The organism is Plantactinospora sp. BC1 (assembly GCF_003030345.1).
In the GTDB taxonomy this organism is placed as follows: Bacteria; Actinomycetota; Actinomycetes; order Mycobacteriales; family Micromonosporaceae; genus Plantactinospora.
In genome coordinates, this window is record NZ_CP028158.1 from 5284018 (window position 1) to 5341688 (window position 57671).

Consider the following 57671-nt stretch of genomic DNA (forward strand, 5'->3'; position numbering starts at 1 on the left):
GGCCAGCCGCGCGGTCACCTCGTCGACGTCGTTGTCGGCCGCCCCGGCGAGGTCGACGGTGGCGACGCCGTCGGCGACGGTCACCTCCCGCAGGTCGGTCCCGACCGGCCACGGGTTGCGGTAGTCCGGGTCCATCCCGACCGGCCCGTCCAGCAGGTTCCGCAGCGCGGCGGTGGCCCGGTCCCTTGCCGAGCCGTCGTGTAGCCACAGCCGGTGGAACTCCCGGTAGAGCCGGGGTCGGCCCGGGTCGCCGCCGAGGTAGTAGACCGGCAGCCCGGCCGTCGTCGCGGTGGGGCCGGCTGCCGGCGTACCCGGTCCGGTCCCGACCGACGGGGCGGCCGCGCCGTCCGGCGGGGTCGGCCCGGGCCGCACCTCGTCGGGTGTCGCACTCGCCGACCGGTGCGCGCCGACCGCCCCGGGCGGCGGCTCGACCCGGTCGGACGGGGTCGGCACGACCGTGCTGGCCAGCCCGACCACCACCGCCGCCACGCTCAGCGTGGCGACCGTCACGGCACCGGCCGCCAGCGGTGACCAGCCGCCCCAGCGGCCCCCGGCGAACCGGGGCGGTGACCATGCCGGCCGCCGCCACCGGCGCCACGCGCCGCCCCGGTCGCCGGCCGCGGTCCGCCGCTGGATCTCGGGCAACGCGCCCGGTCCCGGCTCGATCCGGTCGGCCTCGTCCGCGAGTACCCGGCGCAGCATCTCCTCGTTCACCGCTCCGCCCCCATCCTCTGCTTCAGCGCGGCCAGCCCCCGGAAGGTGTGGCTCTTCACCGCACCCCGGCTGACCCCCATCAGGTCGGCGGTCTCGGCCTCGGAGAGGTCGAGGTAGTAGCGCAGCACCAGCGCCTCCCGCTGCCGGGTCGGCAGGGTACGCAGCGCCGCCATCACCGCGTCGTGCTGGAGCAGGTCGAGGGCGCCGCTCTCCGCGCTCGGCGCGTCGGCCACCGGCCCGGCTCCGGCCAGGTAGGCGGTCACCACCCGGCGATGCCGCAGCGCCGACCGGCACCGGTTCAGCACGCTGGTCCGCAGGTAGCCGAGGGCGCGGTCGGCGTCGCGCAGCCGGGACCAGTGCCCGTGCAGCGCGACGTAGCCGTCCTGGACGATCTCCTCGGCCGCACCCTGGTCGTGCAGGAGCAGCGTGGCGAGGCGTACCAGCGGACGGTAGTGCGCGGCGAAGAGGCTGCTGATGGCCTCGTCCGCCGACCACTGTGGTGGTCCCGGTCGTGTCATGGTCCTCCCGCCGGGCGGGTCGGAGACCAGTTGGGTCGTCACGGCTGCATGACGCGCGACCCCCCGTTCCGGTTTACCCGTCGCGGTGGTCCGACACCACTCGACAGGCCGGTGACAGGCCGATATACCCACTTGATCGATGAGATTGTCTATGGATCTTCGTCGACGTGTGCCTATGCTGTCGGCCATGGCTCGCCGATCTCTGCCGGTCGCGCTCACGACCGCCACTCTTGTTCTCGCGGCCCTCGTCGGCTGCGCGCCCCAGAACCAACCCGTACCCAATCCGGCGCAGGCCGCCTGCACCAAGGCCGAGCTGAAGACGCGTACCCCGGGCAAGTTGACCGTCGCGACCGACGATCCGGCGTACGAGCCCTGGTTCGCCGACAACCTGCCGGGCAACGGCAAGGGCTTCGAGTCGGCGGTCGCCTACGAGGTCGCGAAGCAGCTCGGCTTCGCCCGGATCGACGTGCAGTGGGTACGGGTCAAGTTCGACACCGCCATCGCGCCGGGGCCGAAGGAGTTCGACTTCGACATCAACCAGTTCTCGATCACCGACGAGCGCAAGCAGGCGGTCGACTTCACCTCGCCGTACTACCTGGTCCGGCAGGCGGTCGTCGCCGGGAAGGGCTCCAGGATCACCGGGAAGACCCGGCTGGCCGACCTCCAGGGGGCCAAGCTCGGCGCGCAGGTGGGCAGCACCAGCTACCAGGCGATCACCGACGTGATCAAGCCGACGGTCAAGCCGCAGGTCTACAACACCAACGACGACGCGAAGAAGGCGCTGCAGAACGGCCAGCTCGACGGCATCGTGGTGGACCTGCCCACCGCCTTCTACATCACCTCGGCCGAGGTCAAGGACGCCACCATCGTCGGGCAGTTGCCGCAGGTCGGGCTCCCGGAGGCCTTCGGCCTGCTGCTCGACAAGGACTCGCCGCTGACCGGCTGCGTGAGCGGCGCGGTCGACGCGCTGCGCGCCAACGGCACGCTCGGCAACCTGGAGCGGACCTGGCTCTCCGAGGTGGCCGGCGTAGCCGACATCACGTGACGCTGACCGACCACCACCCGTCACCGATCGCCCGCCAGCGGACCGCCTACCGGAAACGGCAGACGGTCCGCTCGGTGCTGGTCGCCGCCGCCTCGACCGGAGTACTCGGCACCCTGCTGGTCGTCGCGGTGACCGGGTCGCCGGGTTGGGAGCGGGTACGCGAGTCCTTCCTCGACCAACGCATCGGCCGGGCCGCCCTGCCGGAGATCCTCACCGGACTCTGGCTCAACGTCCGGCTGCTCTTCTTCTGCGCGCTCGGTGCGCTCGCCCTCGGCCTGCTGGTGGCGGTGCTGCGTACCCTGCGCGGGCCGGTCTTCTTCCCGGTCCGGGCGTTGGCCGCCGGCTACACCTACACGTTCCGCGGGCTGCCGCTGATCATCGTGATCTACGTGCTCACCCTCGGCGTCCCCGGGCTGCGCTTGCAGGGGATGCCGCCGGTACTGGTGCTCGGCGGGATCGCCCTGGTGCTGACCTACGGCGGCTACCTGGCCGAGGTGTTCCGGGCCGGCATCGAGTCGATCCATCCGAGCCAACTCGCCGCCGCCCGGTCGCTCGGGCTCACCTACCGGCAGACGATGCGGCACGTGGTGCTGCCGCAGGCGGTCCGCCGGGTCGCCCCGCCGCTGCTCAACGACGTGGTCGCGCTCCAGAAGGACGTCGGGCTGGTCTCGCTGGCCGGCCCGATCGACGCGGTACGCGCGGCGCAGATCGCCACCGCCGAGAGTTTCAACTTCACGCCGTACATTGTCGCGGGGGTGCTCTTCGTGCTGCTCGCCGTACCACTGATCGCGGTCACCGACTGGGTGACCCTGCGCGCCGCCCGCCGGCAGGCCGCCCGATGAGCACACCCGTGTTGAGCTGCCGAGGGCTGCGCAAGGTCTTCGGCGGACACGTCGTACTCGACGGCCTCGACCTGGAGGTGGCCGAGCACGAGGTGGTGGCGTTGATCGGCGCCTCCGGCTCCGGCAAGTCGACGCTGCTGCGCTGCGTGAACCTGCTGGAGGAGATCGAGGACGGCACGATCCACCTGGACGGCGAACACGTCACCGACCCGCGCGTCGACCCCGACCTGGTACGCCGACGGATCGGGATCGTCTTCCAGGCGTACAACCTCTTCCCGCACCTGCGGGTGCTGGACAACATCACGCTGGCGCCGGTCCGGGTGCACCGGCGCAACCGCGCCGAGGCCGAGGCGCAGGCCCGGGAGTTGCTCGCCCGGGTCGGGCTGGCCGGAAAGGCGGCCGACTATCCGGACCGGCTCTCCGGCGGCCAGCAGCAGCGGGTGGCGATCGTCCGGGCGCTGGTCAACTCGCCCCGACTCCTGCTGCTCGACGAGGTGACCTCGGCGCTGGATCCGGAACTCGTCGGCGAGGTGCTGACGATGATCCGGGACCTGAAGGCGGACGGCATGACCATGGTACTGGCCACCCACGAGATGAGCTTTGCCCGCGAGGTCGCCGACCGGGTCTGCTTCCTCGACGGCGGACGGGTGATCGAGGAGGGGCCGCCGGAGCAGGTGCTCGGTGAGCCGACCCAGCCCCGTACCCGGCAGTTCCTCCGCCGGATCATCGAGGCGGGCCGGCTCCAGGTCGGCTGACCACAGACCACAGACCACAGACCACGGTCGACGGCCGACGCCTGAGGTTCTCGGTCCGGGAGCTGTCGAGCTGCCCCACTTGTGCACCCGCCCCCACCACAACCACGGCCGCACCACCCCACCAGCAGACTGTCGAGCTGCCCCGGCTGGGCGCCCACGCGGCAGGCCGCCGCCGCTGGGACAGGCCGCCGCCGGTGGAGCAGGCCGTCGCCGGTGGAGCAGGCCGTCGCCGCCACAAGCCGGAAGCGACCGACGGCGGTGCCCCGTCTGTGCACCCAGCTCGACAGTCTCGCGATCGGGGTACTGTCCCCTGGCTTGCACGCCGCCGTCCGACGCGAGCCAGGCCGCGCCGCCGCCCCGGCCAGCGGGCGGGCGGGCGCTGGGCTACGGGCGGGCGCGTTGGGCTACGGGCGGGCGGCGATCTCCCGGATCGCCACGGCAGCCTCCAGGGCCGCCGTGGTGGCCGCCCAGCCCTTGTCCTCGGCCGAGCCGGGCAGCCCGGCCCGGTCCCGGGCCTGCTCCAGGTCGTTCACCGTCAGCACACCGTGCGCCACCGGCTTGCCGCTGTCCAGCGCGACCCGGGTCAGCCCCTCGGTCACCGACTGGCAGACGTAGTCGAAGTGCGCGGTGGCGCCCCGGATCACCACGCCGAGCGCGACCACGGCGTCGCAGCGCCGGGCCAGCGCCTGGGCCACCACCGGCAGCTCGACCGAACCGGCCACCCGGACCACGACCACGTCGTCCACCCCGCAGGCCTTCGCCGCGGTCACCGCCCGGTCGACCATGTGGTCGGTGAGTTCACCGTGCCAACGCGCGGCCACCACTCCCACGGTCAGCCCGGACGCCTCCACCGTCGACAGTCCCGGCTCTCCGAACCCCGCCATCGTCACGCCAACCTTTCCGTCATCTTCGCGAGTTCCGTCAGCTCCCCGGCGTCGGCCGGAGCCTCCAACTCGTCCAGCAGGTGCCCCATCCGGTCCCGCTTGGTACGCAGGTAGCGAACGTTCTCCGGGGTGGCCCGGACCGGCATCGCCTCCCGGCCCACCACGGTCAGCCCGTACCCCTCCAGCCCGGCCCGCTTGGCCGGGTTGTTCGTCAGCAGTCGCATCGAGCGGACCCCGAGGTCGTAGAGGATCTGCGCGCCGGTGCCGTAGTCCCGGGCGTCGGCGGGCAGTCCGAGGTCCAGGTTGGCGTCGACGGTGTCCCGGCCGAGGTCCTGCAACTGGTACGCCTGGAGCTTGTGCAGCAGCCCGATCCCGCGCCCCTCGTGGCCGCGCATGTAGAGCACCACGCCCCGCCCCTCGGCGGCGACCCGGGCCAGTGCGGCGTCGAGCTGTGGGCCGCAGTCGCAGCGCAGCGAGCCGAAGACGTCCCCGGTGAGGCACTCCGAGTGCACCCGTACCAGCACGTCCTGGCCGTCGCCGAGGTCGCCGTAGACCAGTGCGATGTGCTCCGCGCCGTCCTGCCGGGCCCGGTAGCCGACCGCCCGGAACGGCCCGTACGGCAACGGGAGCCGGGTCTCGACCACCTGCTCGACGTCCGTCTCGGTACGCCGCCGGTAGGCGATCAGGTCCGCGATGGTGATCAGCGTGAGGCCGTGCTCGGCGGCGAACTTCTCCAGGTCGGGCAGGCGCATCATGGTGCCGTCGTCGTTGACCAGCTCGCAGAGCACCCCGGCGGGGCGTCCTCCGGCGAGCCGGGCGAGGTCGACGGCCGCCTCGGTGTGCCCGGGGCGGCGCAGTACCCCGCCGGTCTTGGCCCGTAGCGGCACCACGTGCCCCGGCCGGCTCAGGTCGGTGGCGTCGGTGGACGGGTCGGCGAGCAGCCGTATGGTGTGCGCCCGGTCGGCGGCGGAGATGCCGGTGCTGACCCCCTCCCGCGCGTCGACCGTCACCGTGTACGCCGTGCCCCGCTTGTCCTGGTTGGTGTGGTACATCGGCGGCAGTTCGAGGCGGTCGCAGTCCTCCTCGGTCAGCGGCGCGCAGATGTAGCCGGAGGTGTAGCGGACCATGAACGCGACCAGTTCCGGGGTGGCCCGGTCGGCGGCGAAGATCAGATCGCCCTCGTTCTCCCGGTCCTCGTCGTCGACCACGACGACCGGCCGGCCGGCCGCGATCTGGGCCAGCGCCGCCTCGATGGTGCCGAATTCGGTGCTCGTGCCGGCCTCTCCGCTGCGCTCCGGGCCGTCATGGGGCTCATCCGCACTGAACTGGCTGATTCGCTCGCTACGCTCGCTCATGCCACGGCCTCCAGTCCGTCCACCGGCAGTCGCCCGCCGGTCGTCAGCAGTCGTTCGACGTACTTGGCGAGGACGTCAACCTCGAGGTTGACCGGCTCGCCGACACCCTTGCGGCCCAGCGTGGTGGCGGCCAGTGTGGTCGGGATCAGCCCGACCGAGAAGGTCTGCGGGGTCAGCGCGGCGACGGTCAGCGAGACACCGTCGACGGTGATCGAGCCCTTCTCCACCACGTACCGGGCGAGGTCGGCGGGGAGGGCGAAGGTGACCGTCTCCCACTGCTCGGCCGGCTCCCGCCCGACGATCTCGGCGACCCCGTCGACGTGCCCCTGCACCAGGTGGCCGCCGAGCCGGCTGCCGAGGGTGGCGGCCCGCTCCAGGTTGACCGGGTCACCCGGGCGCAGCGCCCCCAGCGCGGTACGCCGGAACGTCTCGCCCATCACGTCGGCGGTGAAGGTGTCGCCGTCGACGGTCACCACGGTCAGACAGACCCCGTTGACGGAGATCGAGTCGCCGTGCCGGGCGTCCGAGGTGACCACCGGGCCGCGGATCGCGACCAGCGCAGAGTCGCCGCCGGTGTCGTCCCGCCGGACCAGTTCGCCCAACTCCTCCACGATGCCGGTGAACATGCTCAGCCCTCCGTCTTCCGGGGAAACGCGGTGACCCGCAGATCGGGGCCGACCGGTGTGACATCGGTGAACTCCAGGTCGATGACCTCGGAGATGGAACGCGCGCCCGCGTCGCCGAGCGCGGCCGGGCCGGCGCCGAGCAGCTTCGGCGCCAGGTAGCCGACCACCTTGTCGACCAGGCCGGCGGCGAGGAACGCGCCGGCCAGGGTCGGGCCGCCCTCCAGCAGCGCCGCCCGGACGCCGCGCCGGTAGAGCTCCGCGAGCAGCCGGGGCAGGTCGACGTGACCGTCCGGCCCGGCGCCGACCTCCTTGGCGGTCGCCACCCAGGTCGGTGCGGCGCCGTCCCGGACCCGGGCGTCCGACGGGGTACGGCCGGCGCTGTCCACCACCACCCGCAGCGGCTGCCGGATCGCCAGGGTGCCGTCGCGCAGGTTCCGGGCGGTCAGTCTCGGGTCGTCGGCGAGCACGGTGCCGACCCCGGCGATCACCGCGTCGACGGTGCCGCGCAGCGCGTGCACGTCGATCCGGGCCGCCTCGGACGTGATCCACATGCTGGTGCCGTCCGCCGCCGCGATCCGGCCGTCCAGGGTCGCCGCGTACTTCCAGATCAGGTACGGCCTCCTCCGGCGTACCGCGGTCAGCCAGGCCAGGTTGCCGGCCTCCGCCTCGGCGGCGCGTACCCCGACCTCGACCTCGACCCCGGCCGCCCGCAGCCGCTCGATCCCGCCCGTGGCGATCGGGTTCGGATCGGGCACCCCGACCACCACCCGGCGGACCCCGGCCGAGATCAGCGCCCCGCTGCACGGCCCGGTACGCCCGGTGTGGTCGCAGGGTTCCAGGGTCACCACGGCGGTACCGCCCCGGGCCCGCTCGCCGGCCTGGGCCAGCGCGACGATCTCGGCGTGCGGACCACCGGCGTACGCGTGGAAGCCCTCGCCGACGATCTCGCCGTTCGGATCGAGCAGCACGCAGCCGACCAGGGGATTGGGACTCGTCGTGCCAAGGCCGCGGGCCGCCAGCGCGATCGCCCGGCGCATCGCCTCGTCGGCGGAGACGCCCCCCATGCCGTTCCCTCTCCCTCGCCCGTCGTCGTAGCGCGCGGGCGGGAGCGGGAGGGGCACCGGCCGGTGGCCGGGCGTGCGGCGGCGGAGCATGGGGGCGACGGCAGGCGCCGACCCCGGCGGACCACGGGTCGGCGCACACGCACCGGCCAGCGGACCCATCCGTCCCGCGCGCTGTCTCCCATCCGGACTGTCTGGGCGCGGAAACTGCCCGCCCCCAACCGTCGGCCCTGGGTTCTCACCAGGTCCACCGGGCGGCCGAGGCCGACCGGGTCGCGGGCTTACCGGGCTTGCGCCCGGATCACCGCCGGTTCGGAATTACACCGAGTCCCGCCAGCGCGTGGTGGGTACGGATCGAGTGTGACACGGAACCGGGGCCGTCGGACCGGTGAGGCGATCCACCTCACAACAACGTGACCGCCGTCACTTCGCCCCGCGGCGCCGCTCCCCCGCGTCGGCGGCCGGTGCCCCCGGGGTACGCCGCCGGTCCATCGCCACGTACGAGCCGGGCTGGCTCTTGGCCACCGTCTTCATCTCGGAGGCGGCGGCGATCACCTCCAGCGGGTCGGTGAACCGGCGCTCCGGCACCGACAGCGACACCCCGATGGAGAGGGTGACCAGGTGGGCCCGCTGGATGTTGCCGCGCCGGTCCTTCAGCTCGACGTAACCGCGCTTGGCGTCCTCCGGGTCGTAGAGCTCGTCGGCGGTCTTCTCGAAGTCGACCACGGCCCGCTCGGTCAGCGGTCGGACCTGCTCGGGGGCGCAGACGATCACGAAGTCGTCGCCGCCGATGTGCCCGAGGAAGGCCGGCGGCAGCCCGACCGAGACCACCGCCCGGTGCAGGCTGCGGGCCAGCGCGCTGATGAACTCGTCGCCGCGGACGAAGCCGTACCGGTCGTTGACGCTCTTGAACCGGTCGATGTCGATGTAGCCGACCGCGTAGTCGACGCCGCTGCGTACCCGGTCGCCGATCTCCCGGCGGACCCGGGTGTTGCCGGGCAGCCCGGTCAGCGGGGAGACCTCGCGGAACTCCTTGTTGCGGCGCAGCGTGGAACTGATCCGGGCGATCAACTCGGCGGTGTCGAAGGGCTTGACCAGGTAGTCGTCGGCACCGGCGGTGAGCCCGTGCACCTTGTCCACGGTCAGGCCCTTGGCGGTGAGCATGATCACCGGCAGCGCCGAGGTCATCGGGTTGGCCCGCAGCCGCCGGGTCAGCTCCAGCCCGTCGATCCGGGGCATCCGCAGGTCGACCACGGCCAGGTCGGGCCGGCGCCGCTCGATCACCTCGAGCGCCTCCTGACCGTCGCCGGCCTGCACCACGTCGAAGCCGTGCAGCTTGAGGTTGAACGAGACGAACCGGACGATGTCCTCGTCGTCGTCGACCACCAGGATCAGGTCGGGCCGCTCCTCGGCGACCCCGTCGACGCTCACGGGGCGGCGACGGCGCGCTCGGCGAGCCGCCGTAGCTGGGTCACCGCCGCGGCCGGGTCGGCCGCGCCGTAGACGGCGGTGCCGGCGACGAAGGCGTCCGCGCCGGCCGCCGCCGCCTGCTCGATGGTGTCGGCCGCGATGCCGCCGTCCACCTCGATCCGCAGTTCGAGGTGGCCCGCGTCGGCGTGCCGGCGGGCGGTCCGGACCTTGTCGAGCAGTTCGGGGATGAACCGCTGCCCCCCGAAACCCGCCTTGATAGTCATGATCAGCAATGTATCGAAGCTGGGCAGCAGGTCAAGGTACGGTTCGATCGGAGTGTCCCGGTCGATCGCCAGCCCGGCCTTCGCCCCCGCCGAGCGGAGGTCCTTGGCCAGCGAGACCGGGTTGTCACAGGCCTCGGCGTGGAACGTCACGTTGTACGCCCCGGCGTCGGCGTAGCTCGGCGCCCAGCGCCGCGGATCGTCGATCATCAGGTGTACGTCGAACGGCAGCGCGGTCGCGGCCAGCAGGCTCTGCACCACCGGCAGCCCGATGGTCAGGTTCGGCACGAAGTGGTTGTCCATCACATCGACGTGCAGCCAGTCCGCCGTGGACTCCACCGCCTGCACCTCGTCGGCGAGCCGGGCGAAGTCTGCGGCGAGGATGCTGGGCGCGACGATCGGCGCTGGTACGGTCACCGCGCCAGTGTACGAATGCCGGGCACACCCCGCGCCCGTCACCCTCGGATCGTGGCGGCACCGGAGAAGAACCGGTCCGGGGTGATCGGCAGGTCGCGTACGCGTACCCCGGTGGCATGGTGCACGGCGTTGGCGATCGCCGCGGCGGTACCGACGATGCCCAGCTCGCCGATGCCCTTCGAGCCCATCGGATTGACGTACGGGTCCTCCTCGACCAGCGTGTGCACCTCCACGCAGCCGACGTCGGCGTTGGTCGCGATGTGGTACTCGGCGAGGTCGTGGTTGACCACGTGACCGAAGCGCGGATCGACCACGCACTGCTCGTGCAGCGCCATCGACAGTCCCATCGTCATCCCGCCGAGCAGTTGGGAACGGCCCGTCTTCGGGTTGATGATCCGGCCGGCGGCGAAGACGCCGAGCATCCGGGGCACGCGTACCTCGCCGGTCGCCTCGTGCACCCGGGCCTCGACGAACTGCGCGCCGAAGGCGTACATCGAGAAGCGTTCCCGGTCCGGGTTCTCCGGCATGTCGGCGCTGGCCTCGATGCCGTGCGGCGGCGGGTCGGCGTGCTCGGCCGCCACCCGGGCCCGGAGCCGGCGTGCGGCCTCGACCACCGTGCTGCCCCACGACGTCATCCCGGACGAGCCACCGGCGGACATCGCCGCCGGCAGGTCCGTGTCACCGATCCGCAGCACGACCCGGTCGACCGGTACGGCCAGCGCGTCGGCCGCGATCTGGGTCAGCGAGGTCCAGGTGCCGGTGCCGAGGTCGGCGGCGCCGATCGAGACGAGGTACCGGCCGTCCGGCTCCATCCGGATCGTCGCCGACGAGCCGGGCAGCTGATAGACCGGGTACATCGAGGAGGCCACCCCGGTGCCGACCAGCCAGCCACCGGCGGCCCGCCGGACCCCGGGAGTCGGGTCCCGGCCGGCCCAGCCGAACCGGCGGGCGCCCTCGCGCAGGCAGGCCACCAGGTTGCGGCTGGAGAACGGCCGGTCCAGCTCGGGATCGCGCGGCGGTTCGTTGGCGATCCGGAACTCGACCGGATCCTGCCCGCAGGCGATCGCCATCTCGTCCATCGCCGACTCCAGCGCGTACATCCCGGGGGTCTTGCCCGGGGCGCGCATGATCGTCGGTACCGGCACGTCGAGCCGGACCATCCGGTGCGTGGTACTGCGGTGCGGCGCCGCGTACATCACCCGGGTCGGCGTGGCGGTCTGCTCGGCGAACTCCTTGTGCCGCGCGGTCTGCTGCACCACCTCGTGGCCGATCGCGACCAGCCGGCCGTCCGGCCCGGCACCGAGCCGGATCCGCTGCACCGACGGGGTCCGGTAGCCGACCTGGGAGAACATCTGCTGCCGGGTGAGTGCGAGCTTCACCGGACGGCCGGGTACGGCGAACGCGGCCAGCACCGCGAGCACCACGTCCGGATGGGTGTGCAGCTTGCCGCCGAACGCGCCGCCGACGTGTGGCGAGATCACCCGGATCCGCTCCAGGTCGAGTCCGAAGAGCGTCGCCAGCGACCTGCGCAGCCCGTGCACCCCCTGGCTGCCGACGTGCAGGGTGAGCCGGTCGTCGACCCACTGGGCGATGGTGGAGTGCGGCTCCAACTGGGCGTGCTGATACCAGGCCGTGGTGTAGGTGGCGTCCAGACGTACCGCCGCCTCGGCCAGCGCCGTCTCCGGGTCGCCGAGCACGCTGTCGGTGGCGAACCCGCCGTTGAGCACCTCCGGGGCGTACCGGTCCGGATGGTCGCCCCGCAGCGCGACGTCGTGCGGGCCGGCCTGGTAGTCCACCCGGACCAGGCCGGCGGCCCGGCGGGCGGCCTCGGAGGTCTCCGCCACCACCCCGGCGACGAACTGCCCCCGGTACGCCACCTCGGGCGTTTGCAGGATCAGCACCTCGGGATCGTCGAACGAGGCGACCCGGGCCGCGTTCTCGTGCGTCAGCACGGCCAGCACGCCCGGCTCGGCCAGCGCCGGCTCGGTCTGCACGGCGGCGACCCGGCCGACCGCCACGGTGGCCTGCACCGGAAACAGATAGGCCGGCCGGTCGACGGGGTGCTCGAAGGCGTACCGGGCGGTCCCGGTGACCTTCGCCGGCCCGTCGAACCTGTCCAGCGGAGTGCCGATGGCCCGGACCGGCAGTGTCTTCCCGTCCACACCTGCAATGTATGTGCGGAAGTGTCCCCACCCACCCGCTTCGGTGGAAGTCGGGCCGGATGCCGACCGGCAGCACCCGCGCCGGTGCCGCTCAGCCCCGGCGCAGCACCGCCAGGAACATCGCGTCGGTGCCGTGCCGGTGCGGCCAGAGCTGCACCGTGGGGCCGTCGCCGAGGCCGGGCATCCCGGCCGGCAGCAGCGGGCGGGCGTCGACGAAGTCGACCGGTACCCCGGAGCGCCGGGCCGCCTCGGTGACCGAGACGTGCGTCTCCACCACGTGCGGCGAGCAGGTCACGTACGCCACCACCCCGCCCGGCCGGACCGCCCGGAGCGCGGCGCCGAGCAGCTCCCGCTGCAACCGGGTCAGCGCCGGCAGGTCGGAGGGCTGACGGCGCCAGCGGGACTCGGGACGCCGCCGCAGCGAGCCGAGACCGGTGCAGGGCGCGTCGACGAGTACCCGGTCGAAGGAGTCCTCCGGCAGGTCCGGGTCCCGCCCGACGGTGCGCCCGTCGACGTTGAGCACGGTCACCGGCAGCCCGCGTACGGCCTGGGAGACCAGCCGGGCCCGGTGCTCGGCCACCTCGACGGCGGTCAGCGAGGCGCCCCGCTGGGCGGCGATGGCGCCGAGCAGGCCGGACTTGCCACCCGGCCCGGCACAGAGGTCGAGCCACCGTTCGTCGGTGCCCTCGACCTCGGCGGCGGTGAGCGCGGCGGCGACCAGTTGGGAGCCCTCGTCCTGGACGTGCGCCCGGCCGTCGGCCAGCACCGCCAGCTCGCCCGGGGCACCCCCGGCCAGATAGACGGCGTACGGCGAGAAGGCGCCCGGCGCGCCGCCCACCTCGTCGGCGACCTCGACCGCGTCTGCCCGGCCCGGACGGGCGCAGAGGTGCACCGGCGGCCGCTGGTTGTCCTCGATCAGCAGCCGGGTGGTCTCCCCCAGGTCTCCGCCGAGCGCCTCGGAGAAGGCCCGCACGATCCACTCGGGATGGCTGTAGGTGAGGGCCAGGTGCCCGATCGGGTCGCTCTCGGCCGACGGGGCGAGCTCGGCCAGCCAGGTGTCGAGGTCCTTGCCGGCGATCTCCCGCAGCACGGCGTTGGCGAACCCGGACGCCCCCGGGGCGACGGAACGGACCAGGTCGACCGTGGAGGAGACGGCGGCGTGCGCCGGGACCCGGGTGTAGAGGATCTGGTAGGCGCCGAGCCGCAGCGCGTCCCGGGGTTGCGGGTCGATCCGCGCGACGTCCCGACCGGCGGCGGCGGTGAGGATCGCGTCCAGGGTGCCCCGGACCCGCAGCGTGCCGTAGGTCAGCTCGGTGGCGAAGGCCGCGTCCCGGCCGTGCAGCCGCCGGTCGCGCAGGATGCCCGGCAGGACGAGGTTCGCGTACGCGTCGTCCCGGTGCACCGCCTCGATCGCCTCGTACGCCGCCTGCCGGGGCAGGTCGACCGCCGGCCGCGCCGCCCGGGGCGGGCGCCCGTCCCGGTCCCGCTGGCCGGCGCCCCGGCCGCCCCGGTCGGCACCACCCTGCCCGGTACGCCCCCGTGGGGCGTCCCGCCGCCGATCGTCACGCCGAGGGTCGTCGCGCCGCTGGTCGTCACGCCGCCGGTCGGTGCCGCCCTGCGCACGGTCGTCGCGGCTCCGGTCGGCTCCGGCCCGTGCGGTGCCGCCGACCTGTCCGGTACCTTCGCTCACCCGAAATGCTCCCCACCGGCGACCCGTACGCCCCGGGCCCAGTCCGGCGCCGGCATGGCGCGCTTGCCCGCCGCGCGTACCTCGCCCAACTCCACCGCAGTGGTGGCGGTACCGGCCAGCACCCGGCCGCGCTCGACCAGCAACTCGCCGGGCTTGAGTTCCGGTGCGTTGCCGACCGGCCGCACCGGGCCGAGCTTGACCCGGTCGCCCCGGAACCGGGTCCAGGCGCCGGGGGCCGGGGTGGCGGCCCGGATCCGCCGGTCCACCGCGAAGGACGGCTCCGACCAGCGCACCTCACCGTCGGCGACGGTCAGCTTCGGCGCCAGCGAGACCCCGTCGGCGGGTTGCGGCACCGCGTGCGCGGTCCCCTGCCCGATCGCGTCCAGCACGGCGACCAGCAGGCCACTGCCGCTGGCGGCGAGGCGTTCCAGCAGGTCACCGGCGGTGTCGGAGGGCCGGATCTCCTCGGTCACGGTGCCGAAGACCGGCCCGGTGTCCAGCCCGGCCTCCAGTTGGAAGACGCTGGCGCCGGTGACCTGGTCGCCGTGCAGCACCGCGTGTTGCACCGGCGCAGCACCGCGCCAGGCGGGCAGCAGCGAGAAGTGCAGGTTGACCCAGCCGTACGCCGGGATCTCCAGCGCCTCCGGTGGCACCAGCGCGCCGTAGGCGACCACCGGTACGCAGTCGGGGGCGAGTTGGCGCAGCCGGTCGAGGAACTCCGGCTCCCGGGGCCTGGCCGGGGTCAGCACCTCGATGCCACGCTCGTCGGCCCAGGCACCCACGGGGGACCGGGCCAGTCCCCTGCCGCGACCGGCCGGGGCGTCCGGCCGGGTCACCACGGCCAGCAGTTCGTGCCCGGAGGCGGCGATGGCGTCCAGGCTGGGCAGGGCGACGGCCGGCGTACCGGCGAAGATCAGGCGCACCGGCCGGGTCACCGACCCAGGCCGAACGGGCTGGCGGGGCGGTCCGAGCCGCCCAGACCCAGCTTGGCGGCCAGGCCCTGGCGCCGGTCGGCCGGCGGGTCGTGCGGGCTGACCTTGATCACCGGCGGGGCGTCCTGGTCGTACCAGTCCGCCTGCCGGATCGCCTTCATCGCCTCCTTGCGCCCCTCGGCGTCGAGGCGGTCGAGGAAGAGCACCCCGTCGAGGTGGTCGGTCTCGTGCTGCACGCAGCGGGCCATCAGGCCGGTGCCGACGATCTGCATCGGGTCGCCGTACTCGTTGAAGCCCTTGGCGATCACGTTGAGCCGGCGCTTGGTGTCGAAGTAGAGCCCGGGGATGGAGAGGCAGCCCTCGGGACCGTCCTGCTCGTCGGAGTCGGGGAACTCAAGTACCGGGTTGACCAGGTGTCCGAGCACGTCGTCGACGTCGAAGGCGAACACCCGCAGGCCCACGCCGAGCTGCGGCGCGGCCAGGCCGGCGCCGTTCTGCTCCCGCATCGTGTCGGTCAGGTCGGCGACCAGTTTGCGCAGCTCGGCGTCGAAGTCGACGACCGGTTCGGCCGGGGTGCGCAGCACCGGGTCCCCGAAGAGACGGATGGGCTGGACGGTCACGCGGGACGGCTCCTTCACGGATGGGATCGGTGGTGCCGTACCCAGTCTACGGGCGGGCGAGGGGGACGACCGGTGCGCCGGGACCGGCGGGTGCGAGGGGCCGGGTACGGTGCGAGCCGGCCGTGACGCCGGTCACGGCGGGAGGGCGGAGCGCGGGGTGGGACGTGGCGGTGCCGAGGGGCGGGCGACGGGTCAGGGTTGGGTGCCCGGCTCGCCGGCCAGTACGGCGTCGGTGCGCTCCAGGATGTGCTCGGGGAGCGGGAGCTGCGTGCCGTGCGCGGCGTCCCAGTCGTAGATCACGCTCAGCCCGACCTCGGCCCGGAAGTACTCGATCGCGCTGAGCCCGCCGACCACCTGCTCGTCGCACTCGGCGACGAGTTCCCCCGGCACCAGCTTGAAGCCGTTGCGCAGCGCCGCGCTGAGCCGGCGGTGCCCGTCGACCACGAAGAACTTCTCGCCGGTGTAGCCGATCCGCAGCGGCTCCAGCGCCTCCTCGCCGGCCTGCCCGACCTGGGCGACGAAGTCCGACTCCCAGAGGCCGCGCAGTCCCTGGACCTCCTGGGTGGGGTAGATCCGGGCCGGGTCGAGCAGCAGCAGCGGCGGGGAGTCCCGAAGGATCTCCTGGCCGAAGGAGCCCTCGTAGGCGGCGATGACGTGCTCGACCACCTCGACCGCCGACGCCTTGGTGGTGTCGCAGATGAGGTCGTAGTTGCGCAGCTTCGCCTTGTCGACGCCGTACCGGACCAGGAAGCGGTTCCGCTCGCTCTCGCTGCGTTCGTGCAGCTTGGCGCGGGCCTCCTCGATCGAGGTGTAGCTCTCCGCCGGCCCGGAGGGCCGGGCGAGCACCCGGCGTGCCGCCTCGGTCGGCTCGGTAATCATATGGATCTTGAGCGCGTTCTTGAAGAAGTGCCAGGCGAGCCGGCTGTCGACGATCAACTGCTCGCCGGAGTCGGCGATGTCCTGCTGGAGCTGGTCGACGTAGCCGTCGACCGCCTGGTCCAGCTCGGCGTGCAGGTTGAGCTGGAGCGCGGTCATCTTGCGCTGCTGGGCCATCTCCCGATAGAGGTCGCCGACGCTGACCCGGCGCAGCCCGAGCCGTTTGGCCAGCTCGATGGAGACGGTGCTCTTACCGCTGCCAAGGTCACCGTTCAGGACGATCGACTGCCGACCGGTCACGACCTACCCACCCCTGATCCCAGGTTGCTCAAGATCAATAGTTTGAACGCCGAACCGGCGCGGTCACTCTCCGTCACGCTTCTCGCGTGGAGCATGAGGGGCGATGGTATCACCCGGATCTCCGATCACAGGTCGGACTCTGAGTGCGTCCGCTCCCGATACCCACTGCGGAGGGTAGTCGAAACAACCCTCCGTGTCGGGTTCTCGGTCAGTACCCGGTCAGATCGGTACCCGTCAGAAGATGTCCTGCGGGTCGACCTGGACCCGGACCGGCTGGCCGGCCTTGCGGGCCGTGCGGAGCGCCGCCGCCTCGTGCAGGGCGGTCGCCAGCGCGGCGGCCTGGGACCGGGGCACCCGGATCAGCATCCGCTCCTGCCCCTCCGGGGCCGGCACCGGGCCGAGCACCTCGGCGGCCGGCGGCAGCCGGGCCTCGTCCAGCAGCTCCGCCACCGCCGTCGCCACCCCGGTCAGGCTGGCCATCCGGGCCGCCGGCGGAAAGCCCAGCTCCCGCCGCTCGGCCAGCTCCCGGCCGGCGAACCAACCGGGATCCCAGCGCAGCAGCGCCTGCACCGGCGCCAGCGACCCGTCCGCGACCACCACCACCCGGCCGCCGGCCGCACCGGGCCGGGCCAGCGCCGCCGCCGCCAGCCAGCGACGCAGCGCCTCCTCCCCGGCCCGCAGGTCCGCCCGGGTCAGCAGCGCCCAGGAGTCCAGCAGCAGCACCGCGCCGTAGCCGCCGTCGGCCACCGGCTCGGCGCCGGGCGTCGCGATCACCAGGCCCGCGTCACCGGGCACCGAACGCAGCACCTCCTCCCGGCCCGAGGTCCGCACCGGCACGCCCGGAAACGCCCGGCCCAGCTCCTCGGCGGTACGCCGGGCACCCACCACCGCCGCCCGGAGCCGGTGCCCGCCGCACTGCGGGCAGGAGTATCCGGCGGTCACCCGGGCGCACCACCGGCAGGCCGGAGTCGCGCTGGCCGAGCGCAGGGCGAGCGGGCCGGAGCAGTGCGGGCACCGGGCCGGCGCCCGGCACTGCGCGCAGGCCACCGCCGGCAGATAGCCGCGCCGGGGCACCTGGACGAGTACCGGCGCGTCGGCCTTCAACGCCGCCCGGGCCGCGTCCCAGGCCAGGCTCGGCAGCCGGGCCGAGGCCGCGGCGGGGTCCCGGGCCAACTGCGGGTCGTCGCCGGTCGGGGTGATCCTCGGGGTACGCGCCCGCAGCGTCGCCCGGTCGGCCACGATCTCCCGTGCCCACCCCGTCTCGACGAGCAGCCGCGACTCGGCGGTGCGGGCGTACCCGCCGACCAGCACCGCGGCGTCACCGAGCCGCGCCCGGGTGAGCAGCACCTCCCGGGCGTGCGGGTACGGCGCCCGGGGCTCGGCGTGCAGGTCGTCGCCGTCGTCCCAGATCGCCACCAGCCCGAGGTCGGCGACCGGGGCGAACATCGCGGCCCGGGTACCGATCACGACCGGTACCCGGCCCCGGCAGGCCGCGAGGAAGGCCCGGTACCGCCGCGCCGGCCCGAGTGCCGCCGAGAGCGCCACGTGCCGCCCGGCGCCGAGCAGCCCGGTCAGCGCGGCGTCGAGTCGTTCGAGGTCCCGGGCGTCGGCCACCACCGCCACCACGCCCCGGCCGCCGCGTACGGTCGCCGCCGCCGCCTCCGCGAACCGGGTCGCCCAGTCCTCGCCGGGCAGCGCCGACCAGACCGCCCGGGGTGCCCGGCCGTCGGCCAGGGCCCGCAGGAACCCGGGTCCGGCCGGATAGCTCCGCCAGCCCGCCTCGACAGGTCCGTCGGCACCGACCAGCCCCTCGGTACCGTTCGTGACCGCTCCGGCCAGCCCTTCGGAGCCCTCGGAAACCGCTCCGGCCGCCCCCTCGCTGACGTCCGGGACCGCTCCGACCGCCCTCTCGGGACCGTCTGCGGCCAGTCCGGCCGGCCCCTCGGGACCCGCCGAAACCGCTCCGGCCAGCGCCTCGGGACCGTCCGGAACGGGTCCGGTCGGTGTCGCCGCGGCCGCTGCGGGTTCCGGTCCGGTCTCGTCCGCCGCCGGTACCGACTCCGTCGCCGGGTGGGTGCCGGTCGGTGGGGGCGGCGCGGTGGGCGGGGCGGCCTCGCGCTCGACCCGGGCGTGCCGGGGCGGGACGGCCAGCCGCAGCACGTCGGCGAGGTTGCCGGCGTACCGGTCGGCGACCGCCCGGGCCAGCCGGGCGATCTCCGGGGTCAGCACCGGCTCGGGCGAGACGACCCGCTCCAGGTAGCTCAGCCGGCCCTCGTGGGCGGAGAGTTCGGCCCGGTCCAGCAACCAGCCGTCGACGAGCTGGCCGGCGAACCGCACCCGCACCCGGGTGCCCGGCCGGGCCTGGTCGGCGAGGTCGGCCGGGACCAGATAGTCGAAGGGCCGGTCCAGGTGCGCCAGCGGCACGTCCACGCAGACGCGAGCGACCGGCAGCCCAGGCGCGGGCTGCCGGTCGCTGCGCTTGCTGGTGGTCAGGCTCCCGCGGCCGACTTGAGGTCGGCGGCGCGGTCCGTGTTCTCCCAGGTCAGGTCGGGCAGCTCACGGCCGAAGTGGCCGTACGCGGCGGTCTGCCGGTAGATCGGGCGGAGCAGGTGCAGGTCCCGGATGATGGCCGCCGGACGGAGGTCGAAGACCTCGCCGACCGCCCGCTCGATCCGGTCCACCGGTACGTTCTCGGTGCCGAAGGTCTCGATGAAGAGGCTCACCGGGTGCGCCTTGCCGATCGCGTACGCGACCTGGACCTCGCAGCGCTCGGCCAGCCCGGCGGCCACCACGTTCTTCGCCACCCAACGGGTCGCGTACGCGGCCGAGCGGTCGACCTTGGACGGGTCCTTGCCGGAGAACGCCCCACCGCCGTGCCGGGCGTACCCGCCGTAGGTGTCGACGATGATCTTGCGTCCGGTCAGTCCGGCGTCGCCCATCGGCCCGCCGATCTCGAACCGGCCGGTCGGGTTGACCAGCAGCCGGTACCCGTCGATGTCGAGGCCCAGTTCCTCCAGCTCCGGCGCGATGACGTGCTCGCGGATGTCCGGGGTGAGCAGCGACTCCAGCGAGATGTCGGCGGCGTGCTGGCTGGAGACGACGACCGTGTCGAGCCGGACCGGGCGCAGCCCGTCGTATTCGATCGTGACCTGGGTCTTGCCGTCCGGCCGTAGGTACGGGATGGTCCCGTCCTTGCGGGTGGCGGAGAGCCGCCGGGCCAGCCGGTGTGCCAGGGCGATCGGCAGCGGCATCAGCTCGGGCGTCTCCGAGCAGGCGAAGCCGAACATCATGCCCTGGTCGCCGGCGCCCTGGGCGTCCAGCGCGCTCTCCGACGAGCCGGAGCGCAGCTCGATGGCGCTGTCCACACCCTGGGCGATGTCCGGCGACTGCGATCCGATCGACACGCTGACGCCGCAGGAGGCGCCGTCGAAGCCCTTCTTCGACGAGTCGTAGCCGATGCCGAGGATCGTCTCGCGGACGATTGCCGGAATGTCGGCGTACGCCTTCGTGGTCACCTCGCCCGCGACGTGCACCTGGCCGGTCGTGATGAGAGTTTCGACCGCGACCCGGCTACGCGGATCCTGGTCCAGCAGCGCGTCGAGGATGCCGTCGCTGATCTGGTCAGCGATCTTGTCGGGGTGGCCTTCCGTGACCGACTCCGAGGTGAACAAGCGACGTACCACGGTGCTCCTAAAGATATCGAATTCAGTTGACGCGGCAGTGTAGTCACGGCCGCCTGGTCCCCTGACCTTGCCCGGTAAGCGTGCTACCCGGTCATGACAGGCCGGTTAAGCGCGTTACTACCAGATCCCAGACGCCGTCGGCGAGATCTTCCTTGGATTGCTCGGGAAACGCTGTCGCCGAACCGTCAGCGCCGAGCACGACGGCGGTGTTGCGGTCGGCACCGAAGACCAAGTCCGGGCCGACCTCGTTCACCACGATCAGGTCGGCGCGCTTGCGGACCAGCTTGGCCCGGGCGTTCGCCTCGGCGTCGCTGGTCTCGGCGGCGAAGGCGACCAGCACCTGCTCCGGCCGGCGGCGCTGGCCCAGCTCGGCGGCGATGTCGGGGTTGGCCACCAGTTCGACGGTGAGGTTGTCGCCCCGGTCCGACTTCTTGATCTTGTTGGGCGCGTACGTCGCCGGCCGGAAGTCCGCCGGTGCCGCCGCCATCACCACGGCGTCGGCCGTCTCGGCCGCCTCCAGGGTGGCCTTGCGCAGCTCCTCGGTGGTGGAGACCCGGACCACGTCCGCGCCGGCCGGGTCCGGCAGCGCCACGTTCGCGGCGACCACCGTCACCTGGGCGCCCCGGGCCACCGCCGTGCGGGCGAAGGCGTAGCCCTGCTTGCCCGACGACCGGTTGCCGAGGAACCGCACCGGGTCCAGCGGCTCGCGGGTGCCACCGGCGGTCACCACCACCCGGCGGCCGGCCAGGTCCCGGGGCTCGGCGACGCCGCGGGCGAGCACCCGGCGGGACACCGCGAAGATCTCGGCCGGGTCGGGCAGCCGGCCCTTGCCGGTGTCGACGCCGGTCAGCCGGCCGCTCGCCGGCTCGATCACCAGGACGCCCCGCTGACGCAGCGTCGCGACGTTCTGCACGGTGGCCGCATGCTCCCACATCTCGGTGTGCATCGCCGGGGCGAGCACCACCGGGCAGCGGGCGGTCAGCAGGGTGTTGGTGAGCAGGTCGTCGGCGAGACCGTGCGCGGCCTTGGCCAGCAGGTCGGCCGTTGCCGGGGCGACGACCACCAGGTCGGCGGCCTGGCCGAGGCGGACGTGCGGCACCTCGTGCACGTCGGCCCAGACGTCGTCGGCGACCGGCTGGCCACTCAGCGCCGCCCAGGTCGGCGCGCCGACGAAGCGCAGCGCGGAGGCGGTCGGCACGACCCGGACCCGGTGCCCCGACTCGGTGAAGAGCCGGAGCAGCTCACAGGCCTTGTAGGCGGCGATGCCACCGCCCACCCCGAGAACGACAGCGGTCATCGCCGACGCCCGGACGACCCTACGGCTGGTCGGTCGGCTCGGCGGTGAGCAGACCGGCGTTGATCTCCCGCATCGCGATCGAGAGCGGCTTCTCCTGCGGAGTGGTCTCCACCAGCGGGCCGACGTACTCCAGCAGGCCCTCGCCGAGCTGGCTGTAGTAGGCGTTCACCTGGCGGGCGCGCTTGGCGGCGAAGATCACCAGAGCGTACTTCGAGGTGGTCTTCTCGAGCAGCTCGTCGATCGGCGGGTTGGTGATGCCTTCGGGACTGGCGATGGATCCCACGGGGATAAACCTCGGTGTCTTCTCGACCGCCGGGCGCGGCGGTCAGGTCGGAGTTGGCTCAGGTCGCTGCCCGCCTCGAATCCGCGTCGACCGCGTCGGCAGCACTCCGGGTTGTTTCCCCCGGGTCGGCGTTGCCTCAGGTCGGCGTCAGAAAGGACGAACCGAGCAAGCTTACCAGTTCGTCCGCAGCACGCCCGAGCACGTCGTTCACGACCGTGGCGTCGAATTCGCGACCGGCGGCGTGCGCGTCCGACCGGGTCGGAGCCAGGTAGACCAGCCGGGCCTGCGGCATCGCCGCCCGTACCTGGTACGCGCCGCGCAGGTCGATCGGGAGCAGCACGGGTTGGCCGGCCGACAGCCGGGTCCGTACCGGCTCGCGGGGCGTGCCGTACCGGTGGACGCCGATCTCCGACCACTCCAGCAACTCTCCGCCGTCGAGCAGCCGGGCGAATTCGGTCCGGTCCAGGAAGCGGTAGTGCACCCCGTCGATCTCGTACCGCCGACGGGGGCGGGTGGTCACCGGGACCGGGAGCCACAACCGGGGCGACCGGGACCGGACAAGTTCCGTCACGCTGTCCTTGCCGGCCCCGGAGGGACCGGCAAGGACCGTGAGACGAGCCGCTGGGCGGACATCGTCATGCGTACCCACTGCTTGTTTCTACACGGCGGGTGGAACTAGTTCGCCGAGAATTCTCCAAGCAGTGCCTTGCGCTGCTGCTCACCGAGGCCACGGAGGCGACGGCTGTCGGCGATCTTGAGCTTCTCCATGATCTGGGTGGCCCGGATCTTGCCGATTCCCGGCATGGCCTGAAGTACGGCCGATACCTTCAGCTTGCCGACGACGTCGTCCGACTCCGCACGGTCGAGGACGGCGGCGAGGTTGGTCTTGCCCTGCTTGAGCTCTTCCTTGAGCTTCGCCCGGGCCTTGCGGATCTCCGCGGCCTTCTCCAGCGCGGCTGCGCGCTGTTCGGGGCTCAGTTGGGGGAGCGGCACCAGTTCTCCTCAGGTCCCTATCGCGACGGGCGGGACGCGCCGTCGCATCTGTGAAACGTGGTGTGCCTGGCAACCAAAGGGGTATGTGGTTCCCAGCGCCGGGAAAACTAGCGGCCAACGGAGGTTTCGGCAACGTGGGCACGCCATGATCATGTCAGCGTAACCGTGAGATCACTGACCGCCGCCGGTCAGCGCGGCCCGGCAATCGGCCAGCGCCCGCTCCGCGGCGGCCCGCAACGCGGCCGGCTCGGGGCCCGCCCCGAGCACCTCCCGGGAGTACGACGGAAGCACCTTCGACAGCTCGCCGCCGAAGACCGTACGCAGGTCGTCGGCGCGTCCGCCCTGCGCGCCGAGGCCCGGGGCGAGCAGCGGTCCGCCCACTCCGGAGAGGTCGTGTCCGGTCTCGCCGATGGTGGCGCCGACGACGAGCCCGAAGCTGCCCAGCGGTTCCGCACCCGCGTTGAGCTGCGAAATCTCTTCAATGATCGTTTGCGCGACGGTTCGTCCGTCCGCGCCGACGGCGCGCTGGACGCTGGCGCCCTCGGGGTTGGAGGTGAGCGCCAGCACGAAGACGCCGCCGCCGTGCTTGCGCGCCGTGTCGAACATCGGGGCGAGCGAGCCGACCCCCAGGAAGGGGCTCGCGGTGATCGCGTCGACATACATCGGGCTGGATGGATCCAGGTACGCGTCGGCGTACGCGGCGACCGTGGAGCCGATGTCGCCGCGCTTGACGTCAAGCAGAACGAGCGCTCCGGCGCCCCGCAACTGTCGGATAATTGACTCAAGTACGCCGACCCCGCGCGACCCGAACCGCTCGAAAAATGCCGACTGCGGCTTGACCACCGCGACCCGGTCGCCGAGCGCCTCGACCACCGTCTCGCCGAACCGGGCCAGCCCGTCGACGTCGTCGCTCAGCCCCCACCGGCTCAGCAGCGCGGGATGGGGATCGATGCCGACGCAGAGCGGCCCGCGCTCCGCCATCGCCCGGTGCAGCCGACTGCCGAAGGTCTCCATTCGCCTCTCCTCTCCGCCGGCGACCTGACCCTCCGTCAGGTCGCCGCGACTAACCGTCATGTCCTCGACCGGCCGCCGCCCCGCCGACGTACCGCGTCGACGGATCCACCGGGGAGCGGCGCGTCCGCCTCAGCCGGCCTGGGCGGCGGCGCCGATCGCCGCGCAGATCAGGGCCAGGTCGTCCTCCCCGGTGACGTACGGCGGCATCGTGTAGATCAGGTCCCGGAACGGGCGCAGCCAGACCCCGTACGTCGCCGCGGCCTCGGTCGCCGCCGACATCTTCACGTCGTGGTCGAGTTGCACCACGCCGATCGCGCCCAGCACCCGCACGTCGGCCACCCCTGCGGCGCCCCGTAACGGCGCCAGGCCGGCCGAGAGCCCCGCGGAGATCCTCGACACGTCCACCGCCCAGTTTCCGGCCTCCAGCAGCCCGATAGAGGCGTTTGCGACCGCACAGGAAAGCGGGTTCCCCATGAAGGTCGGGCCGTGCGCGAGTACCCCGGTCGCGGAGATGCCCTCGGCGACCCCGGGGGTGCAGAGCGTGGCGGCCAGGCTCAGGTAGCCGCCGGTGAGCGCCTTGCCCAGACACATCACGTCCGGGGTCACCCCCGCGTGCTCCGCCGCGAAGAGCGCGCCGGTCCGGCCGAAGCCGGTGGCGATCTCGTCGAAGATCAGCACGATGTCGTGCTCGGTGCAGACCTCGCGGAGCAGCCGCAGGTACTCCGGGTTGTGGAAGCGCATCCCGCCGGCCCCCTGCACCACCGGCTCGACGATCACCGCGGCGAGTTCGCCGGCATGCCGGTGCAGCGCGTCGGCGAGCGCGGTCGCGTACCCGGGGTCGACCGGGGCGGCGAAGCCGGGCGGCGGCTCGGCGGCGAAGACCTGCCGGGGCAGTACGCCGGTCCAGAGCGAGTGCATCCCGCCGACCGGGTCGCAGACGCTCATCGGATGGAAGGTGTCCCCGTGGTAGCCGCCCCGCCAGGTGGCCAGCCGGTGCCGCTGGGGCCGCCCCCGGCCGCGCTGGTACTGCAACGCCATCTTGACCGCCACCTCGACGGAGACCGAGCCGGAGTCGCAGAGGAAGACGTGTTCCAGGCCGGGCGGGGTGATCCCGACCAGGGTGTCGGCCAGCCGGACGGCGGGCTCGTGGGTCAGCCCGCCGAACATCACGTGGCTCATCCGGCCGAGCTGGTCGGTGACGGCGGCGTCCAGCACCGGATGCCGGTACCCGTGGATCGCCGCCCACCACGACGACATGCCGTCGACGAGTTCCCGGCCGTCGGCCAGGCGCAGCCGGACCCCCTCGGCGCTGGAGACCACGAAGGGGTCGGTGCTGGCCGGCATCGGGGCGTACGGGTGCCAGACGTGGGCCCGGTCGGCCGCGACGATCTCCTCCGGGGTCACCGCCGCTCCCCCGGTCCCGCTGTGGCGGCCTCCCCGGGGCTCACCGCCGGCTCGCCCGGGCCACCGCGCGGACCAGTCCCGGCCCGCCGTAGACGAAGCCGGTGTAGAGCTGCACCAGGCTGGCCCCGGCGTCCAGCAGCGCGGTGCCGTCCGCCGGGTCGAGGATGCCGCCCACCCCGACCACCGGCAGCGCCCCGCCGGTCTCGCGGTGCACGAAGGAGACCACCTCGCGGGTACGCGCCGTCAGCGGCCGCCCGGAGAGCCCGCCCGCCTCGCCGGCCCGGTGCGCGTCGGCGGCGGCGATCCCGTCCCGGCCCAGCGTGGTGTTGGTGGCGATCACCCCGGCGGCGCCCCGGTCCAGGCAGACCGCCAGCAGTTCGGCGATGGCCGGCTCGGTCAGGTCCGGGGCGATCTTGACCAGGATCGGCTTCTCCCCGACCAGCGCGGTCAGCAGCGCGTCGAGGTGCGCCCGGTCCTGGAGCGCCCGCAACCCCGGGGTGTTCGGCGAGGAGACGTTGACCGCGAAGTAGTCGCCGTACGGCGCCAGCGCCCGGTACGAGGCGAGGTAGTCGGCGACGGCGTCGTCCAGCGGGGTGACCTTGGACTTGCCCAGCGAGATGCCGAGCGGCACCCCCAGCGGCCGGCGCAGCGCGGCCAGCCGGGCGGCCAGCGCCTCGGCACCGGCGTTGTTGAAGCCCATCCGGTTGATCACGGCCGCGCTCTCCGGCAGCCGGAACAGCCTCGGCCGGGGGTTGCCCGGCTGCGGGTGCGCGGTGACCGTACCCACCTCGACGAAGCCGAAGCCGAGCGCGGGCCAGGCCGGCAGCGCGGCGCCGTCCTTGTCCATCCCGGCGGCCAGCCCGACCGGGTTGGGGAAGCCGATCCCGAAGACGGTGCGCGGGGCGGAGACGGCGTACCGGGCCCGCAGCGCGGCCAGCGCGGCCGGGCTGCGGGAGAGCCCGGCCAGCCGGCGCAGCGTCCACTCGTGCGCGGTCTCGGCGTCGCCGCCGCCGAGCCGGAACAGCGCCGGCCGGACGATCCGGTCGAAGACCGCTCCCCCGCCCGCCGTGCCCCGGCCCGGTTCCGTCGTCGTCGCGCTCACTCGCCGGCCCGCAGCGCCGCGTGCAACTCCTGCAACGGCCGCACCGACATGTCGCCGCGGATCAGCGCCTCGATCCCCATCACCGCCGCCGCCGCGCCGGGCACGGTGGTGATGCACGGGGTGTCGGCGCCGACCGCCGCGCTGCGGATCTCGTACCCGTCGGAGCGCGCGCTCGCCCCGGAACCCTGCGGCGTGTTGATCACCAGGTCCACCTCGCCGGCCGCGATCAGCGAGACCGCGTCCGGCGAGTCGGCGCCCTCCTCGTAGTGCTTGCGGATCAGCGTGCAGGAGATGCCGTGCCGGCGCAGCACCTCACCGGTGCCGGTGGTGGCGACGATCTCGAAGCCGAGGTCGGCGAGGCGCTTGACCGGGAAGATCATGCCGCGCTTGTCCCGGTTGGCCACCGAGACGAAGACCCTGCCCCGGACCGGCAGCGAGCCGTACGCCGCCGCCTGCGACTTGGCGAAGGCGTGCCCGAAGGCGGTGTCGATGCCCATCACCTCGCCGGTGGACTTCATCTCCGGGCCGAGCAGCGAATCGATGCCCTTGCCGGTCGGGGTCCGGAACCGCTTGAACGGCAGCACCGCCTCCTTCACCGCGACCGGCGCGTCGACCGGGGTGGTGGTGCCGTCGCCGGTCGGCGGGAGCAGCCGCTCGGCGCGCAGCTCGGCGATGGTGGCGCCGAGCATGATCCGGGCCGCCGCCTTGGCCAGCGGCACCGCCGTCGCCTTGGAGACGAACGGCACGGTACGGGACGCCCGGGGGTTCGCCTCCAGCACGTAGAGGGTGTCGTCCTTCAGCGCGTACTGCACGTTGAGCAGGCCGCGCACCCCGATCCCCCGGGCGATCTGCACGGTGTAGTGGCGTACCGCCGCCAGGTGCGAGCTGGCCAGCGTGATCGGCGGCAGGGCGCAGGACGAGTCGCCGGAGTGGATCCCGGCCTCCTCGATGTGCTCCATCACCCCGCCGATGTAGACCTCGCCGTCGGCGTCGCAGAGCGCGTCCACGTCGATCTCGATCGCGTCGTCGAGGAAGCGGTCCACCAGTACCGGATGGTCCGGCGAGATGTCGGTGGCCCGGGTGATGTACCCGCGCAGCGTCTCGTCGTCGTAGACGATCTCCATGCCCCGCCCGCCCAGCACGTACGAGGGCCGGACCAGCACCGGATAGCCGATCTCGGCGGCGATCGCCTGCGCCTCGGAGAACGAGGTGGCGGTGCCGTGCGCCGGGGAACGCAGCCCGGCCCGGTCCAGCAGCGCGCCGAACGCGCCCCGCTCCTCGGCCAGGTGGATCGACTCCGGGCTGGTGCCGACGATCGGCACCCCGGCGTCCTTGAGTCGCTGCGCCAGACCCAGCGGGGTCTGCCCGCCGAGCTGCACGACCACGCCGACCACGCCCGGCCCGCCGGCCGCCCTGCCCGAACTGTCCTCGGAGTGCCAGACCTCCAGCACGTCCTCGAAGGTCAGCGGCTCGAAGTAGAGCCGGTCGGCGGTGTCGTAGTCGGTGGAGACGGTCTCCGGGTTGCAGTTGACCATCACGGTCTCGTAGCCGACCGCCCGCAGGGCCATCACCGCGTGCACACAGGAGTAGTCGAACTCGATGCCCTGGCCGATCCGGTTCGGCCCGGAGCCGAGGATCAGCACCTTCGGCCGGTCCGAGGCGGTCACCTCGGTCTCTTCCTCGTAACTGCTGTAGTGGTACGGAGTACCGGCGGCGAACTCGGCGGCGCAGGTGTCCACGGTCTTGTAGACCGGGCGTACCCCGAGCCGGTGCCGGAGCGTGCGTACCCCGTCCTCGGCGGCCAGCTCCGGGCGGAGCGCCGCGAGCTGCCGGTCCGAGATGCCGGCCCGCTTGGCCCGGCGCAACAGCTCCTCGTCGAGTACGGCCGCGGCGACGATCTCGGCGCGCAGCTCGACCAGCCCGGCGATCTGGTCCAGGAACCAGGGGTCCATTCCGCCGGACGCCTCCGACACCTGCGCCACCGAGGCGCCGAGCCGCAGCGCCCGCTCGACGGTGTAGAGCCGCCCGTCGTGCGGGGTGCCCAGCGCGGCGAGGGTGTTCTCGCACGTGGCGCCCGCCGGGTCCGGCACGGTCCAGAAGCCGCCCTCCTTCGTCTCCATCGAGCGCATTGCCTTGTTCAGCGCCTCGGGGAAGTTCCGGCCCAGGCTCATCGCCTCACCGACCGACTTCATCGTGGTGGTGAGTTCCTTGTCGGCGGCCGGGAACTTCTCGAAGGCGAACCGGGGGATCTTCACCACCACGTAGTCGAGGGTCGGCTCGAAGGCGGCGGGAGTCTTCAGGGTGATGTCGTTCGGGATCTCGTCCAGGGTGTAGCCGACGGCCAGCTTCGCGGCGATCTTGGCGATCGGGAAGCCGGTCGCCTTGGAGGCGAGCGCGGACGAGCGGGAGACCCGGGGGTTCATCTCGATCACGACCAGCCGGCCGTCGCGCGGGTTGACCGCGAACTGGATGTTGCAGCCGCCGGTGTCCACCCCGACCTCGCGGAGCACCGCGATGCCGAGGTCACGCAGCCGCTGGTATTCCCGGTCGGTCAGGGTCATCGCCGGTGCGACGGTGACGCTGTCCCCGGTGTGCACCCCCATCGGGTCGACGTTCTCGATCGAGCAGACCACCACGACGTTGTCGTGCCGGTCCCGCATCAGTTCGAGTTCGTACTCCTTCCAGCCGAGCACGCTCTCCTCGATGAGTACCTCGTGCACCGGGCTGGCGGCGAGCCCCGCCCCGGCGATCCGCTCCAGGTCCTCGTCGGTGTGCGCCATCCCGGAGCCGAGCCCGCCCATCGTGAACGACGGCCGGATCACCACCGGCAGGCCGAGTTCGCCGACGGTGGCCCGGACCTCGTCCATGGAGTGGCAGACCCGGCTGCGCGGGGTCTCGCCGCCGGCCTTGGCGACGATCTCCTTGAAGAGCTGCCGGTCCTCGCCGCGCCGGATCGCGTCGATGTCGGCGCCGATCAGCTCGACACCGTACTTGGCGAGCACCCCGGACTCGTGCAGCGCGACCGCGGTGTTCAGCGCGGTCTGGCCGCCCAGGGTGGGCAGCAGCGCGTCGGGTCGCTCCTTGGCGATCACCAGCTCGACGAACTCCGGGGTGATCGGCTCGACGTAGGTGGCGTCGGCGAACTCCGGGTCGGTCATGATGGTCGCCGGGTTGGAGTTGACCAGGCTGACCCGCAGCCCCTCGGCGCGCAGTACCCGGCAGGCCTGGGTACCGGAGTAGTCGAACTCGCAGGCCTGGCCGATCACGATCGGCCCGGAGCCGATCACCAGTACGTGCTTGAGGTCTGTCCGCCTGGGCATCAGGAGCCCTTCTTCTCGATCAACTCGGCGAAGCGGTCGAAGAGGTAGTCCGCGTCGTGCGGGCCGGCCGCCGCCTCCGGGTGGTACTGCACGGTGAACGCGGGCACGTCCCTGGCCCGCAGCCCCTCGACCACGTTGTCGTTCAGGCAGACATGGCTCACCTCGACCCCGCCGAAGTCGGTGTCGATCACCTGGTTCAGCGGCGCGTCGACCGCGAACCCGTGGTTGTGACTGGTCACCTCCACCTTGCCGGTGGACTGGTCCAGCACCGGCTGGTTGATGCCCCGGTGCCCGTACCCCAGCTTGTAGGTGCCGAAGCCGAGCGCCCGGCCGAGGATCTGGCTGCCGAAGCAGATCCCGAAGAGCGGAACCTGCCGGCGCATCACCTCGCGGGCCAGCCCGGCCGGATGGTCGGCGGTCGCCGGGTCACCCGGGCCGGGCGAGAAGAAGACCGCGTCGGCGCCGGTGGCCAGCAGGTCGTCGATGCTCGACGACGCCGGCAGCACGTGCGTGGTGACCCCGCGCGCGGCGAGCCGGCGCGGCACGTTCCGCTTGATCCCCAGGTCGAGCGCGGCCACGGTGAACCGGTGCTCCCCCTCGGCCTGCACCACGTACGGCCGGGGCGTGGTCACCTCGGCGGAGAGGTCGGCCCCCTCCATCCGGGGTGCCTCGCGGACCCGGGCCAGCAGCTCGTTCGGGTCCTCGGTCAGGCTCGACACCCCGACCCGCATCGCGCCGCGCTCCCGCAGGTGCCGGGTGAGCGCCCGGGTGTCCACCCCGGCGATCCCGACCACGCCCTCGGTGGCGAGCCGGTCCTCCAGGGCGCCGGTGGCCCGCCAGTTCGAGCCGATCCGGGCCGGGTCCCGGACGACGTACCCGGCCACCCAGATCCGGCCCGACTCGTCGTCCTCGGGGTTCACCCCGGTGTTGCCGATGTGCGGCGCGGTCTGCACCACCACCTGGCGGTGGTACGACGGGTCGGTCAGGGTCTCCTGGTAGCCGGTCATCCCGGTGTTGAAGACCGCCTCGCCGAAGGTCTCCCCCACGCTGCCGTACGCCTCGCCCCGGAAGCTCCGGCCGTCCTCCAGGACCAGGATCGCCGGTCGACGCCGACTCATCACCGCACCGCCTTTCCGTCCAGCACCGTCGGCTCGCCGCGCAGGAAGGTCGCGACGATCCGGCCGGGCAGGGTGAGCCCGGCGTACGGGGTGTTGCGGCTGCGGCTGGCCTGCTCGCCCGGGTCGATGGTGCGACGGGCCGCCGGATCCACCAGGGTCAGGTTGGCCGGTACCCCGGGTGCCGGGTCGCGGCCGTGCTCGACCAGCCCGGCGATCCGGGCCGGGGTCCGGGACATCCGCTCGGCGATCAGGTCCCACCGTTCGCCGAGTACGTCGAGCAGCACCGAGAGCGCCGTCTCCAGCCCGAGCATGCCCGGCCGGGCGTACGCCCACTCGCACTCCTTGTCCTCCAGCGCGTGCGGGGCGTGGTCGGTGGCGACGATGTCGACGATCCCCTCGACCAGCGCCTCGCGCAGCGCGGTGACGTCGGCGGCGGTCCGCAGCGGCGGGTTCACCTTGAACACCGGGTCGTAGCTGGTGGCCCGTTCGTCGGTGAGCAGCAGATGGTGCGGGGTCACCTCGGCGGTGACCCGTACCCCGCGCTTCTTGGCGTGCCGGAGCACCTCGACGCTGCCGGCGGTGGAGAGGTGGCAGACGTGCAGCCGGCTGCCGACGTGCTCGGCCAGCAGCACGTCCCGGGCGATGATCGCCTCCTCGGCGACCGCCGGCCAACCGGTCAGGCCGAGCCGGGTCGAGACCTCGCCCTCGTGCATCTGGGCGCCCTCGGTCAGCCGGGGCTCCTCGGCGTGCTGCGCGATGACCCCGTCGAACGCCTTGACGTACTCCAGGGCCCGGCGCATCAGCCGGGGGTCGGCGACGCAGTGCCCGTCGTCGGAGAAGATCCGCACCCGGGCGGCGGACTCGGCCATCGCGCCCAGCTCGGCCAGGTGCTCGCCGGCCAGCCCGACGGTGACGGCACCGATCGGCTGCACGTCGACCAGCCCGGCCTCGCGGCCGAGCCGCCAGACCTGCTCGACCACCCCGGCGGTGTCGGCGACCGGCGAGGTGTTCGCCATCGCGCAGACGGCGGTGTAGCCCCCCAGCGCCGCCGCCCGCGAGCCGGACTCGACCGTCTCGGCGTCCTCCCGGCCCGGTTCCCGCAGGTGCGTGTGCAGGTCGACCAGGCCGGGCAGCGCGACCAGCCCGTCCCCGTCGACCACCCGCGCCCCACGGGCGGCCAGGCCCCGGCCCGCCTCGGCCACCACGCCGCCGGTGAGCAGCAGGTCGGTCGGCTCGGCGCCGACCACCCGCACTCCCCGGATCAGGTACGCGGCGCCCGGGTCACCTCCGGCCGTCAACTCGGTCTTCACTTCATTCCCCCCAGCAGCAGGTACAGGACGGCCATCCGGACGGAGACGCCGTTGGCGACCTGTTCGACGATCGTGGAGCGGGGCGAGTCGGCCACCTCGGGCGCGATCTCCATCCCGCGGTTCATCGGACCCGGGTGCATCACGATGGCGTGGTCCGGCAGTCGGGCCATCCGGGGTCCGTCGAGCCCGTACCGCCGGGCGTACTCCCGGGCGGACGGGAAGAAGGAGTCGGCCATCCGCTCCCGCTGCACCCGCAGCATCATCACCACGTCCGAGGTGGGCAGCACCGCGTCGAGGTCGTACGACACCTCGGTGCCGGGCGCGAGCGCCGTGCCGATGTCGACCGGGATCAGCGTCGGCGGGCCGACCAGGGTCACCTTGGCGCCGAGGGTGGCCAGCAGCAGCACGTTGGAGCGGGCGACCCGGCTGTGCAGCACGTCACCGACGACCGCGACGGAGAGCCCGGCGATCCGCCCCAGTCGGGACCGCATCGTGTACGCGTCGAGCAGCGCCTGGGTCGGGTGCTCGTGGGTGCCGTCCCCGGCGTTGAGCACCGAGCCGTCGACCCAGTTGGCGAGCCGGTGCGGCGCACCGGAGGCGGGGTGCCGGATCACCACCGCGTCGGCGCCCATCGCCTGGAGGGTCAGCGCGGTGTCCTTCAGGCTCTCGCCCTTGGAGACGCTGGAGCCCTTGGCGGAAAAGTTGATCACGTCGGCGGAGAGCCGCTTCGCCGCCGCCTCGAAGGAGATCCGGGTCCGGGTGGAGTCCTCGTAGAAGAGGTTGACCACGGTACGGCCGCGCAGCGCGGGCAGCTTCTTCACCTCGCGGCCGGCCACCGTCGCCATCTCGGCGGCGGTGTCCAGGATCAACGTCGCGGTCGCCGCGTCGAGATCCGCACCGGAAAGTAGGTGTTTGAGCACTATGCCGCCCCTCCGATCAGCTTGACCTCGTCGGCGCCGTCGGTCTCCGCGAGTGTCACCTTGACGCTCTCGGCGAGCGCCGTCGGGATGTTCTTCCCCACATAGTCGGCCCGGATCGGCAACTCCCGGTGGCCCCGGTCGACCAGCACGGCGAGCTGTACCGAACTCGGCCGGCCGAGTTCGGTGAGCGCGTCCAGGGCGGCCCGGACGGTCCGGCCGGAGAAGAGGACGTCGTCGACCAGGATCACCCGCTTGCCGTCGATGCCCTCCGGGGGAACCTGGGTCGGCCCGATCGCGCGTACCGCGTGTCGACGGAGATCGTCACGGTAGAGAGTGATATCCAGCACACCCACCGGTACGTCGATGTCCTCGAAGGCGCTGATCCGGGCGGCCAGCCGGCGGGCCAGCGGAGCGCCCCGGGTGGGGATACCGAGCAGTACGGTGTCGGCCGCGCCCTGGGTCTTCTCCAGGATCTGGTGTGCGATTCGGTCCACCACCCGGGCCAGTTCGGCACTGGTCAGGATGACCTTCACGGACGGTGGTGGGACCGGCTGCGGCTGAGCAGCCTGCGGGTACGCCACGGCGGACCCCCTTCCCCGCCTCACGGGACGGGTCGTTAAAGGACGTCGGATTCCGGCGCTTGCCTGAGCAGGCCCGAGCCGGGGCTCTAGCCACGTTACCACTGGCCACAGGGCCGGCTCCGGCGGGCCGCTGACCGTCGGGTCAGCGAGTCGAAACCGCCCGGCTGAACACGATCTTTGTAATAGGTAGGTAACTAGCACTTGACCACGTGTCGTAATCCCCGTACCGTCACGCTCCGTAGCGATCGCTGGGGAGATCCCCGACCAGCACTGGGAGTGCCGAATGCCCTCTGAATACGCCAAGTCGTTGGGCGCGCGCCTGCGCTCTATCCGTCAGCAGCAGGGACTGTCCCTGCAGGGGGTGGAGGAGAAGTCAAACGGGCGGTGGAAAGCCGTCGTGGTCGGCTCGTACGAGCGGGGCGACCGGGCGGTGACGGTCTCCCGTCTCGCCGAACTCGCGGACTTCTACCGGGTGCCCGTCTCGGAGCTGCTGCCGGACGGCAGTGGCGTCCGTCACGAGCCGACGAACAAGATCGTGCTCGACCTCGAGCGGCTGTACGACGAGGCCTCCGAGGACCTGGCCTACGTCGCCCGCTATGCCCGAGCCATCCAGCAGCAGCGCGGTGACTACAACGGACGGGTGCTGTCGATTCGCGCGGACGACCTGCGGGCGCTCGCGATCGTCTACGACTCGTCCCCCTCCGGGCTGATCGAGCGGCTCACCGAGCACGGCGTGCTCGTCGCCGACCCCCGGGCGCTCTTCGCGTCCTGATCCCCCCGACTCGCGGGGTCCGTGCCCAGTGGGCGCGGGCCCCGCGAGCCGTTTCTGCCCTCGGATTCCCGGTTCCGGCCCTCGCCCGGTAACGGCGCCGGACGCCGGCTCCTCGGCCGGTCCCGAGGACCTGGGGCGGCGGACCGGCCGGGTCGATCGCCGCAGCGCGGCGGACCGGGCGGACCGATCGCCGCACCCCGACGCCGCGGCGCGGCGGACCGGGCGGGTCGATCGTCGCGGCGCGGCGGCCGACCAGGACATACCTGTCAACCAGACTGTCGAGCTGCCCCGCCTGCCCTCCCGAAGAGGAAGACCTCCCGAGGAGGAAGACCTCCCGAGCGGCGGTCGAGAGCCGCTTCCGACAGCACCCCCGCCGCCCGGGTCCCCCGGTCACAATCCGCATCGCCGCCGCCCGCCCGGACCCGACTCTCCCGGACGAGATCGCCCACCGAGGCGACCGTCGGCTCCGGTGGGCGCACAAGCGGGGCAGCTCTACAGTCCCGCTCACAGACAATGCCCGGGAGGCCGGCAACCGGCACCGCGACGGGGCCGGCCGCCAGGCGAAGGGACGGGTGATGCGCTGCGCTCAGCGCGTCGCCGCTCAGCGCGTCGCGTACTCGGCGATCCGGCCCAGGAGGCCGTTGAGGAATCGCGGCGAGTCGTCGGTCGACATCTGCCGGGCCAGCTCGACCGCCTCGCTGATCGCCACCGCGTCGTCGATCTCGTCGACGTAGAGCAGCTCGTAGATGGCGATCCGGGCGAGGTTGCGGTCGACGACCGGCATCCGGTCCAGCGTCCAGCCCTCGGCGTAGCTGTCGATCAGCTCGTCGATCCGGGCCTGGTACTCCGCCACGCCCTCGATCAGGCCGATCGCGTAGTCCAGGTGCTCCGGGCGCGGCTGTTCCAGCCGCTGGAGATAGCCGGCCAGCACCTCGGCGACGGGCCGGGTCCGCACGTCCGCCTCGTAGAGGACGTCAAGGGCCCGCTTGCGCGCCTTGCGGCGAGCGGGCATCTGCTGCTTGGGGCCCTCCGCCATCAGGCTCGGCCGAGATAGCGGCCGTCGCGGGTGTCGACCTTGATCTTCTCGCCGGTGGTGATGAAGAGCGGCACCTGGACGGTGGCACCGGTCTCGACCGTCGCCGGCTTGTTGCCACCGGTGGACCGGTCACCCTGTAGGCCCGGCTCGGTGTAGGTGATCTCCAGCACCACGCTGGTCGGCAGCTCGACGTAGAGCGGCACACCCTCGTGGGTGGCGACGATCGCCTCCGCCTCGGGCAGCAGGTAGTTGGCCGCCTCGCCGACCGTCCCGCCGGGCACCGGAATCTGGTCGTACGTCTCCAGATCCATGAAGACGTAGTCCTCGCCGTCGGCGTACAGGTATTGCATGGTGCGCTTGTCGACGGTGGCCGTGTCGACCTTGGTACCCGCGTTGAACGTCTTGTCGACCACCTTGCCGGAGAGCACGTTCTTCAGCGTGGTGCGCACGAAGGCACCGCCCTTGCCGGGCTTGACGTGCTGGAACTCCACGACGGCCCAGAGCTCGCCGTCGAGGTTGAGAACCAGACCATTCTTCAGGTCGTTGGTGGTGGCCATTTCCTGCCTTGATCTTTAATTCGGGCGGACAGACCCGGCAAGTCTACTAGGGGCGTCCAGTTCAGCCGTTGGAGCGGTCCCGCAGCGCGGCCAGGTGCAGCAGGGCGAGCCGGTAGCCGTCGACACCGAGGCCGCAGATCACCCCGGTCGCCACCGCCGAGACCACCGAGTGGTGCCGGAACTCCTCCCGGGCGTGAATGTTCGAGATGTGCACCTCGACCAGCGGGCCACGGAGCATCGCGCAGGCGTCCCGGACCGCATAGGAGTAGTGCGACCAGGCGGCCGGGTTGAGCACCACCGCCGCCTCCTCGTCGGCCGCCTGGTGCAGCCAGCCGAGCAACTCCGACTCGGCGTCGGTCTGCCGGACCCGTACCTCCAGCCCCAGCTCCCGGCCGGTCGCCTCGCAGCTCGCCACCAGGTCGGCGTAGCTGGTGGCGCCGTACACCTCGGGCTGCCGGATGCCGAGCCGGCCCAGGTTTGGCCCGTTGAGCACGTAGACCCTCATCCGGCCACCTCGGCGTACGCGTCGCGCAGCAGCTCGTCGTCCGGACCGTCCAGGATGCCGGGCTCGGCCAGCCCGTCCAGCACCACGAAGCGCAACCGGTTGCCCCGGGCCTTCTTGTCCACCCGCATCGCGGCCAGCAGCTCCGGCCAGGCGTCCGCCCGATAGCTCGTCGGCAGCCCGAGCGTGGTCAGTACGGTCCGGTGCCGGGCCGCCGTCGGCTCGTCGAGCCGCCCGGCCCGCCAGGCCAGCCCGGCGGCGTAGACCTGGCCGACGGAGATCGCGTGCCCGTGCCGCCAGCGGTAGCCCTCGACCTTCTCGATCGCGTGCCCGAGGGTGTGGCCGTAGTTGAGGATCTCCCGCCGGCCCGCCTCGCGCAGGTCGCCGGAGACCACCTCCGCCTTGACCCGGACCGCCCGCTCGACCAGCTCGCGGACCACCTGCCCGGTCGGATCCGTCGCGGCGGTCGGGTCGGACTCGATCAGTTCGAGGATGGCCGGGTCGGCGATGAAACCGCACTTCACCACCTCGGCCAGCCCGGCCGTCAGGTCGACCGCCGGCAGCGAGTCCAGCATCGCGAGGTCGCAGAGCACCCCGACCGGCGGGTGGAAGGCACCGACCAGGTTCTTGCCGGCGGCCGTGTTGACGCCGGTCTTGCCGCCCACCGCCGCGTCGACCATACCGAGCAGCGAGGTCGAGACCGGCACCCAGCGCACCCCGCGCAGCCAGCAGGCGGCGACGAAGCCGGCCAGGTCGGTGACGGCGCCGCCGCCGACCCCGACCACCGCGTCGGTACGCGTGAAGCCCGCCGCGCCCAGCCGCGCCCAGCAGGCGGCGGCGACCTCGATGTCCTTGCCCGCCTCGGCGTCCGGCACCGGCACGGTCAGCGGCTCGGTCCCGGCGGCCCGGAGCCGCTCGGCCAGCTCGTCGGCCTGCGCCTTCAGCGGCGGGGCGTGCAGCACGGCGACGCGCTGGGCACCGTCCAGCAGGGGCGGCAGCGCGGCCAGCAGGTCCCGGCCGACGAGTACGTCGTACGGCCGCTCGCCGCCGACCGGGATTCGGGTCAGCTCGTCCATCGGGCTAGAGCCTAGAGGATCGGGTCCGCCGCCAGTGGTGGCCGGCGAGCCGCGTACCCGGCGAGCGTGCCGGCGTAGCCGGTGACGGCGGTACGCAGCTCGTCCGGGCGGAGCACGGTGAACGGCCAGCCCAGCCCGGCGAGGAGCTGGGCCATCCCGGTCAGGTCCTCGGCCCGGGCCCGCAACAGGATGCCGTCGGCGGTTGCGGTCAGCTCGGCGGCGCTGGGCGGCACCCGTCGCCGGGCCTGTTCCAGGTCGGTCTCCAGCAGCACCTCGACCTCCCAGCGGTACGGCACCTCGGCCAGCGACCGGGTGACGTGCCCGACCGGATCGAAGCCCTCCGGCACCGTGAAGGTCCCGGTCCCGGTGGCGGTGGCGACCGAGGCGATCCGGTCGAGCCGGAAGGTGCGGATCTCGTCGCGTCGGTGGTCGTGGCCGGTGACGTACCAGCGACCGGCGTGGAAGACCAGGCCGTACGGGTCGAGGTCGCGTACCGACGCCTCGCCGCGCCAGGAGCGGTAGTCGATGGTGACCCGGTGCCGGGAGCGGGTCGCCGCGCCGAGCGCGAGCAGGGTCGCGGTGGCCGGACGGGGCGAGGCGGCCGGCCGTCGGAGGCTGAACCCGAGGCTGCGGGTCAACCCGTCGAGCCGGTCGGCGAGCGGTTCGGGCAGTACCCGGCGGATCTTCGCCTCGGCGAGCCCGGTGGCGGGTGCGGCGGTGCCGAGGCCGAGCTGTTCGGCGGCGACCAGTCCGAGCAGTACGGCCACCGCCTCGTCGTCGGTGAGCATCAGCGGCGGCAGCCGGTAGCCGGGCTGGAGCCGGTAGCCGCCGTACCTCCCCCGGGCGGCGGTCACCGGGATGCCGAGTTCGACCAGGGTGTCGGCGTAGCGCCGGACGGTCCGCTCGTCGACACCGAGCCGGGCGGCCAGCTCGGCACCGGTCAGCCGGTGCGAACCCTGCAACAGCTCCAGCATCCCGAGCACCCGGGCGGCGGGATGTGGCACGGGTCACCCTCCTAATCCGGGCGGAAGTCGCCCGGATTCCACCGTACCGTCGTCACCGGATCGTCCGACAGAAGGAGCAGACAGATGGCCACGTACGTCCTCGTCCCCGGTTTCTGGCTCGGCGCCTGGGCCTGGCGGGAGGTGACCGAGGGGCTGCGCGCGGCCGGGCACCGGGCGTACCCGATGACCCTGACCGGGTTGGCCGACCGGGCCCACCTGGCCGGCCCCGACGTGGGTCTGGAAACGCACACCGCCGACATCGTCGGACTGGTCGAGGCGGAGGAGCTGCACGACGTCGTACTCGTCGGGCACTCCGGCGGCGGGATGCCGGTCCAGCAGGCGGCGGACCGGCTCCCCGACCGGATCGCCCGGGTGGTCTACCTCGACAGTGGACCGCTGCCGGAGGGTACGGCGCAGTTCGACACCAACCCGCCGGAGGAGCAGGCGCGGCTCCGGGCGCTGATCGGCGACGGACACCTGCTGCCGCCGCCGGAGTGGGCCCCGGCCACCGACCCGAACCTGGCCGGGCTGGACGACACGGCCCTGGACCTGCTCCGCCGCCGCGCCACCGCCGAGCCGCTGCGCGCCGCCACCGACCCGGTGACGTTGCCGCACGGCGGCACGGTGCCGGCGGCGCTGATCGCCTGCACGTTCCCGGTGGAGACGGTCCGGCAGATGGTCGCGCAGGGGCACCCGTTCTTCGCCGGGCTGGTCGGCGCCGACCTCTACGGCCTGCCGACCGGGCACTGGCCGATGTTCAGCGAGTCGAAGCGCCTGACCGAGCTGCTGGACCGGATCGGCCGAGCGCTCCCGACCAGCGTCGAATAGCCGTCGGCGGCTCGGACGTCCCCCGCTGGGCACGGGTGCCCAGCGGGGCCGGCAGCTGCCCGGTCGGCCCCTGTAGGGGGCCGGCAGCTGTCCGGTGGTGAGACTGTCGAGCTGCCCCGCTTGTGCCCCCACCACGCCAGCCGGCACGTCACGGTCACCGCGTCACCGCGTCACCGCGTCGCCGCTGGAGCGCCGACCGCCGTCCCGACACCGGAGTTCCAGCCCCGTTCGTGCACCCAGCTCGACAGTCTTCGCACCGGCTACCTTCCCGGTGGCCGTCCGGGCCAACGACGGCGGCGCGGGCCCGGCGACCGGCGCGGCGGCCGTCCGGCGTACGGCCTCGGGCAGCGTCTGTCCGGCTACCGCAGCACCGCCGAACGGCCGGGGCCCTAACCGACCCGGTCGCCGGCCAGCCGGGCCAGGATCTCCTCGGCCACCTCTTCCGGGGTCCGCCCGTCGGTGACCACCGTCCAGGTGGCGACCTCGGTGTAGAGCGGTCGCCGCTGGTCGAGCAGGTGCTTGAGGGTGGCCCGGGGGTTGATCGCCAGCAACGGCCGGCCAGCGCCCAGGCCGACCCGCTTGACCGCGTCCGGCAGCTCCACCGAGAGGTAGACGACCCGGTGTCCGGCGAGTGCGGCCCGGTTCTCCTCGGCGAGGATCGCGCCGCCGCCGAGCGCCAGCACCCCGTCGAAGGAGGCCAGCGCGTCCGCCACGGCGGCCCGTTCCAGGGTACGGAAATGTTCCTCGCCGTCGTCGACGAAGATCTCCGGGATCGGCTTGCCGGCCGTCGCCTCGATGTCAACGTCGGTGTCCCGGAAGTCGACCCCGAGACCCTTGGCGACCAGCAGCCCGGTGCTGGTCTTGCCGGCGCCCATCACGCCGACCAGAACACAGACCGGCGCCATCAGTGGATCACCAGGTTGTCGAGGTAGCCGGCGAGGTTGCGGCGGATCTCGGCGACCGAATCGCCGCCGAACTTCTCCAGTGCCGCCTCGGCCAGCACCAGCGCGACCATCGTCTCGGCGACGATCGCGGCGGCGGGCACGGCGCAGACGTCGGAGCGCTGGTTGATCGCGGTCGCCGGCTCGCCGGTCGCCACGTCCACGGTGGAGAGTGCCCGGTTGAGCGAGGAGATCGGCTTCATCGCGGCGCGTACCCGCAGTGGCTCGCCGGTGGTGATCCCGCCCTCCAGGCCACCGGCCCGGTCGGTGACCCGACGTACCCCGGTCGCGGTGGGGACGATCTCGTCGTGCGCCACCGAGCCCCGGGACCGGGCCTGCTGCCAGGCGTCACCGATCTCCACACCCTTGATCGCCTGGATGGACATCAGCGCGGCGGCGAGCCGGGCGTCGAGCTTGCGGTCCCACTGCACGTGGCTGCCCAGCCCCGGCGGTACGCCGTAGCCGAGCACCTCGACGATCCCGCCGAGGGTGTCGGCGTCGGCCTTGGCGGCGTCCACCTCGGCGACCATCCGGGCGCTGGCCTCCGGGTCGAGGCAGCGCAGCGGGTCGGCGTCGATCCGCTCGGCGTCCTCGGGGCGGGGCTGTAGCCCGGGTTTGGCGGCCACCGAGCCGAGTTCGACCACGTGCGAGACGATCTCGATGCCGAGCGCCTGCCGGAGCAGGGCCCGGGCGACGGTGCCGACCGCGACCCGGGCGGCGGTCTCCCGGGCGCTGGCCCGTTCCAGGATCGGTCGGGCGTCGGTGTGGCCGTATTTCTGCATGCCGGCCAGGTCGGCGTGCCCGGGTCGGGGGCGGGTCAGCGGCGCGTTGCGGGCCTGACCGGCGAGCAGCTCCGGGTCGACCGGGTCGGCCGCCATCACCGTCTGCCACTTCGGCCACTCGGAGTTGCCGACCCGGATAGCCACCGGGCTGCCCAGGGTCAGGCCGTGCCGGAGACCGCCGATGATCTCGACCTCGTCCCGCTCGAAGGCCATCCGGGCGCCCCGGCCGTAGCCGAGCCGACGGCGACCCAACTGGCGGACGATCTCCTCGCTGGTCACCTCGACCCCGGCCGGCAACCCTTCCAGCACCGCAACCAGGGCGGGACCATGGGACTCTCCCGCCGTCAACCAGCGCAACACGACCAACCCTCTCCTCGTCGCGACCGGGCCGGCCGCCCGCCGGTCAAGTTTGGCACGGCCCCGGTGCACCGCCGCGCACCGCCCGCGCCGTCCCGTTCTACGGACTGGCGGTCTCCCGCGGCTACGGACTGGCGGTCTCCGGCGGCTACGAACTGGCGATCTCCGGCGGCTACGAACTGGCGATCTCCGGCGGGCCGGGCGGCCGGGCGGCATGTTCCTGGTCGGCGAGCAGGTCGGCGAGGTGCCGCAGGTGGTCGGCGGCCCGCACGACGTCCCGCCGGGCCGGCTCGTCGAGCCGGTGCAGCGCGTCGAGCAGCAGGTCCCGCCGGTGTGCGACGTAGTCGCCGATCCGCAGGTGCGCGGCCGGGGTCAGCCGGAGCCGGACGATCCGCCGGTTCTGCGGGTCCCGGGTGCGCTCCAGCAGGCCGGCACCGGCGAGTTCGCCGACCAGGGTACTGACGGTGTTGGCGGCGGTGTGCAGCCGCTCGGCGGCCTCCTTCACGCTGACCCCGGGGCAGCGTTCGACCAGCCGGAGCACCTCCACCTGGGCGTCCGGCAGCGGTGTCCGGCCGGTACGCCGGCTGGTCGACCGGCGCAGTACCCGGTGCAGGTCGGCCACCGCGCCGCCGAGCGTCTCCGCCGCGCTGACCGTCGCCTCGTCGGTCATCCTCGCCCCCGTCGTCTCCCCGCCCGGCACCGTCCCGGCGTCGGCCACTTCACATCGCAACAACTCTGCATACAGAGCTAAAGTGTCGGCTGTTCCAAGATTAGGGGGACCAGTGAAGAGCGCGCGCTCCGCAGCACCGCCGGGCCGAGCCGCAGCAGTCGGACAACTCCTGCTGCTCAGTACCCTGACCGCGGTCGGCCCGCTCTCCCTCGACATGTACCTGCCGGCCTTCCCCGAGATGACCGACGACCTCTCCGCCACCCCGGCGCAGGTGCAGTACTCGCTCACCACCTTCCTGTTCGGCCTCGCCCTCGGGCAGCTCGTCACCGGGCCGCTCAGCGACCGGTGGGGCCGGCGCCGGCCGGTACTTGTCGGCGTCGTCGCGTACACCGTGACCAGCCTGCTCTGCGCGTTCGCCCCGTCGGCCGAGGCGCTCGCCGCGCTCCGCCTGCTCCAGGGCCTGGCCAGCGGTACCGGCGTCGTCGTCGCCCGGGCCATCGTCCGGGACCTGCACTCCGGCGTGGCGGCGGCGAAGTACTTCTCCCGGCTGACCCTGATCTTCGGAGTCGCCCCGGCCGCCGCGCCGGCCCTCGGCAACCTGGTACTCCAGTTCGGCTCCTGGCGGGCGGTCTTCGTCGTGCTGTCGGCGATCGGGCTGCTGCTCCTCGCCGCCGTCGCCTGGCGGCTGCCGGAGACGCTCCCGCCACAGCAACGGCACACCGGCGGGCCGGCCGCCACCGCCCGGGTGATGTGGGGGCTGCTCACCGACCGGGTCTACCTCGGATACGTACTCGCCCAGGGGCTGGCCTTCGCCGCGCTCTTCGCGTACATCTCCGGGTCCTCGTTCGTGATCCAGGACGTCTTCGCGCTCTCCGCCGGCTGGTTCACCCTGGTCTTCGCGGTGAACGCCGTCGGGATGACCGCGACCGGACAGCTCAACGCCCGGCTGCTCGACCGGTACAGTCCGCGCCGGCTGCTCGGCAGCGGCCTGGTCGCCGGCCTGCTGGCCGCCGGCGCCCTACTCGGCGGAGCGGCCACCGCGAACGTCCCGACCGTACTGGTCGCGCTCTTCGTCTTCGTCTCCTGCCTCGGGATGGTCCTGCCGAACGGGCTGGCCCTGGCCCTGGACCGGCACCCCCGGTACGCCGGCAGCGCCGCCGCGCTGCTCGGTGCGCTCCAGTTCACCATCGCCGCCGCCGTGGCACCGCTGGCCGGGATCGGCCCGGACGACAGCGCGGTGCCGATGGCCGTGTCGGTGCTCGGCAGCGCCGCGCTCTCCGCACTGGTGGTCCTCACCCTTGCCCGGGAAGGGCGGACGGGGACCGGCCGAACCGGCGGCGGAGCGACCGGGGCGCGTGAGCCTGCGAGAACCGAGCTATCGCGTACGTCCGCCGGTCCCGCCCGGGCCGAACGCAGATGAACGACGCCCCGCCGCCCGGGTCGTCCGGACAGCGGGGCGCTGGTCGTGTCTCTGCGGGCTACGGCCGCCGGGCTACCTCACCGACGAACGCCCGCCAGGCGGTCGGGCCGAACGTCAGGGTGCCGCCATCCCGATCCTTGGTGTCCCGGACCAGTACCCGGTCGGGAAGGTTGTCGGCAACCTCGACACAGTTACCCTGGTTGGTGCCGCTGCGGCTGCTCTTGTGCCAGTTCGGCTCAGTCATTGTTGTTGACCGCCTTCATGATCAGGTCTTGCGACAAGCTTACAGGCAGAGCTAGACCCCGGACGATCTCCCACAATCGCTCCAGTTCGTCGACGTCCGCCCCGTCGGTTACCGAACGTCCTCGAAGCTGGTCGTCAAGATAGACGGCCCGGCCTCGGGCCGGAAGGGTCGCCAGCACGAACGCTCCCTGAAGGCCAGGATGCAGGCCAGCGGCCCGGGGCACAATCAGGATCTGCACCTGCGGCCGGCGACCCACCTCGATCAGATGTTCTAGCTGACCCTTCATGACGTCGACAGGCCCATAGCTGAGGGCGACCTCACAAATGACCGCAGACAGCATCGGAGGGTTGGGCCGGTCGATCGTCGCAGCTTGCCGTTCACGTCGGACCTGCGTTGTCCGGTCAATCACCTCCCCGGGCAGCCTGCCGCTGGCCAGCAGCGCCCGGGTGTACGCCTCGGTCTGGAGTAGCCCGGGAATCAGGCTGTGTTCAAAGCAGCGCAACATGGTTGCCCGCTGCTCGTGCTCCGTCCAGGGGCGCAGCCAGGTGGGCCGGGCATCCTCCCGCGCCTCCCTGGTTGCACGCTGGATCTCGTCTCCGGTCTTGAAATGCTCGTCAAGGCGTTCGGCGGTGTCCGGCTGAGGAATCATCCGGCCCTGCTCGAACGCCGCGATCGATGCTCCACTCAGGCCAACAGCCGCCCCCACCTGATCCCGGGTTCGCTTCGCGCGCGTTCGTTGTGTCCTGAGGATCTCGCGTAGGTCATTCATCTAATCCACCCGGCTCCAGATCAACTAGTCAATATCCTTCAATACTCTCGCTCGCTTATCTTCCGCTCCAGGCAGGTCCAGGTCCAGGGTGGAGGGCAGACGATGAAGGACTGGCGCGCCAACCCTGACCATCCAACGCCTCAGGGGGCGTCCCATTGCGTCCCCACGAATGCGCTCCGCCGTCAAGGACGGGACCGATTCGGAAAGGCGCTCCTCGCCCCTTATCTCCGAGACTCTGAGAGGTGACCTAATGACCCTGGGAACCCGGCCCCACCGACGAGACTGGCGGCGACTGTGGCTGTACTGCCGATGTGGCCACCGCTGGGTCTGCCCAGACTCACTCAAAGGGATCCCGTTGCCATTCGGCCCCCCGCTGCGACCAATGACCGAAGCGGAGTACCGGGCCGGCATGGCGGCGTTCTCGCCCAAGGTCACGCGGTCGGAGCCGATCGGTCCGCCGCCGCCGAACACACGGTGGGCGCGGGAGGGCAGGGACGGCCGCTACCGGAAACGAGCGTCGGATGCCGAGCGCGCCGGTCGGGTATAACCGTGATCGGGCCACAGGAGCGCTGGTACCGGCACATGCGACGGCTCGCCCAGCGTCGCTACCCGACTGCAGACACCTCCCGGCGTACTCGTATAGCTGCCAGACCTGTCGCGACCCCTGGCCCTGCGCTCCCGCCCGCCTGGCCCTGCTCATCGGCTTCAGAGGCGACCGGGTCGGACTGATGATGTACCTCGCGGTACACCTCACCCGGGCGCTGCGAGCCATGCCCGACACACACCCCGCGCTGATCGCCGGACAGATCCTCTACTGGGTGCCCCGGCGCCGCCAGTGAGCTGCCCCGTCATCCGACCGACCGGCCCGCCTCGGTTCGCCGCCTTCCCCTCGGCGCTCCGGGGCGGGCCTCTGTGCGCCCGAGTTCCCGACGACCACCACGCGACCTCGCGGCCCGCCGGGCGGCAGGATCTCGTCGAACCGGCCCGGAGCCGGTTCAGTGCCCGGCGCGGGCGGCCGCGAGGGCGGAACGCATCTCGTGCACCGGGGCGGAAACCCCGGTGAACTGCTCGAACTGCCCGACCGCCTGGGCGAGCAGCAGGTCGAGGCCGGAGACGATCCGGCAGCCGGCCGCCGCCGCAGCCGCCGCGAGCGGAGTCGGCCACGGGTCGTAGACGACGTCGAAGAAAACCGTCTCGGGCCGCCAGGACCCGGCCGCCGCCGCGAACCCGTCGGCGGCGCCCTTCGGCACGGTGGAGATCACCAGATCCGCACCGTCCCGCCCGGCCGGAGCCGCCCACTCCGCGACCTCGAAGCGCAGCCCGAGCGCGTCGGCCAGCCGGGCCAGCTCGGCACCGGCGGCGGGACGGCGTACCCGGCAGGTGACCCGGCGGGCGGCCAGTTCGACGGCGGCGGCGAGCGCGGCTCGGGCCGTACCGCCGGCGCCGAGCAACACCACCTCCGCACCGGCCGGCACACCGGCGCCGGTCAGCACGTCGACCATCCCCGGTACGTCGGTGTTGTCGGCGGCCCAGGATCCGTCCTGCCGGCGTACCAGAGTGTTGGCGGCACCGATCGCGGCGGCGACCGGCGAGACCTCGCCGGCCACCGCGAGCGCCGCCTCCTTCAGCGGCATGGTCAGGGAGAGCCCCGCCCACTCCGGGCCGAGCCCGGCGACCAGGTCGGGCAGCTCGGCCTCGGCGCACTCGATCGCCGTGTACGACCACCCGGTCAACCCGGCCGCCGCGTAACCGGCGTTGTGGATCACCGGGGAGAGCGAGTGGGCGATCGGCTTGCCCAGCACCGCCGCCCGACGCTCGGCACTCACCTCGTCGTCATCAAGAGCCGCCCGAAAAACCCCTGGCTTCAGCCAGGGGGAGGAAAGTGCGGTCAGGTGTGCTGTTGGTTGTCGGCATGGCGTCGACTCCTCCGTGTGGGCGGAACTGTCGGATGCGGCTGGGATGCTCGCGGGTGTGGAAGAGGTGGTGCGGTACACCTACCGGTTGCGCCCCGGCGCGACCGCGGAGGCCGCGCTGCTGGCCGAGTGGGGGCGGTGTCGCTGGCTGTGGAACGAGGCCGTCCACCAGTACAAGACCGGCCGCAAACCCACCTTCGGAAAGCTGTCGAAGCTGCTGACCGAGGCACGGGCCCGCTCGTCGTGGCTGCGCGAAGGATCCCAGGTCGCGCAACAACAAACGCTGCGCACCTACGCTCTCGCTCTTCAGCACTCCTTCAAGGTGAAGGGACGGGGCCGGCCGAGACCGAAGCGGCGTAAAGACACCCTGCCTAGCCTCGGATACACGGTGCGTGGGTTCTCGATCCGCGACCAGCGGCTGCGGCTGCCCGGCGGCGTCACCATTCCCGTCGTCTGGTCCCGCGAACTGCCGAGCGCCCCGACCAGCGTCCGGATCTATCAGGACACGATCGGGCACTGGTACGCCTCCTTCGTCGTCCGCCGCGACACCACGCCCGCCCCCGACGTCGAGGGGGCGATCGGTGTCGACTGGGGCGTAACGACGACCGCGACGACCACCGACCCGGCTTACGACCTGCCACACCTCGGCCACCGGAAACGGTGTGCCGCCGAACTGGCCAAACTCCAGCGCCGGATGGCCCGCCGTCGGCGATCGAAGGGTGTCACGCCGTCGAACGGCTACCTGCGGGCCAAGCACCAGGCGGCGAAGCTGGCAAAGAAGGCGGCCCGGCAGAACACCCACGACGCTCGCGTCTGGGCGAAAAAGGTCGTCGACAACCATGCCACCATCGCCGTCGAGGACTTCACACCGACATTCCTCGCCAAATCCCGGATGGCGCGCAAGGCCGCTGACGCGGCGATCGGCGCGGCGAAACGGGAACTGATCAACCGTGGCATGCGGGCGGGCCGGAGGGTGGTGCTGGTACCGCCTGCCTACACCACGATGACCTGCTCGCAGTGCGGTACGAGAGCCAAGCACCGCCTCGGACTGGGTGTCAGAGTCTTCCGGTGCGACACCTGCGGACACACCGCCTGCCGCGACCGGAACGCCGCGAGGACGATCCTCGCCACGGCAGAACGCGGCCGTGCTGGTGCCGACGACGTAAGACATGCGATCACCTCCTCCCGGGATGGTCGTCTCGTGCGGTCCGAGCCAGAAATCCCCCGACTTCCAGCCATGGGGAAGCGTTAACTCAGAGCACGCCGTTCTCGCGGGCCTTCTGGATGTTCCGCTCGTGCTCCTCGTTGGTGGTGGCGAACTCGGAGTGGCCCTCCTTGTCGACCGCCACGAAGAACAGCCAGGTCCCCTTCGGCGGGTTCATCGCCCCTTCCAGGGCCTTCTGACCGGGGTTGTTGATCGGCCCCGGTGGCAGCCCGGCCTTGCCATGCATCCGGTACGGGTTGTTCTTGTCGAAGAGTTCGGCGTCCGTCATGTCCCCGGACCGCTTGGTCTTCTTGCCGGTCAACTCCCAGTAGTAGTTGACCCCGACGTCGAACTCCAGGCACCCGGTCAGGCCGTTGCCGTTCTTGCAGTAGTGGTCGCCGCTGTAGATGCGGTTGTAGGCCACCCGGGCGACCTTGCCGAGGTCGTCGGCGTTGCCCGCCTCGGCCTGGGCGAGCGACGCCACGATCAGCGCCTCGTACGGGCTGATCTCGCGCTCCTTCTGCACCCGGTCGACGAAGTCGATCTCCTCGGCGACCGACATGAACCGCTGCACCATCAGCTTGAGGATCGCCTCGGCACTGGCGTTCGGCGGAAGCTCGTAGGTGTCCGGGAAGAGGAAGCCCTCGATCGACTTACGCGCCGACTGCTTGTCGTCGCGGTTGAACCAGAAGTCGGCGATGCCGAGCCCCTTCAGGTCCTTGGCGGCCGTCTCGAAGTCCTTCACCGGGAGCTTCGTCTCGGCCGCCAGCGCCTTGAAGATCTGCTTGGCCGTCGCGCCCTCCTTGACCAGGAAGCCGTTGACCAGCTTGTTCTTCAGGTCGAGCAGCAGGCCCAGCGCGGCCTTCGCGTTCATCTCCTTGCGGACCTTGTAGGTGCCCGGCTGGATGTTCTGGCTCCGCGAGTTCTCCTGGGCCGCCTCGATGAACGCCTTGGTGCTCTTGACGACGCCGGCCGCGACCAGCGTGTCGGCGATCTCGGCGATGCTCTGGCCCTCTTCGACCTGGACCTGGATCTCACCGCTGCCGGTGCCGTCGTAGTCCGGCGTGACGAAGTAGCCCTGCACCCGGTCGAAGCCGTACCAGCCGGCGCCGCCGAGGACGCCGAGCAGCACGAACGTCATCAACAGTGCGGCGACCGTGCGGCCCCGCCCGCCACGCTTCTTCTTGCCGTCGCGTTTGCGCTGCGCGCCGCGCCGGTGGCGTCCCTTCTCCGCACGCTCGTCGAACGCGAGCTCCAACTCGTCGATCATCCTGTCCGCCTCCGCTGCCTGTCCAGCCAGCTCTGCAGAATCTCCACCGCGGCCGCCTGATCGACCACCGCCCGTTGACGCCGTCCTCGGACGCCCCGCTCGGCTAGCCTACGAGAAGCCACGACGGTCGACATCCTTTCATCCACCAGATCGACCGGCACGGGCGCGATCGCGGCGGCCAGCCGCCGGGCGTACGCCTTCGCCTGGGTCGCCGCCGGGCCGTGCGCCCCGGCGAGGGTCACCGGCAGCCCGACCACCACCGTGACCACCTCGTGGAGTACGACGAGCCGCGCGAGTTCCGAGATATCGGCTGGAACCGCCTCAATACCGGTCTTCAGGTCCCGGGCCAGCGTCACCAGCGGGGTGGCCAGCACCCCGTCCGGGTCGGAGAGCGCCACGCCCACCCGTACCTGGCCGACGTCCACGCCGAGCCGCACGCCACGGACCGGAGTCGTCATCGTGCCGTGCCAGGGGAAGGTCGGTTCATCGTGTTACGCCACCGGAAAACTGGATCATCCGATTCCTGTCGGCCGGCCCGGGGCAACTCGGCCCGGCCGGCGGGCCGTCGTGGCTGGAGATCCAACCACAACGGCCCGCCGGGGAGCAACCAGTGCCGCAGGTCACGCCTCGACTAGCGCCTTCTCGACCGCGGCCAGCAGGCTCGGCGCCTCGCCGGCCGGCAGGCCGCCGCCCTGGGCCAGGTCGGCGTTGCCGCCGCCCCGGCCGGAGAGGGCGGCCTTGACCAGAACCGCCGCCGAGACACCCCGATCCTTCGCAGCGCCGTTCACCGCGACCACCAGCGACGCCTTGCCGTTCGCCCGGGCCGCCACCGCGACCACCGCCGGACGCGCCGCGTCGATCTTGCCCCGGATCTCCTGGGCGAGAGTACGCACGTCGTTGCCGGCCGCGCCCTCCGGCGCCTCGGTGCCGACGAAGGCGACCCCGCGGATGTCCCGGGCCGCCGAGGCGAGCGCCGCCGCACCGCCCAGCACCAGTTGGGCGCGCAGCTTTTCCAACTCCCGCTCGGCGTCCCGGAGTTGGGCGACGGTCTGCTCGACCCGGTCCGCCACCTGGTCACCGGGGACCCGGTACAGCTCGGCCAGCCGGGAGACCAGCAGGTGCTCCTTGGCCAGGAACCGGAACGCGTCGAGCCCGACGAGCGCCTCGACCCGGCGTACCCCGGAGCCGATCGAGGACTCGGAGAGGATCTTGACCAGGCCGAGCTGGGCGCTACGGGCGACGTGGGTACCACCGCACAGCTCGCGGGCGTAGTCGCCGACCTCGACCACCCGCACCTCGTCGCCGTACTTTTCGCCGAAGAGCGCCATCGCGCCGAGCCGGCGGGCCTCCTCCTGCGAGGTGATGAAGGCGTGCACCTCCAGGTCGGCGAGGAGCACCTCGTTGACCTGCTGCTCGACGTCGCGCAGCACGCTCGGCGCCACCCCGGTCGGGGTGTTGAAGTCGAAACGCAGCCGGCCCGGGGCGTTCAGCGAACCGGCCTGGGTCGCCGACTCGCCGAGGAAGTTGCGCATCGTCTGGTGCACGAGGTGCGTCGCGGTGTGCGACCGGGAGATCGCGCGGCGGCGTACCACGTCGATCTCGGCGAGCCCGGCCTCGCCGGTGCGTACCTCGCCCCGAACCACCCGGGCCCGGTGCACGATCAGCCCCGGGATCGGCTGCTGCACGTCGAGCACCTCGACCTGACCGGCGCCGACGGTGACCAGGCCGACGTCCGGCTGCTGACCGCCGCCCTCCGCGTAGAACGGGGTCGCGTCCAGCACCAGTTCGATCGTGTCACCCTCGCCGGCCACCTCGACCGGCACGCCGCCGGCACCGAGCAGCGCCCGCACCGACGACTCCCGGGAGACCTCGGTGTAGCCGGTGAACTGCACCGGCCCGCCGGAGTCGAGCACCGAACGGTACGCCGACAGGTCCACGTGCCCGGTCTTGCGGGCCTGCGCGTCGGCCTTGGCCCGGGCCCGCTGGTCGGCCATCAGCCGGCGGAACCCGTCCTGGTCCACCGACAGCCCCTGCTCGGCGGCGATCTCCAGGGTCAGGTCGATCGGGAAGCCGTACGTGTCGTGCAGCTGGAACGCCTTGTCGCCGGAGAGCTTCGCCCCGCCCGCCGAACGGGTCTCGGCGATCGCGGTGTCCAGGATCGTCGTACCCGCCCGCAGGGTGGCCAGGAACGCGTCCTCCTCGGCGTACGCGTACGACGAGATCCGGTCGAACTCGCCCGCCAGCTCCGGGTAGGACGGGGACATGCAGTCCCGGGCCACCGGCAGCAGCTCCGGCAGCGCCCGGTCCTGCCAGCCGAGCAGCCGCATCGCCCGGATCGCCCGGCGCATGATCCGGCGCAGCACGTAGCCGCGTCCCTCGTTCGCCGGGGTCACCCCGTCACCGATCAGCATCAGCGCGGTCCGCACGTGGTCGGCGACCACCCGCAGCCGTACGTCGTCCGGGTGCGACTCGCTCGCCGCGTGCCCGGAGTTCGCGCCGTACCGCCGGCCGGTCAACTCCGCCGCCCGGTCCAGGATCGGCCGCACCTCGTCGATCTCGTAGAGGTTGTCGACCCCCTGGAGGATCGCGGCCATCCGCTCCAGGCCCATCCCGGTGTCGATGTTCTTCGCCGGCAGGTCGCCGAGGATCGGGAAGTTCTCCTTGTCGGTGCCCGGACCCCGCTCGAACTGCATGAAGACGAGGTTCCAGAACTCCAGGTAGCGATCCTCGTCGACCGCCGGCCCACCGTCCCGGCCGTACGCCGGACCCCGGTCGTAGTAGATCTCCGAACAGGGCCCGCACGGCCCCGGAATCCCCATCGACCAGAAGTTGTCCGCCTTGCCCCGCCGGACGATCCGCTCCGCCGGCACCCCGGTCTTGCGCCAGATCGCCTCGGCCTCGTCGTCGTCGAGATAGACGGTCGGCCAGATCCGCTCCGGGTCCAGCCCGAAACCGCCCTCGGCGACCGGCTTGGTGACCAGCTCCCAGGCGAGCGCGATCGCGCCCTCCTTGAAGTAGTCACCGAACGAGAAGTTCCCGTTCATCTGGAAGAAGGTGCCGTGCCGGCTGGTCTTGCCCACCTCGTCGATGTCCGGGGTACGGATGCACTTCTGCACCGACACCGCCCGCCTAAACGGCGGCGTCTGCTGCCCGAGGAAGTACGGCACGAACTGCACCATGCCGGCGTTGACGAACAACAGGTTCGGGTCGTCGATCGCCGGCAGCGGAGCGGACGGCACCACCGTGTGTCCGTTGGCCTCGAAGTGCGCCAGGTAGCGCCGCTTGACTTCCGCCGTCTTCATCTCGTGCCTTCCTCCGGAAACCTCATCTGGTGCCATCCTCCGGAAGCCTCATCTGGTGCCATCCTCCGGAAACAACTCGCGGTCGCCGATGCGCGGGTCCTCGCGCAGCTCCTCGAACTGGTCGTCGAACGCGACGCCCTCGGCGAACGCCTGGTGGATCTGCTGCTCACGCTCGGCCATGCCGTCCCGGACATCGTCCGCGAAGTCCCGCAGGGACTGCACCAGACCACCCGCCGACTCCGCCAGCGAACTCGCGATGCCACCCGGCGTGTACGCCTGGGCGGTGCGGGTCAGCTTGCGGACCACCAGGGCGCCGACGGCCAGCCCGATGCCCAACCAGAGCAGTCGTTTCATGGCCTCATCCTTCCTCCGTACCGGATCGCCGTGTGCGGCGGGTCAGCGTGCGCTGCGCCGGGCGGCCCGACGCTGCTGCTTGATGGTGGTACGGACCTCGCGCTCCTGTTCGGCGTGCCGCCGGGCCGAGGCGGCCTTGCGCACGCCGTACCCGAAGGCAGCCACCTTGACCAGCGGATTCGCCGCCGCCGCCGAGACCACCGTGCTCAGGTTGGCGATGTTCGCGGTGACGTTCTGGGCGTGACCGGTCATCGTGTCGATCTTGGCGAGCTGGATGTTCACCCCGTCCAGCGAGGTGTGCACCTGCCCGAGCGCGGTGTTCACGTTCTCCACCGTGACGTTCATGTTGGCGAGCAGCGGCGCCGTGCGGTCATTGATGTCGTTGATCGCCTGGGTCGCCGCGTCCACCGTGTTGCCCAGCCGCCAGATCGGCCTGGCCAGCACCAACACCAGCATCAGGAACGCCCCGGCAGCGACGAGCGCAGCGATCTGGCCGATCTCTCCAGCGTCCACCCGTGTCCTCCTCTATGCACCGTCTCGGATATCGCGCGCGACCGTCTCACCCGGACGTCCGGCGCCGTCCCACGACGGTTACCCGGAATGCCCTTCGGAGTACCAACCCCGAACCCTACCGTCGGTGACGACCGACGGCCTCACGACGGGGTGGGTGTGGGCGTCAGCCCGCCGAGCGGATCGTCGGTGAAGAGCGGGTCCGGGTCCACGCCGGTGAGCGACGGATCGGTGGTCGGCTGCGGGCCGATCCGGTCGTCCGCGATCGCGTTACGCACCTTGATCGAGACGAGCGCACCGTCGCAGTTCACCCCCTCCGGCCCGGTCGTGGCCGGCGGCGGCGACGCGCCCGGTACGGAGAGCGCCGGGTCGGGGCAGGCCGGCTTCCGTACCCACATGTCGAGGGTCAACTCGTCCCGGCGCCAGCAGGTGTAGTGCCCCTCCACCGGCTGCTCCGGGCAGAGCGCCACCTTCCACGGCCGCCACCCCTCGCGGGTCAGCGCGGCCTCGTAGACCTGCGCCGTCTCCTCCCACGGCCGGTCCGACTCGACGGTCCGCTCCCGGAAGCGGCACTCGATGAAGCACCACCGGCTGCCGCTCACCCCGTCGACCGTGTCGGTGGCGGCCCAGGCCGGCACCGCCAGCGCGTCGAGGGAGTTGAACACCGGATCCCGGGTCGCGGCCCGGACCCCGAAGTACGTCGGCAGGGCACCGAGCACCAGCAGGCTGGCCAGGAGCAGCGCGATCGTCTTCAACCGACGCTGCTCACGCAGTTGACGCCGCAACTCCGCCCGGGCACCCCGGGCCGGCTCCGCCGACGGCTGCGCCGGATCGTCGAGTTCCGTACCGCCGTCGGGGCGGGCTCCGGCGACCGGCGGCGGGACCGCGGACCGGGCCGTCCCGTCCGGTCGGGGCGGGGCGTCGGGGCGGGCGGCGCCGTCCGGGCGTACCGGCGGGCGGGTCGGTGACTCGGGCCGGACCGGCGGATCGGGCCGGACCGCCTCGTCCCGGGACGGGCCGTCCGGCAGGCCCGATGCGGGCCGGACCGTCGGCACCCGACCGGCCTGGACCGGGGCGGGGCGGGGCAAGGTACCGGCGCCGGGTTCCCGGATCGGTCCGGCCGGCGGGGCGGAACCGGGTCCAGGGTGGACGGGTGCGGCGGGTCCCCGGGCCGCTGCCCGAACGGGGCCGCCGGGCGTCGCGGCGGCACCGGGCCGCCCCGGTACGCCGACGTCCAGACCGGCACCACCCGGTCGACCGGCCGGGCCACCGTCGACGGGCGTACCGGCCCGACCGGCGGCCGGACGACCGCCGGGAACCTCACCCCGGCCCGGTACCGGCGGGCCGCTGCGGTCGGCCGGCACGGCAGGGTACCGGCCGCCCGGCGCGGCGCGCCGCTCCGCCGGTTCCACCGGGGTCCGGCCGAGCCCGGTGACCCGCGCGGATCCCGGCTCGCCACCCGGCTCGACCGGACGGGGGGCACCGCCGCGCGGCGGGACGGTCCGGGAAGCGCCCGGCGCCACCGGGGCACCGGCTCCGGACGGAGCTCCGGCGGCCGGAAGATCGCCGCGGGTACCGGCGCCGGGCGGTGGTGCGACGGCGCCGTGCCGCCCGGGTACGACCGGCGGCAGCCCGCCGTGCCGGCCGCCACCCGTACCGTCGCCCTCGAACGGGGGTCCCGACGGAGTCGTACCGCCGGGGCGGCCCCGGGGGATCCGTCCGCCGTCCCGGGAGTCGTCGGTCGACGGTGCCCCGTGCCGGCCCGGGCCCGGATGCCCGGCGTCGAAGCCGTCCGGCCCGGACGGTGGCCGGTTGACCGCCCTGCCCGGCCTGGCCACCGAGCCCGGCGCGGATGCCGAACCCGGCCCGGCTACCGGCCGGCCGCCCGCGTCGGGGCCGGCCGGACCACCCGGGACCGGACCACCCGGGACCGGCGGAAACCCTGGCGCCCCGGCGCCGGACGCCGGGGCCGGTGGCCCGTATCCGGCGGCCGGGGTGACCGGGCGGACGCCGCCCCGGCCAGCCTTGCGGATCCAGTCGGCGGGCCGTTCCGGGTGGCCGGACGGGCGGGTCTCCCGCTCGCCGGCCGAGTGCGCGCCACCCGGGACGGGATGCGCCGCCGAGCCGGGCGGACCGCTCACCGCGGCGTGCGCACCGCCACCGGCGGCGTGCGCCGCACCAGCGGCGTGCGTACCACCGGGGGCGGAGTGCGTACCGGGGGCGGAGTGCGTTCCACCCGGGGCGGAGTGCGTACCACCCGGGGCGGAGTGCGTACCGGCGTCGGCGGAGTGCGCTCCGGAGGGGGGCGGAGCGGTGCCGGGGCGACGCGCGCCCAGCACCGGGCCGCCGCGTCCCGGCCCGCCCTGGTCACGCTCGGCGGCACCGGGCCGACCCGGTACGGCCGGAGCGGTCGGCACCGGTGGCGCGTTGCCGGAGGCCGGTACCACGAATTCCCCGCTGGTCGGCGGCGCGACCCGCCCGGCGGAGCCGGCCGGGCTGCCCGGACCGGCGAAGTCACCGGAGGCGGAGCCGGCCGACCGGCCGTGCCGACCGTCGCCGGGTTCGCTGGGCGGGGCCGCCCGGCGACCCGGGGACGACTCCTCGGCGCGGCCGCCCGCTGCCCGCCGCCCCGCAGCCGCGTCGACCGGCGCGGCGCCGTGCCGGGGCTGGTGCCCGGCGGGGGGTACCGGCTCACCCGGCCACGGTGCGGCGCCGGGCCGCATCGCCGGCTCGCCCCGGTCGCCGCCGGGACGACGCTCCGACGCCGGCCCGGTCCAGGCCGCCGGAGCGGGCTCGGCCGGGCGGCCGGGTCGACCGAGCGGTGGCGCCGGCACGACCGGCGGGACCACCGGGGTCGGGGTCGGCGGGACCACCGGGGAACGCGGCTCGGCGCGCGGCGGCTGGGGGCCGGAGCCCCGCACGGGCGGGGCCGGCTCGGCGGGCTCGGCTGCCCGCCGGGGCGGTGCCGGCGGCTCCGGCTCGTCGCGGCGCCGGCCTGGCCCGGCCATCGGATCCGTCGGCGGCAACCCGGGCGAGGGCACCGAGCCGGTGTCGTCCGGGCCGGCCTCGGGCAGCCGCTCGTAGGCGGCGGGGACCCGGGCCGGCGGGTCGGCCGGGGTGGTGCCGTCGGCCGGGCCGATGTCGACCTTCTGCTCCTTGGCGGTACGCAGGTCGGTGATCCAGCCGAGCTCCTCGCCGCTGACCTCCGGCTGCTCGGGCGGAGTCTCCTCCGACCTGCCCCGGCCCCAGCGGCGTCCCTTGCCCCGTGGTTCCCGCCGCTCGTCGTGGCCGTCCTCGCCCCGGTCCGAACCGCGCGATCTCACTGGTCTTCCTCCCCCTCGGGCGTCCCGCCGCCGTCTGCTGTCACCCTGCCGCTCACGGCATCCTCCGGTGTCTCGCCGCTCGCGGCGCCCTCCGGCACCCTGCCGCTCGCGGCATCCGCCGGCCCCCTGCCGTTCCCGGCACCCTCCGGGGCGTCGCCGCTCGCGGCACCCTCCGGTGCGTCGCCGTTCGCGGCATCCGCCGCCGGCACCCTGCCGTTCGCGGCATCCGCCGCCGGCACCCTGCCGTTCGCGGCATCCTGCGGTGCCTCGCCGTTCGGGGTCTCCCCCGGTGCCTCGCCGGGCGCTGTCGCCGGGGCCCGCCTGTCGGGGCCGCCCCCACCTCCGGCCTGCCTGGCAGTGCCGCCGGTCGGCGGCGGGCTCTGGCCCCGGACGATCCGGCGCAGCAGCGGCAGCCGGGATTCGACGGCTCGCTCCGCGCCGTGTCCGCTCGGCTGGTAGTAGTCCACCCCGACCAGGTCGTCCGGGACGTACTGCTGGGTGACCACCCCCCGGTGGTCGTCGTGCGGATAGCGGTAGCCGGTGCCGTGCCCCAGCCCCCGCGCCCCGGAATAGTGCGCGTCGCGCAGCGCCCGGGGCACCGAACCGCCCCGACCGGCCCGTACGTCGCCGATCGCCGCGCCGATCGCCATGGTCGCCGAGTTGGACTTCGGCGCGGTGGCCATGTGGATGACGGCATGGGCGAGGTTGAGCTGTGCCTCGGGCAGGCCGACGTACTCCACGGCGTGCGCCGTGGCGGTGGCGACGCCCAGCGCGGTCGGATCGGCCATCCCGACGTCCTCACTCGCGAAGATCACGATCCGCCGGGCGATGAACCGGGCGTCCTCGCCCGCCACCAGCATCCGGGCCAGCCAGTGCAGTGCCGCGTCCACATCGGAACCCCGCATGCTCTTGATGAAGGCGCTCACCACGTCGTAGTGGGCGTCGCCGTCGCGGTCGTAACGGACCGCCGCCACGTCGACGGCCTGCTCGGCGGTGGCCAGGTTGATCACGGTCTCGCCCAGGGCCGTGGCCGAGCCGGCCGCCGCCTCCAGCGCGGTGAGCGCCTTGCGTACGTCCCCGCCGGCCAGCCGGACGAGGTGCTCCTCGGCGTCGGGGGCGAGGGTCAGCGTGCCGGCCAGTCCGCGCTCGTCGGCGACGGCACGGCGGAGCAGTCCGCGTACCGCGTCGTCGTCCAGCGGTTGCAGGGTGAGCAGTACGCACCGGGAGAGCAGTGGCGAGATGACCGAGAAGTACGGGTTCTCCGTGGTGGCCGCCAGCAGGGTGACCGTACGGTCCTCGACGGCCGCCAACAGGGAGTCCTGCT

Annotated in this window: 52 protein-coding genes (2 of these 52 only partly in view); 7 read left to right on the forward strand and 45 right to left on the reverse strand. The window is 72.9% G+C overall.

Annotation, left to right across the window (positions count from 1 at the left end; all coding sequences use genetic code 11):
* Together C6361_RS23040 and C6361_RS23045 are read right to left on the reverse strand one after the other, a co-directional pair.
* A protein-coding gene (locus C6361_RS23040; RefSeq protein ID WP_107268982.1) for a GerMN domain-containing protein crosses the window boundary here: on the reverse strand, window positions 1–714 show its 5' portion. Its footprint begins 432 nt before the window's first position; only the first 714 of its 1146 coding nucleotides appear in the window; its start codon is at window positions 712–714; the stop codon falls past the left edge of the window.
* Window positions 711–1232 carry a SigE family RNA polymerase sigma factor gene (locus tag C6361_RS23045; protein ID WP_107264441.1) on the reverse strand — a complete coding sequence of 174 codons (522 nt, stop codon included), beginning with the start codon at window positions 1230–1232 and terminating at the stop codon, window positions 711–713. Before C6361_RS23045 ends, C6361_RS23040 begins: the two co-directional genes overlap by 4 nt.
* A gap of 187 nt (window positions 1233–1419) precedes the next feature.
* Between C6361_RS23045 and C6361_RS23050 the strand changes: the two genes are divergently transcribed.
* The 3 genes from C6361_RS23050 to C6361_RS23060 are packed head-to-tail and all read left to right on the forward strand — an operon-like array spanning window position 1420 to window position 3874.
* Window positions 1420–2277: an ABC transporter substrate-binding protein gene (locus C6361_RS23050; RefSeq protein ID WP_107271126.1), complete on the forward strand. Its 858-nt coding sequence runs from the start codon at window positions 1420–1422 to the stop codon at window positions 2275–2277.
* A gap of 2 nt (window positions 2278–2279) precedes the next feature.
* Complete coding sequence (locus C6361_RS23055; protein WP_107264442.1) at window positions 2280–3119, forward strand: amino acid ABC transporter permease; 840 nt, start codon at window positions 2280–2282, stop codon at window positions 3117–3119.
* Complete coding sequence (locus C6361_RS23060; protein ID WP_107262793.1) at window positions 3116–3874, forward strand: amino acid ABC transporter ATP-binding protein; 759 nt, start codon at window positions 3116–3118, stop codon at window positions 3872–3874. The genes C6361_RS23055 and C6361_RS23060 overlap by 4 nt, the downstream gene beginning before the upstream one ends.
* Window positions 3875–4278: 404 nt before the next feature.
* Here the strand turns inward: C6361_RS23060 and ribH are convergent, their stop codons facing one another.
* From ribH to pyrR, 25 genes are all read right to left on the reverse strand, one after another.
* Window positions 4279–4758 carry a 6,7-dimethyl-8-ribityllumazine synthase gene (gene ribH / locus C6361_RS23065; protein WP_107268983.1) on the reverse strand — a complete coding sequence of 160 codons (480 nt, stop codon included), beginning with the start codon at window positions 4756–4758 and terminating at the stop codon, window positions 4279–4281.
* Window positions 4759–4760: 2 nt separating this feature from the next.
* Complete coding sequence (locus C6361_RS23070) at window positions 4761–6113, reverse strand: bifunctional 3,4-dihydroxy-2-butanone-4-phosphate synthase/GTP cyclohydrolase II (RefSeq protein ID WP_107262795.1); 1353 nt, start codon at window positions 6111–6113, stop codon at window positions 4761–4763.
* Entirely contained in the window at window positions 6110–6739 is a 630-nt protein-coding gene (locus tag C6361_RS23075; protein ID WP_107268984.1) for a riboflavin synthase, read from the reverse strand. Before C6361_RS23075 ends, C6361_RS23070 begins: the two co-directional genes overlap by 4 nt.
* A gap of 2 nt (window positions 6740–6741) precedes the next feature.
* Window positions 6742–7803 (reverse strand): bifunctional diaminohydroxyphosphoribosylaminopyrimidine deaminase/5-amino-6-(5-phosphoribosylamino)uracil reductase RibD, encoded by a 1062-nt coding sequence (gene ribD / locus C6361_RS23080; protein ID WP_107262797.1) that lies wholly within the window; start codon window positions 7801–7803, stop codon window positions 6742–6744.
* 420 nt (window positions 7804–8223) lie between these two features.
* Complete coding sequence (locus C6361_RS23085) at window positions 8224–9231, reverse strand: response regulator (protein WP_107262798.1); 1008 nt, start codon at window positions 9229–9231, stop codon at window positions 8224–8226.
* Window positions 9228–9908, reverse strand: coding sequence for a ribulose-phosphate 3-epimerase (gene rpe / locus C6361_RS23090; RefSeq protein WP_107262799.1), 681 nt, complete (start codon window positions 9906–9908; stop codon window positions 9228–9230). The genes C6361_RS23085 and rpe overlap by 4 nt, the downstream gene beginning before the upstream one ends.
* 38 nt (window positions 9909–9946) lie before the next feature.
* Window positions 9947–12070 (reverse strand): xanthine dehydrogenase family protein molybdopterin-binding subunit, encoded by a 2124-nt coding sequence (locus C6361_RS23095; protein ID WP_199853056.1) that lies wholly within the window; start codon window positions 12068–12070, stop codon window positions 9947–9949.
* 91 nt (window positions 12071–12161) lie between these two features.
* Window positions 12162–13760, reverse strand: a complete 1599-nt coding sequence (locus C6361_RS23100; RefSeq protein ID WP_107268985.1) for an RsmB/NOP family class I SAM-dependent RNA methyltransferase — start codon at window positions 13758–13760, stop codon at window positions 12162–12164.
* Window positions 13757–14683 (reverse strand): methionyl-tRNA formyltransferase, encoded by a 927-nt coding sequence (gene fmt, locus C6361_RS23105; protein ID WP_107271128.1) that lies wholly within the window; start codon window positions 14681–14683, stop codon window positions 13757–13759. Before fmt ends, C6361_RS23100 begins: the two co-directional genes overlap by 4 nt.
* Window positions 14684–14691: 8 nt before the next feature.
* Window positions 14692–15312: a peptide deformylase gene (gene def / locus C6361_RS23110; RefSeq protein ID WP_107271129.1), complete on the reverse strand. Its 621-nt coding sequence runs from the start codon at window positions 15310–15312 to the stop codon at window positions 14692–14694.
* 192 nt (window positions 15313–15504) lie between these two features.
* Complete coding sequence (locus C6361_RS23115; RefSeq protein ID WP_107268986.1) at window positions 15505–16488, reverse strand: AAA family ATPase; 984 nt, start codon at window positions 16486–16488, stop codon at window positions 15505–15507.
* A gap of 234 nt (window positions 16489–16722) precedes the next feature.
* On the reverse strand, window positions 16723–18918 hold the full coding sequence (locus C6361_RS23120) for a primosomal protein N' (protein WP_107268987.1): 2196 nt from the start codon (window positions 18916–18918) through the stop codon (window positions 16723–16725).
* A 59-nt stretch (window positions 18919–18977) separates the two neighbouring features.
* A complete protein-coding gene (gene metK / locus C6361_RS23125) occupies window positions 18978–20171 on the reverse strand; it encodes a methionine adenosyltransferase (RefSeq protein WP_107262802.1) in 1194 nt (397 codons plus the stop codon).
* Between the two features lie 91 nt (window positions 20172–20262).
* Window positions 20263–21468: a bifunctional phosphopantothenoylcysteine decarboxylase/phosphopantothenate--cysteine ligase CoaBC gene (gene coaBC, locus C6361_RS23130; RefSeq protein ID WP_107268988.1), complete on the reverse strand. Its 1206-nt coding sequence runs from the start codon at window positions 21466–21468 to the stop codon at window positions 20263–20265.
* A gap of 19 nt (window positions 21469–21487) precedes the next feature.
* Window positions 21488–21751 carry a DNA-directed RNA polymerase subunit omega gene (gene rpoZ, locus C6361_RS23135; RefSeq protein WP_101366725.1) on the reverse strand — a complete coding sequence of 88 codons (264 nt, stop codon included), beginning with the start codon at window positions 21749–21751 and terminating at the stop codon, window positions 21488–21490.
* A gap of 136 nt (window positions 21752–21887) precedes the next feature.
* The gene (locus C6361_RS23140) at window positions 21888–22400 is read right to left on the reverse strand and encodes a guanylate kinase (protein ID WP_107268989.1); all 513 of its coding nucleotides are present in this window, start codon (window positions 22398–22400) and stop codon (window positions 21888–21890) included.
* Between the two features lie 26 nt (window positions 22401–22426).
* The gene (gene mihF, locus C6361_RS23145) at window positions 22427–22744 is read right to left on the reverse strand and encodes an integration host factor, actinobacterial type (RefSeq protein ID WP_101366727.1); all 318 of its coding nucleotides are present in this window, start codon (window positions 22742–22744) and stop codon (window positions 22427–22429) included.
* Window positions 22745–22915: 171 nt separating this feature from the next.
* Window positions 22916–23758 (reverse strand): orotidine-5'-phosphate decarboxylase, encoded by an 843-nt coding sequence (gene pyrF / locus C6361_RS23150; protein WP_107262805.1) that lies wholly within the window; start codon window positions 23756–23758, stop codon window positions 22916–22918.
* A 129-nt stretch (window positions 23759–23887) separates the two neighbouring features.
* Complete coding sequence (locus C6361_RS23155) at window positions 23888–25162, reverse strand: adenosylmethionine--8-amino-7-oxononanoate transaminase (RefSeq protein WP_107268990.1); 1275 nt, start codon at window positions 25160–25162, stop codon at window positions 23888–23890.
* Window positions 25163–25202: 40 nt separating this feature from the next.
* Complete coding sequence (locus C6361_RS23160; RefSeq protein ID WP_107268991.1) at window positions 25203–26264, reverse strand: quinone-dependent dihydroorotate dehydrogenase; 1062 nt, start codon at window positions 26262–26264, stop codon at window positions 25203–25205.
* Window positions 26261–29584: a carbamoyl-phosphate synthase large subunit gene (gene carB, locus C6361_RS23165; RefSeq protein ID WP_107268992.1), complete on the reverse strand. Its 3324-nt coding sequence runs from the start codon at window positions 29582–29584 to the stop codon at window positions 26261–26263. The genes C6361_RS23160 and carB overlap by 4 nt, the downstream gene beginning before the upstream one ends.
* Window positions 29584–30702, reverse strand: a complete 1119-nt coding sequence (gene carA / locus C6361_RS23170; protein WP_107262809.1) for a glutamine-hydrolyzing carbamoyl-phosphate synthase small subunit — start codon at window positions 30700–30702, stop codon at window positions 29584–29586. Before carA ends, carB begins: the two co-directional genes overlap by 1 nt.
* Entirely contained in the window at window positions 30702–32012 is a 1311-nt protein-coding gene (locus C6361_RS23175) for a dihydroorotase (RefSeq protein WP_234358963.1), read from the reverse strand. The genes carA and C6361_RS23175 overlap by 1 nt, the downstream gene beginning before the upstream one ends.
* Window positions 32009–32932, reverse strand: a complete 924-nt coding sequence (locus C6361_RS23180) for an aspartate carbamoyltransferase catalytic subunit (RefSeq protein WP_107262810.1) — start codon at window positions 32930–32932, stop codon at window positions 32009–32011. Before C6361_RS23180 ends, C6361_RS23175 begins: the two co-directional genes overlap by 4 nt.
* A complete protein-coding gene (gene pyrR, locus C6361_RS23185; RefSeq protein ID WP_107262811.1) occupies window positions 32932–33513 on the reverse strand; it encodes a bifunctional pyr operon transcriptional regulator/uracil phosphoribosyltransferase PyrR in 582 nt (193 codons plus the stop codon). Before pyrR ends, C6361_RS23180 begins: the two co-directional genes overlap by 1 nt.
* Before the next feature lie 283 nt (window positions 33514–33796).
* Here pyrR and C6361_RS23190 point away from each other — a divergent pair, with 283 nt between their 5' ends.
* Window positions 33797–34285: a transcriptional regulator gene (locus C6361_RS23190; protein WP_101366736.1), complete on the forward strand. Its 489-nt coding sequence runs from the start codon at window positions 33797–33799 to the stop codon at window positions 34283–34285.
* Between the two features lie 601 nt (window positions 34286–34886).
* Here the strand turns inward: C6361_RS23190 and nusB are convergent.
* From nusB to C6361_RS23215, 5 genes are all read right to left on the reverse strand, one after another.
* Complete coding sequence (gene nusB, locus C6361_RS23195; protein ID WP_199853543.1) at window positions 34887–35297, reverse strand: transcription antitermination factor NusB; 411 nt, start codon at window positions 35295–35297, stop codon at window positions 34887–34889.
* 23 nt (window positions 35298–35320) lie between these two features.
* A complete protein-coding gene (efp, locus tag C6361_RS23200; RefSeq protein ID WP_107262813.1) occupies window positions 35321–35878 on the reverse strand; it encodes an elongation factor P in 558 nt (185 codons plus the stop codon).
* A 61-nt stretch (window positions 35879–35939) separates the two neighbouring features.
* The gene (gene aroQ, locus C6361_RS23205) at window positions 35940–36383 is read right to left on the reverse strand and encodes a type II 3-dehydroquinate dehydratase (protein ID WP_107262814.1); all 444 of its coding nucleotides are present in this window, start codon (window positions 36381–36383) and stop codon (window positions 35940–35942) included.
* Entirely contained in the window at window positions 36380–37456 is a 1077-nt protein-coding gene (gene aroB, locus C6361_RS23210) for a 3-dehydroquinate synthase (RefSeq protein WP_107268994.1), read from the reverse strand. Before aroB ends, aroQ begins: the two co-directional genes overlap by 4 nt.
* An 11-nt stretch (window positions 37457–37467) precedes the next feature.
* Window positions 37468–38460: a YafY family protein gene (locus C6361_RS23215; protein ID WP_107268995.1), complete on the reverse strand. Its 993-nt coding sequence runs from the start codon at window positions 38458–38460 to the stop codon at window positions 37468–37470.
* Between the two features lie 84 nt (window positions 38461–38544).
* Between C6361_RS23215 and C6361_RS23220 the strand changes: the two genes are divergently transcribed.
* Window positions 38545–39288, forward strand: coding sequence for an alpha/beta fold hydrolase (locus C6361_RS23220; RefSeq protein WP_107268996.1), 744 nt, complete (start codon window positions 38545–38547; stop codon window positions 39286–39288).
* 389 nt (window positions 39289–39677) lie between these two features.
* Here C6361_RS23220 and C6361_RS23225 read toward each other — a convergent pair whose 3' ends face one another.
* The 3 genes from C6361_RS23225 to C6361_RS23235 form a co-directional block, all read right to left on the reverse strand.
* Complete coding sequence (locus C6361_RS23225) at window positions 39678–40193, reverse strand: shikimate kinase (RefSeq protein ID WP_107268997.1); 516 nt, start codon at window positions 40191–40193, stop codon at window positions 39678–39680.
* Window positions 40193–41371, reverse strand: coding sequence for a chorismate synthase (gene aroC / locus C6361_RS23230; protein ID WP_107262820.1), 1179 nt, complete (start codon window positions 41369–41371; stop codon window positions 40193–40195). Before aroC ends, C6361_RS23225 begins: the two co-directional genes overlap by 1 nt.
* A 169-nt stretch (window positions 41372–41540) precedes the next feature.
* A complete protein-coding gene (locus C6361_RS23235) occupies window positions 41541–42038 on the reverse strand; it encodes a MarR family winged helix-turn-helix transcriptional regulator (RefSeq protein WP_107268998.1) in 498 nt (165 codons plus the stop codon).
* 82 nt (window positions 42039–42120) lie between these two features.
* Here C6361_RS23235 and C6361_RS23240 point away from each other — a divergent pair, with 82 nt between their 5' ends.
* Window positions 42121–43458 carry a multidrug effflux MFS transporter gene (locus tag C6361_RS23240; RefSeq protein WP_199853057.1) on the forward strand — a complete coding sequence of 446 codons (1338 nt, stop codon included), beginning with the start codon at window positions 42121–42123 and terminating at the stop codon, window positions 43456–43458.
* Between the two features lie 58 nt (window positions 43459–43516).
* Here C6361_RS23240 and C6361_RS23245 read toward each other — a convergent pair whose 3' ends face one another.
* The 3 genes from C6361_RS23245 to C6361_RS23255 form a co-directional block, all read right to left on the reverse strand.
* Window positions 43517–43702, reverse strand: coding sequence for a DUF397 domain-containing protein (locus C6361_RS23245; protein ID WP_107262823.1), 186 nt, complete (start codon window positions 43700–43702; stop codon window positions 43517–43519).
* The gene (locus tag C6361_RS23250; RefSeq protein ID WP_107262824.1) at window positions 43695–44471 is read right to left on the reverse strand and encodes a helix-turn-helix transcriptional regulator; all 777 of its coding nucleotides are present in this window, start codon (window positions 44469–44471) and stop codon (window positions 43695–43697) included. The genes C6361_RS23245 and C6361_RS23250 overlap by 8 nt, the downstream gene beginning before the upstream one ends.
* A gap of 995 nt (window positions 44472–45466) precedes the next feature.
* Window positions 45467–46297 (reverse strand): shikimate dehydrogenase, encoded by an 831-nt coding sequence (locus C6361_RS23255; RefSeq protein ID WP_107269000.1) that lies wholly within the window; start codon window positions 46295–46297, stop codon window positions 45467–45469.
* 145 nt (window positions 46298–46442) lie between these two features.
* On the opposite strand from C6361_RS23255, the gene C6361_RS23260 reads away from it, so the two are divergent.
* Window positions 46443–47636, forward strand: coding sequence for an RNA-guided endonuclease TnpB family protein (locus tag C6361_RS23260; RefSeq protein WP_199853058.1), 1194 nt, complete (start codon window positions 46443–46445; stop codon window positions 47634–47636).
* Window position 47637: 1 nt separating this feature from the next.
* Here C6361_RS23260 and mltG read toward each other — a convergent pair whose 3' ends face one another.
* The 7 genes from mltG to C6361_RS23295 all read right to left on the reverse strand — a co-directional run.
* Window positions 47638–48858, reverse strand: coding sequence for an endolytic transglycosylase MltG (gene mltG, locus C6361_RS23265; protein ID WP_107269002.1), 1221 nt, complete (start codon window positions 48856–48858; stop codon window positions 47638–47640).
* Window positions 48855–49316 carry a Holliday junction resolvase RuvX gene (ruvX, locus tag C6361_RS23270; RefSeq protein ID WP_107262828.1) on the reverse strand — a complete coding sequence of 154 codons (462 nt, stop codon included), beginning with the start codon at window positions 49314–49316 and terminating at the stop codon, window positions 48855–48857. The genes mltG and ruvX overlap by 4 nt, the downstream gene beginning before the upstream one ends.
* 162 nt (window positions 49317–49478) lie before the next feature.
* Window positions 49479–52160 carry an alanine--tRNA ligase gene (gene alaS / locus C6361_RS23275; RefSeq protein ID WP_107269003.1) on the reverse strand — a complete coding sequence of 894 codons (2682 nt, stop codon included), beginning with the start codon at window positions 52158–52160 and terminating at the stop codon, window positions 49479–49481.
* 48 nt (window positions 52161–52208) lie between these two features.
* Window positions 52209–52514: a hypothetical protein gene (locus C6361_RS23280; RefSeq protein ID WP_107262830.1), complete on the reverse strand. Its 306-nt coding sequence runs from the start codon at window positions 52512–52514 to the stop codon at window positions 52209–52211.
* A gap of 42 nt (window positions 52515–52556) precedes the next feature.
* Window positions 52557–53027, reverse strand: coding sequence for a DUF948 domain-containing protein (locus C6361_RS23285; protein ID WP_107262831.1), 471 nt, complete (start codon window positions 53025–53027; stop codon window positions 52557–52559).
* Window positions 53028–53167: 140 nt separating this feature from the next.
* Complete coding sequence (locus C6361_RS23290) at window positions 53168–53809, reverse strand: hypothetical protein (protein ID WP_107264449.1); 642 nt, start codon at window positions 53807–53809, stop codon at window positions 53168–53170.
* Window positions 53810–56343: 2534 nt separating this feature from the next.
* A protein-coding gene (locus tag C6361_RS23295) for a replication-associated recombination protein A (protein ID WP_107271131.1) crosses the window boundary here: on the reverse strand, window positions 56344–57671 show its 3' portion. 427 nt of this gene lie beyond the right edge of the window; the window shows 1328 of its 1755 coding nt (coding positions 428–1755); its start codon lies beyond the right edge, outside the window; its stop codon occupies window positions 56344–56346.

Bases quoted from the DNA above. Each gene is read 5' to 3' on its own strand.
- C6361_RS23045 (WP_107264441.1), bottom strand. From the start codon at position 1,232: ATGACACGACCGGGACCACCACAGTGGTCGGCGGACGAGGCCATCAGC.
- C6361_RS23050 (WP_107271126.1), top strand. From the start codon at position 1,420: ATGGCTCGCCGATCTCTGCCGGTCGCGCTCACGACCGCCACTCTTGTT.
- C6361_RS23060 (WP_107262793.1), top strand. From the start codon at position 3,116: ATGAGCACACCCGTGTTGAGCTGCCGAGGGCTGCGCAAGGTCTTCGGC.
- ribH (WP_107268983.1), bottom strand. From the start codon at position 4,758: ATGGCGGGGTTCGGAGAGCCGGGACTGTCGACGGTGGAGGCGTCCGGG.
- C6361_RS23070 (WP_107262795.1), bottom strand. From the start codon at position 6,113: ATGAGCGAGCGTAGCGAGCGAATCAGCCAGTTCAGTGCGGATGAGCCC.
- C6361_RS23075 (WP_107268984.1), bottom strand. From the start codon at position 6,739: ATGTTCACCGGCATCGTGGAGGAGTTGGGCGAACTGGTCCGGCGGGAC.
- ribD (WP_107262797.1), bottom strand. From the start codon at position 7,803: ATGGGGGGCGTCTCCGCCGACGAGGCGATGCGCCGGGCGATCGCGCTG.
- coaBC (WP_107268988.1), bottom strand. From the start codon at position 21,468: ATGACCGCTGTCGTTCTCGGGGTGGGCGGTGGCATCGCCGCCTACAAG.
- pyrF (WP_107262805.1), bottom strand. From the start codon at position 23,758: ATGGAGACCTTCGGCAGTCGGCTGCACCGGGCGATGGCGGAGCGCGGG.
- carB (WP_107268992.1), bottom strand. From the start codon at position 29,584: ATGCCCAGGCGGACAGACCTCAAGCACGTACTGGTGATCGGCTCCGGG.
- carA (WP_107262809.1), bottom strand. From the start codon at position 30,702: ATGAGTCGGCGTCGACCGGCGATCCTGGTCCTGGAGGACGGCCGGAGC.
- C6361_RS23190 (WP_101366736.1), top strand. From the start codon at position 33,797: ATGCCCTCTGAATACGCCAAGTCGTTGGGCGCGCGCCTGCGCTCTATC.
- nusB (WP_199853543.1), bottom strand. From the start codon at position 35,297: ATGCCCGCTCGCCGCAAGGCGCGCAAGCGGGCCCTTGACGTCCTCTAC.
- efp (WP_107262813.1), bottom strand. From the start codon at position 35,878: ATGGCCACCACCAACGACCTGAAGAATGGTCTGGTTCTCAACCTCGAC.
- aroQ (WP_107262814.1), bottom strand. From the start codon at position 36,383: ATGAGGGTCTACGTGCTCAACGGGCCAAACCTGGGCCGGCTCGGCATC.
- aroB (WP_107268994.1), bottom strand. From the start codon at position 37,456: ATGGACGAGCTGACCCGAATCCCGGTCGGCGGCGAGCGGCCGTACGAC.
- C6361_RS23220 (WP_107268996.1), top strand. From the start codon at position 38,545: ATGGCCACGTACGTCCTCGTCCCCGGTTTCTGGCTCGGCGCCTGGGCC.
- C6361_RS23225 (WP_107268997.1), bottom strand. From the start codon at position 40,193: ATGGCGCCGGTCTGTGTTCTGGTCGGCGTGATGGGCGCCGGCAAGACC.
- C6361_RS23235 (WP_107268998.1), bottom strand. From the start codon at position 42,038: ATGACCGACGAGGCGACGGTCAGCGCGGCGGAGACGCTCGGCGGCGCG.
- C6361_RS23245 (WP_107262823.1), bottom strand. From the start codon at position 43,702: ATGACTGAGCCGAACTGGCACAAGAGCAGCCGCAGCGGCACCAACCAG.
- C6361_RS23250 (WP_107262824.1), bottom strand. From the start codon at position 44,471: ATGAATGACCTACGCGAGATCCTCAGGACACAACGAACGCGCGCGAAG.
- mltG (WP_107269002.1), bottom strand. From the start codon at position 48,858: ATGATCGACGAGTTGGAGCTCGCGTTCGACGAGCGTGCGGAGAAGGGA.
- ruvX (WP_107262828.1), bottom strand. From the start codon at position 49,316: ATGACGACTCCGGTCCGTGGCGTGCGGCTCGGCGTGGACGTCGGCCAG.
- alaS (WP_107269003.1), bottom strand. From the start codon at position 52,160: ATGAAGACGGCGGAAGTCAAGCGGCGCTACCTGGCGCACTTCGAGGCC.
- C6361_RS23280 (WP_107262830.1), bottom strand. From the start codon at position 52,514: ATGAAACGACTGCTCTGGTTGGGCATCGGGCTGGCCGTCGGCGCCCTG.